At 41.7% G+C, this 57,671-nt stretch carries 42 protein-coding genes (1 of these 42 running past the window's edge); 20 read left to right on the top strand and 22 right to left on the bottom strand.

Features of this window, described 5'->3' with window-relative positions; translation table 11 throughout:
* Nucleotides 1-1,116, bottom strand: the 5' portion of a protein-coding gene (locus ACFO6W_RS13975) for a catalase (protein WP_379997455.1). 390 nt of this gene lie to the left of the window's left edge; the window shows 1,116 of its 1,506 coding nt (coding positions 1-1,116); the start codon lies at nt 1,114-1,116; the stop codon falls past the left edge of the window.
* Nucleotides 1,117-1,322: 206 nt separating this feature from the next.
* Between ACFO6W_RS13975 and ACFO6W_RS13970 the strand changes: the two genes are divergently transcribed.
* A complete protein-coding gene (locus ACFO6W_RS13970) occupies nt 1,323-1,619 on the top strand; it encodes a putative signal transducing protein (protein ID WP_379997453.1) in 297 nt (98 codons plus the stop codon).
* Nucleotides 1,620-1,659: 40 nt separating this feature from the next.
* Here ACFO6W_RS13970 and ACFO6W_RS13965 read toward each other — a convergent pair whose 3' ends face one another.
* The 4 genes from ACFO6W_RS13965 to ACFO6W_RS13950 all read right to left on the bottom strand — a co-directional run bounded on the left by ACFO6W_RS13965 (nt 1,660) and on the right by ACFO6W_RS13950 (nt 6,668).
* Nucleotides 1,660-2,856: an ABC transporter permease gene (locus ACFO6W_RS13965; protein ID WP_379997451.1), complete on the bottom strand. Its 1,197-nt coding sequence runs from the start codon at nt 2,854-2,856 to the stop codon at nt 1,660-1,662.
* A gap of 12 nt (nt 2,857-2,868) precedes the next feature.
* Nucleotides 2,869-4,038: an ABC transporter permease gene (locus ACFO6W_RS13960; protein WP_379997449.1), complete on the bottom strand. Its 1,170-nt coding sequence runs from the start codon at nt 4,036-4,038 to the stop codon at nt 2,869-2,871.
* A 122-nt stretch (nt 4,039-4,160) separates the two neighbouring features.
* Complete coding sequence (locus tag ACFO6W_RS13955) at nt 4,161-5,153, bottom strand: HlyD family secretion protein (RefSeq protein ID WP_379997447.1); 993 nt, start codon at nt 5,151-5,153, stop codon at nt 4,161-4,163.
* 123 nt (nt 5,154-5,276) lie between these two features.
* Nucleotides 5,277-6,668: a TolC family protein gene (locus ACFO6W_RS13950; RefSeq protein ID WP_379997445.1), complete on the bottom strand. Its 1,392-nt coding sequence runs from the start codon at nt 6,666-6,668 to the stop codon at nt 5,277-5,279.
* 498 nt (nt 6,669-7,166) lie between these two features.
* Between ACFO6W_RS13950 and ACFO6W_RS13945 the strand changes: the two genes are divergently transcribed.
* Nucleotides 7,167-7,979, top strand: coding sequence for a hypothetical protein (locus tag ACFO6W_RS13945; protein ID WP_379997443.1), 813 nt, complete (start codon nt 7,167-7,169; stop codon nt 7,977-7,979).
* Nucleotides 7,980-8,107: 128 nt separating this feature from the next.
* Nucleotides 8,108-8,785 carry a hypothetical protein gene (locus ACFO6W_RS13940; protein ID WP_379997441.1) on the top strand — a complete coding sequence of 226 codons (678 nt, stop codon included), beginning with the start codon at nt 8,108-8,110 and terminating at the stop codon, nt 8,783-8,785.
* A 7-nt stretch (nt 8,786-8,792) separates the two neighbouring features.
* Here the strand turns inward: ACFO6W_RS13940 and ACFO6W_RS13935 are convergent, their stop codons facing one another.
* Complete coding sequence (locus ACFO6W_RS13935; RefSeq protein WP_379997439.1) at nt 8,793-11,618, bottom strand: FAD-binding and (Fe-S)-binding domain-containing protein; 2,826 nt, start codon at nt 11,616-11,618, stop codon at nt 8,793-8,795.
* Nucleotides 11,619-11,949: 331 nt separating this feature from the next.
* On the opposite strand from ACFO6W_RS13935, the gene eno reads away from it, so the two are divergent.
* The 3 genes from eno (at nt 11,950) to pepE (ending at nt 15,954) form a co-directional block, all read left to right on the top strand.
* Nucleotides 11,950-13,245: a phosphopyruvate hydratase gene (gene eno / locus ACFO6W_RS13930; protein ID WP_006800140.1), complete on the top strand. Its 1,296-nt coding sequence runs from the start codon at nt 11,950-11,952 to the stop codon at nt 13,243-13,245.
* A gap of 224 nt (nt 13,246-13,469) precedes the next feature.
* On the top strand, nt 13,470-14,501 hold the full coding sequence (locus ACFO6W_RS13925) for an N-acetylmuramoyl-L-alanine amidase family protein (RefSeq protein ID WP_379997437.1): 1,032 nt from the start codon (nt 13,470-13,472) through the stop codon (nt 14,499-14,501).
* A 745-nt stretch (nt 14,502-15,246) separates the two neighbouring features.
* Nucleotides 15,247-15,954 (top strand): dipeptidase PepE, encoded by a 708-nt coding sequence (gene pepE, locus ACFO6W_RS13920; protein ID WP_379997435.1) that lies wholly within the window; start codon nt 15,247-15,249, stop codon nt 15,952-15,954.
* A gap of 19 nt (nt 15,955-15,973) precedes the next feature.
* Here the strand turns inward: pepE and ACFO6W_RS13915 are convergent, their stop codons facing one another.
* The 6 genes from ACFO6W_RS13915 to ACFO6W_RS13890 all read right to left on the bottom strand — a co-directional run bounded on the left by ACFO6W_RS13915 (nt 15,974) and on the right by ACFO6W_RS13890 (nt 24,372).
* Nucleotides 15,974-16,600 (bottom strand): 4'-phosphopantetheinyl transferase family protein, encoded by a 627-nt coding sequence (locus ACFO6W_RS13915; protein ID WP_379997433.1) that lies wholly within the window; start codon nt 16,598-16,600, stop codon nt 15,974-15,976.
* Nucleotides 16,600-17,394, bottom strand: a complete 795-nt coding sequence (locus tag ACFO6W_RS13910) for a DUF5040 domain-containing protein (RefSeq protein WP_379997431.1) — start codon at nt 17,392-17,394, stop codon at nt 16,600-16,602. Before ACFO6W_RS13910 ends, ACFO6W_RS13915 begins: the two co-directional genes overlap by 1 nt.
* 89 nt (nt 17,395-17,483) lie before the next feature.
* Entirely contained in the window at nt 17,484-19,265 is a 1,782-nt protein-coding gene (locus tag ACFO6W_RS13905) for a biotin/lipoyl-containing protein (RefSeq protein WP_379997429.1), read from the bottom strand.
* Between the two features lie 833 nt (nt 19,266-20,098).
* Nucleotides 20,099-21,571 (bottom strand): NADPH-dependent glutamate synthase, encoded by a 1,473-nt coding sequence (gene gltA, locus ACFO6W_RS13900; protein WP_379997427.1) that lies wholly within the window; start codon nt 21,569-21,571, stop codon nt 20,099-20,101.
* Between the two features lie 98 nt (nt 21,572-21,669).
* Nucleotides 21,670-22,452 carry a sulfide/dihydroorotate dehydrogenase-like FAD/NAD-binding protein gene (locus tag ACFO6W_RS13895; RefSeq protein WP_379997425.1) on the bottom strand — a complete coding sequence of 261 codons (783 nt, stop codon included), beginning with the start codon at nt 22,450-22,452 and terminating at the stop codon, nt 21,670-21,672.
* A gap of 261 nt (nt 22,453-22,713) precedes the next feature.
* Nucleotides 22,714-24,372, bottom strand: coding sequence for a tetratricopeptide repeat protein (locus ACFO6W_RS13890; protein WP_379997423.1), 1,659 nt, complete (start codon nt 24,370-24,372; stop codon nt 22,714-22,716).
* Between the two features lie 272 nt (nt 24,373-24,644).
* Here ACFO6W_RS13890 and ACFO6W_RS13885 point away from each other — a divergent pair, with 272 nt between their 5' ends.
* On the top strand, nt 24,645-25,088 hold the full coding sequence (locus ACFO6W_RS13885) for a hypothetical protein (protein ID WP_379997421.1): 444 nt from the start codon (nt 24,645-24,647) through the stop codon (nt 25,086-25,088).
* A gap of 140 nt (nt 25,089-25,228) precedes the next feature.
* Here ACFO6W_RS13885 and ACFO6W_RS13880 read toward each other — a convergent pair whose 3' ends face one another.
* The 3 genes from ACFO6W_RS13880 to ACFO6W_RS13870 all read right to left on the bottom strand — a co-directional run bounded on the left by ACFO6W_RS13880 (nt 25,229) and on the right by ACFO6W_RS13870 (nt 29,252).
* Entirely contained in the window at nt 25,229-26,152 is a 924-nt protein-coding gene (locus ACFO6W_RS13880; RefSeq protein ID WP_379997419.1) for a YeiH family protein, read from the bottom strand.
* A gap of 4 nt (nt 26,153-26,156) precedes the next feature.
* Nucleotides 26,157-26,576, bottom strand: coding sequence for an rRNA maturation RNase YbeY (ybeY, locus tag ACFO6W_RS13875; protein ID WP_379997417.1), 420 nt, complete (start codon nt 26,574-26,576; stop codon nt 26,157-26,159).
* Between the two features lie 174 nt (nt 26,577-26,750).
* Nucleotides 26,751-29,252, bottom strand: a complete 2,502-nt coding sequence (locus tag ACFO6W_RS13870; RefSeq protein ID WP_379997415.1) for an FtsK/SpoIIIE family DNA translocase — start codon at nt 29,250-29,252, stop codon at nt 26,751-26,753.
* Nucleotides 29,253-29,499: 247 nt separating this feature from the next.
* Here ACFO6W_RS13870 and ACFO6W_RS13865 point away from each other — a divergent pair, with 247 nt between their 5' ends.
* Together ACFO6W_RS13865 and ACFO6W_RS13860 are read left to right on the top strand one after the other, a co-directional pair.
* Nucleotides 29,500-32,316 (top strand): TonB-dependent receptor, encoded by a 2,817-nt coding sequence (locus ACFO6W_RS13865; RefSeq protein ID WP_379997413.1) that lies wholly within the window; start codon nt 29,500-29,502, stop codon nt 32,314-32,316.
* Nucleotides 32,317-32,921: 605 nt separating this feature from the next.
* On the top strand, nt 32,922-35,306 hold the full coding sequence (locus tag ACFO6W_RS13860) for a TonB-dependent receptor (protein ID WP_379997411.1): 2,385 nt from the start codon (nt 32,922-32,924) through the stop codon (nt 35,304-35,306).
* A 189-nt stretch (nt 35,307-35,495) separates the two neighbouring features.
* On the opposite strand, the gene ACFO6W_RS13855 is transcribed toward ACFO6W_RS13860, so the two are convergent.
* Nucleotides 35,496-35,939 (bottom strand): hypothetical protein, encoded by a 444-nt coding sequence (locus ACFO6W_RS13855; RefSeq protein WP_379997409.1) that lies wholly within the window; start codon nt 35,937-35,939, stop codon nt 35,496-35,498.
* Between the two features lie 354 nt (nt 35,940-36,293).
* Between ACFO6W_RS13855 and ACFO6W_RS13850 the strand changes: the two genes are divergently transcribed.
* From ACFO6W_RS13850 to ACFO6W_RS13820, 7 genes are read left to right on the top strand one after another with little or no spacing between them, the layout of a single operon-like run.
* A complete protein-coding gene (locus tag ACFO6W_RS13850) occupies nt 36,294-37,715 on the top strand; it encodes a S8 family peptidase (protein ID WP_379997407.1) in 1,422 nt (473 codons plus the stop codon).
* Nucleotides 37,712-39,079, top strand: a complete 1,368-nt coding sequence (gene xseA, locus ACFO6W_RS13845) for an exodeoxyribonuclease VII large subunit (protein ID WP_379997405.1) — start codon at nt 37,712-37,714, stop codon at nt 39,077-39,079. The genes ACFO6W_RS13850 and xseA overlap by 4 nt, the downstream gene beginning before the upstream one ends.
* A 25-nt stretch (nt 39,080-39,104) precedes the next feature.
* A complete protein-coding gene (locus ACFO6W_RS13840; protein WP_379997403.1) occupies nt 39,105-40,157 on the top strand; it encodes a WG repeat-containing protein in 1,053 nt (350 codons plus the stop codon).
* A 19-nt stretch (nt 40,158-40,176) separates the two neighbouring features.
* A complete protein-coding gene (xseB, locus tag ACFO6W_RS13835) occupies nt 40,177-40,374 on the top strand; it encodes an exodeoxyribonuclease VII small subunit (RefSeq protein WP_194224434.1) in 198 nt (65 codons plus the stop codon).
* Nucleotides 40,371-41,042 (top strand): 2-C-methyl-D-erythritol 4-phosphate cytidylyltransferase, encoded by a 672-nt coding sequence (locus ACFO6W_RS13830; RefSeq protein ID WP_379997401.1) that lies wholly within the window; start codon nt 40,371-40,373, stop codon nt 41,040-41,042. Before xseB ends, ACFO6W_RS13830 begins: the two co-directional genes overlap by 4 nt.
* A gap of 29 nt (nt 41,043-41,071) precedes the next feature.
* Nucleotides 41,072-41,629: a hypothetical protein gene (locus ACFO6W_RS13825; RefSeq protein WP_379997399.1), complete on the top strand. Its 558-nt coding sequence runs from the start codon at nt 41,072-41,074 to the stop codon at nt 41,627-41,629.
* 25 nt (nt 41,630-41,654) lie between these two features.
* Nucleotides 41,655-42,722 carry a M20 family metallo-hydrolase gene (locus ACFO6W_RS13820; RefSeq protein ID WP_379997397.1) on the top strand — a complete coding sequence of 356 codons (1,068 nt, stop codon included), beginning with the start codon at nt 41,655-41,657 and terminating at the stop codon, nt 42,720-42,722.
* Here the strand turns inward: ACFO6W_RS13820 and ACFO6W_RS13815 are convergent.
* The 3 genes from ACFO6W_RS13815 to ACFO6W_RS13805 all read right to left on the bottom strand — a co-directional run bounded on the left by ACFO6W_RS13815 (nt 42,711) and on the right by ACFO6W_RS13805 (nt 48,496).
* Complete coding sequence (locus tag ACFO6W_RS13815) at nt 42,711-44,687, bottom strand: KUP/HAK/KT family potassium transporter (protein WP_379997395.1); 1,977 nt, start codon at nt 44,685-44,687, stop codon at nt 42,711-42,713. The two genes, ACFO6W_RS13820 and ACFO6W_RS13815, sit on opposite strands and share 12 nt — an antisense overlap.
* A 308-nt stretch (nt 44,688-44,995) precedes the next feature.
* Nucleotides 44,996-46,768 (bottom strand): ABC transporter ATP-binding protein, encoded by a 1,773-nt coding sequence (locus tag ACFO6W_RS13810; RefSeq protein WP_379997393.1) that lies wholly within the window; start codon nt 46,766-46,768, stop codon nt 44,996-44,998.
* A gap of 3 nt (nt 46,769-46,771) precedes the next feature.
* Nucleotides 46,772-48,496 (bottom strand): ABC transporter ATP-binding protein, encoded by a 1,725-nt coding sequence (locus ACFO6W_RS13805; RefSeq protein ID WP_379997391.1) that lies wholly within the window; start codon nt 48,494-48,496, stop codon nt 46,772-46,774.
* A 302-nt stretch (nt 48,497-48,798) separates the two neighbouring features.
* Between ACFO6W_RS13805 and ACFO6W_RS13800 the strand changes: the two genes are divergently transcribed.
* From ACFO6W_RS13800 to ACFO6W_RS13785, 4 genes are all read left to right on the top strand, one after another.
* A complete protein-coding gene (locus tag ACFO6W_RS13800; RefSeq protein WP_006800194.1) occupies nt 48,799-49,287 on the top strand; it encodes a ferritin in 489 nt (162 codons plus the stop codon).
* A gap of 89 nt (nt 49,288-49,376) precedes the next feature.
* Nucleotides 49,377-50,069: an ABC transporter ATP-binding protein gene (locus ACFO6W_RS13795; protein ID WP_379997389.1), complete on the top strand. Its 693-nt coding sequence runs from the start codon at nt 49,377-49,379 to the stop codon at nt 50,067-50,069.
* Nucleotides 50,053-51,168: a 4-phosphoerythronate dehydrogenase PdxB gene (gene pdxB, locus ACFO6W_RS13790; protein WP_379997387.1), complete on the top strand. Its 1,116-nt coding sequence runs from the start codon at nt 50,053-50,055 to the stop codon at nt 51,166-51,168. Before ACFO6W_RS13795 ends, pdxB begins: the two co-directional genes overlap by 17 nt.
* Nucleotides 51,161-51,694: a GNAT family N-acetyltransferase gene (locus ACFO6W_RS13785; RefSeq protein WP_379997384.1), complete on the top strand. Its 534-nt coding sequence runs from the start codon at nt 51,161-51,163 to the stop codon at nt 51,692-51,694. Before pdxB ends, ACFO6W_RS13785 begins: the two co-directional genes overlap by 8 nt.
* 204 nt (nt 51,695-51,898) lie before the next feature.
* Here the strand turns inward: ACFO6W_RS13785 and ACFO6W_RS13780 are convergent, their stop codons facing one another.
* The 3 genes from ACFO6W_RS13780 to ACFO6W_RS13770 are packed head-to-tail and all read right to left on the bottom strand — an operon-like array spanning nt 51,899 to nt 57,161.
* Nucleotides 51,899-52,408 carry a lipid-binding protein gene (locus ACFO6W_RS13780; RefSeq protein WP_379997382.1) on the bottom strand — a complete coding sequence of 170 codons (510 nt, stop codon included), beginning with the start codon at nt 52,406-52,408 and terminating at the stop codon, nt 51,899-51,901.
* A 50-nt stretch (nt 52,409-52,458) separates the two neighbouring features.
* A complete protein-coding gene (locus ACFO6W_RS13775; RefSeq protein WP_379997380.1) occupies nt 52,459-54,024 on the bottom strand; it encodes a SusD/RagB family nutrient-binding outer membrane lipoprotein in 1,566 nt (521 codons plus the stop codon).
* Between the two features lie 11 nt (nt 54,025-54,035).
* On the bottom strand, nt 54,036-57,161 hold the full coding sequence (locus ACFO6W_RS13770) for a SusC/RagA family TonB-linked outer membrane protein (protein WP_379997378.1): 3,126 nt from the start codon (nt 57,159-57,161) through the stop codon (nt 54,036-54,038).
* Nucleotides 57,162-57,671: the final 510 nt, after the last annotated feature.

The following is a 57,671-nucleotide window of genomic DNA, read 5'->3' as shown; positions in this document are numbered from 1 at the left end:
CATCTGTCCGTCACGTTGATAATTGTGTATAGGGCATTTAGGCGCGTTTACAGGAAGCTGGTCGAAGTTCGTACCCAGCCGGTGTCTCTGTGTGTCAGGATAGCTGAAAAGCCGGACCTGAAGCATCTTGTCGGGAGAAGACGCTATCCCCGGCACGAAATTACCCGGAGAGAAAGCGGCTTGTTCTATCTCGTTGAAGTAATTTTGCGGATTTCTGTTCAATACGAATTTACCTACAGGGATAAGGGGGTAGTCACTGTGGAACCATACCTTGGTGATATCGAAAGGATCGAATTTATAGTTATCGGCTTCTTCCGGCTTCATGATCTGCACATAGGCAGTCCAGGAAGGAAAATCACCTTTTTCGATACTGTTGAACAGATCGCGTGTAGCATAATCAGGGTCGGTACCGGCCAACTCAGTAGCTTGCTGGTCTGTCAGGTTCTTTATCCCCTGATCTGTCTTGAAATGCCATTTTACCCAAACATGCTCTCCTTTCTCATTGTACCACATATATGTGTGGCTCGAAAAACCATGCATATGACGATAACCGTCAGGTGTCCCTCTGTCGGAAAAGAGAATTGTAACCTGGTGGATGCTCTCCGGAGTGAGTGACAAAAAGTCCCAGAATGCGTCCGCATCTTTCAGGTTGGACAGCGGATTTCTTTTTTGTGTATGGATAAAGTCGGGAAACTTTATGCCGTCCCTGATAAAGAATGTGGGGGTGTTATTACCTACCATGTCATAATTCCCCTGATCGGTATAGAACTTCAAAGCGAAACCGCGGGGGTCACGGGCAGTGTCGGCAGAGCCTTTTTCACCACCCACAGTGGAAAAGCGGGCGAGCATCTCGGTTCGTTTACCTACCTGTGAGAGAAAACCGGCACAGGTGTACTTTGCCACATCGTGTGTTACTTCAAAATAGCCGAATGCACCGGAACCTTTGGCATGGACAACTCTTTCGGGAATACGTTCCCTATCGAAATGAGCCAGTTTTTCTACGGTATGTACATCAGACAGCAAAGTCATCGTGTGTTTTTGGGTAGTGATGGAGGCCTGGTCATTGTCTACGGGATTTCCCTGATTTGTAGTTAGAATCTTTTTGTTCTCTTCCATAATGCAGTGTGTTTAAAGTGGTATATAAGTTAAAATTGCAGTTTGAGTCAGATATGTATAGATAGTCTTAATCATTAAAACAATCAGGTCGGTGTTTTGTTTTAATAATGCAGTAATATTTTCAGATCATAGTTTAATAAAGGCGGATGATGACTTGGATAAATTACAGGTTATATGTATCTTTAAACGACTAATTGTATGATGCCATGAGTGAAATGATAACAGTAAAGACTTCAAATATTCCGGGGGAACTGGCTGTCGCAAAATCATATTTAGAGGATAATGATATCTATTGTTTCCTGAAGGATGAGTTGATAAATCAGGTTCATCCCTATGCCGTAGGCGGAATAAAACTACAGGTAAGGGAAGAGGATGCGGAACAAGCGATCAACCTTTTACTCGAAGGCGGCTTTGCCAGGAAAGAAGACTATGAAATACCCGGATCTACCTTGTTTTTAGTGAAATGGTATGAGAAAATAACTTCATGGTTTGGACGAAAATGAAAAGAAGTTTTACCCGTGGTAAAGGATAACGGACAAAATTTTAATTTCTTACCATTCCCTTGTATTCAGGATCGTAATTCTGAATCCACCATTTATACATGAACACCGCGGTAATGCAATATATTCCGGCCTGTATCCATAATGCGATATATTCGAACCAGACATCGGTTAGTGTCGCCCCCATTGTATTTATCTTTATAAAACCGTGAATACCCGGTGTAGATGGAGCTATATAGGCAATTGCCTTTATAGGTGCGGGGATAGCTGTCCAGGGCCATGATATGCCCGAAATGAATATGAAAAGTACGCTGGTGAAAACAAACAGCATCATACCGAACTCCCGCTGTGAACAAAAGTATGACAATGTCATTGCAAAGAATGTAGCAGCCAGTAAGAATGGCATCAGAAAAGCTGCAATGGTAAGGGGATCACCTATCTGGGGGAATTTGAAAATGTAAGGGATGACTCTCAGTACCCATACAGATATAAGCATATAAAGTGATGCATAGCAGAAAGCTTTCCCTATGGTAAGTTTTACGGGATGAACGCTTTTGCCTTGCGCTGTATGAGAGGCAATAGTGAAACGCTTCCTGTCGTTGTGTGTACCAACTATTGTAGCTATGCCTAATATAAGTGTCTGTTGTATGATCAGTATTAGAATCGCCGGAACAAGGAAACTGGCAAAGCCGTTTTGCGGATTATACATCGTTACCCACTGGTTTTCTACCGTCTGACGTGTTGCGGCATCTTCTTCCTGGCTGCCTCCGCCTGTTTCTGCAACCCGGATGTCGGCTCCCATATCGAGGGATACCTCTGTTGCACTTAAAAGCATCGCTTTATAAAACAACAAACTGCTCATATCGGAGAATACACTGATCTGTGTTTGTTGCTGCGTGTTTATATTTTTGCTGAAATCTCTCGGGATATACATGATGCCGTATGCCTCTTTCCTTCTCATGGCTTCCCGGGCTTCTTCCATATCGGTTGCATATCCGATAATCTTCACATCGGCCGTAGCATCTACTTTTCGTTTGAATTCGCGGGATAGGGCCGAGTTGGAATCGTCCACGACTACAACTTTGACTTCATGTACAGTCTCGTTGTTATATATAAAACTATATAAAACAGGGTAGGCGAGAGGCACAATGAAGAACAGGAGTATGACGGCTCCGTCTCTGAAGACAACCTTTAGTTCATTGATCCAAACATAATATATATCGAGCAGTAACTTTTTCATGCTGTTTCTGATTTATTCTTCATAAATATTATCCGTCAGCATTTTTCTGATCACACCGAAGAAAAAGGCTGCAAGCAGTACAAATGCGAGTAAGGCTGCATACTGATACATAGAATATCCTACAGGGATACCATTGAGCGCCTGGTCTACATATATGAGGAAGAAATGACGCAAAGGGAAAAAGTTACTTAACGCACTTAAACTACCATCCATCGCCAACGTGGAGAATGAAAATCCGGTAATTGAGAACGATACCATTCCTATAAGGCTTGCAATACTTAAAGACAAGCGATAGTTGCGGAATATTCCCAGCAGGATAACGCCCATTCCCTGTGCTGCCAGAATAAGGCAGAGATAATTCAGGAACATTGGCCAGAATCCGCTGTGCAATGGGAACTTATTGATGTAATAAAATATTGATATGAAAAAGAAGGCAATACCCGTATAGATAATGGTATATGGCAATAATTTTCCAATGATTACCTTTAATATCGAATTGTCTCCCATTGCCATCAGATAAGATCCCCTACCGGCTTTTATTTCCGAACCGAAACAGGATACTGTAAACATAAGTATAATAAGTTGCAGTATTCCGGGCATCAGTATATTATTCAGATATACTGAATAATTGAGCCATGGGTTACCTAAGGGATGTGCATCTATTGTTATCGGTTGTAGTATAGGCATTATCTGGTTTTCCGTAAAGCCCTTTGCTTCGGCTGTTTGCAGCCCTACGGCTGCTGAGGCCAGTGTGGATATCGTCTTTAAGTCCTGAAACAGGAGAGAGCCGGATATGAGGAATGCATTATTGGTATAATAAACGAGCTTAGGGCGGTTACCCGATATGGCGTCTTCTGTGAAATCTTTCGGGATGGTTAATATCGCATATATTTCCATTCGCTCCATTTGCTGTCTGGCCTCCCTGAAAGAAAGGCTTTTGTACTTGATATCTGTTTTCTCGAAAGCGTCGAGCTGTCGGATGAGTGTACGTGTGGTGGTTGTATTGTCAAGGTCTACAACCGCAATAGGAATGCGTGACGGCAGTCCGCTGCTCATCATCCACAACAGTATAATCATGGATAGTAAGGGTGCGACAAATATCCCCCAGATACATATCTTGGAAGAAGAAATGCGCAACCATTCCCTTTTGAATATCGCGAATATGCCGGTTTCTTTGGTCATTTTATTCTTTTGATAGTTACGAGTTTGCCTCGCCTTCGCTTCGGCGAATGTTATTTCTACGCCCTGTGGGCAGTTACGAGTTACAAGTAAACAAGATACTAGTTGTTAACTGTTGACTGCTATTACTCTTTTATGATCAGGGACATTCCCGGAAGCACATCTATCGATTTATCATTGAACCGGGCTTTCACTTCAAACGTTTTACGGTCGTATTGCCCCGTAGTTTTTGTCGCTTTCCATGCGGCATACGAGCCAAGGTCTTTCACATAGTAGACAGTCATCTCTACATCCCGGTCCAGTGCAGGTACATAAGCCTTGAATGTCTTACCCAGATCTTTATAATCTTTGAGGCGGTCTTCGCGGATATTGAACGAACCCCATTTGTCATCCAGTTTAGCTACATTCATTATTGGTGCTCCTGTACCTACAAGTTCGCCTTCGTTCGGAAATTTTTCGGTTACTTTACCATCAGTCGGTGAAATCAGGTAGCTTTCCGATATGTATGAAGCCACTTCTGCAACCGCGCCTTTTGCCCTCTCCAATAAAGCGAGGGCAGCTTCCTTGTCCTCTCTTTCAGCTCCGTTCACAGCCATGTCATACTGTGATTTCGCAGCTTTTTCCGTAGCGATGGCAGCATTTAGCTGAGCTTCTACTTCGTCGCGTTTCTGAGCTGTTACCACGCCTTTATCATACAGATTTTGTACACGGGTAAATGATTTCCGGGCTATATCCACACCCACTTTAGCTTTTTGCCACATTTCGAAAGCACCTTGTATTTGCTCTACACGCGCTCCTTTTATGGCCTTCTGGTTCTGTGCCGCAGCTCCCTGTTCGGCAGCGCTGGCCTGAGCCAGTTTGGCATCTATATCCGGGATGCTGAGAATAGCCAAAGTATCTCCCTTTTTTACAAAACTGCCTTCGTCGACCAGATATCTGGATATACGCCCCGGAACTTTGCTGGATATGCGGACCTCTGTTACATCGGCTTCTCCTTGTATGATATTATCTTCCTGATTCAGGAAAAAGAAGCCATAAAGGCCCACTACAATGATTATTGTTGCGAAAACCAGTATAGGTATAAGTTTCGACCCTGATTTTTTATTTTCTGTATCCATATTTTAATTAGTTACGAGTTACAAGTAAACAAGTTACGAGTTGCTTGCGCCATTTTTAATTTTTATCTTGCCATTTCTCTTTTATGCTCTCCTTGTAGCCTCCCCTTGGGGAGGTTGGTGGGACTATAATTTTCGCCCTAACGCTTTATTCAGATATATTTTGCAGAGGATTATATCTATTTGTGCATCTATCTTATCGGAATGCGCGGCGAGCCATGCTGTATGTGCGGCCATTACATCCGACGCAGCTATAACTCCTTCCTCAAAGCCTGCATTAGCATATCGCAGGTTTTCATCGGCTTTTTCAGTATTCTTTTGTGTAGATGCCAGTTTTTTGTTTGCCTCGTTCAGTTTATATACCGACTGGTTTATCTGTAAAGTGATTTTCTCTTTAGCTTCAGCCAGTTCAAATCGTTTAATACGTGTTTCAGCTTTTGCTGCATTTAATTTTGCTGAACTGGAAACGAAATTTAGAGGCACTTTTAGCACCACTCCGACATTCCACATTCCACCGAATTTTTTCTCAAAACCATCAAATAAATTCGGATTTGTCCAGAGGTAATTGGCTGTAAAAGCCAGATTAGGCATAAAGTCGGCCTGTGCTATCTTCTCCTGTTTGCCATATATTTTTGTGGCCAGTTCCAAGCTTCTTATTTCAGTCCTGTTGGTTAATGCTTCATCTATATTAGGCATCGTCTCATTTTCTCCATTGATAATCAGATTGTCGAGATTTTCATCTTGCAGCGTGATTTCATCGCTGATTTCCAATCCGCATATTTGAGTCAACAGCATCTTGGCAAGGCTAAGTCCGTTTTCCGCTTTAGTAAGCGTCATTTCCGCCTCGTTCAGTTTTACATTCACGGATAAGCGGTCGGCCTTGGTAACAACACCCTCCTGCTCCATAGCTGAAATATCAGAGTCCATTTTTTTCATCAGCTCTACATAGGCCCCGGCTAATTTTCTTTTATTTGCAACCGATACTACCTGCCAGTATGCATTATCCACCTCTACGATAACATCTGTCATCTGGGTTTCTTTCATTGTTTTAGCTAGTTCTTCGGCGTAAGAGCGCAGGTCGTTATAAGCGATTATTTTTCCACCCATAAATATAGGCTGGGTAAGGTTGAAACCGCCTGCCCAAATGTTTTTTATGTCTACTTCGCCCATTTTCCAGATGCCGTCTCTTATATTATCAGGAATGGGTATGGAAGATACTTCTCCAATAGGTACGGGTAAGGGGATTGCACTGGGTATAGCGGATGATGAGATAAGATGCAGGTTTTTCTGGTTATGCATGTAACCTCCCAGAAATTGTATTTCAGGAAAGAATTTGGTTAATGCGTCTTTCTTATTGTAATATGCAATCTTTTCCTGCTCCGATGCTATTTTCAGAGCCTTATTGTTTTCTATAGCCAACTGCCGGCATTGCTCCAGGCTAAGGAGTTGCTGTGCGGCACTGTTTATATTGAAAACGGATATTAAAAGGAGAATTATTCCACAACTTTTTTTAATCATACTGGAGTTAATCTAATAAACCTGCAATTGATTGTTTATGCAACTATACGCAAAAGTATATACATTTTCTAAAATACGATAGCGACAATTAGTTTTTTACTAATAATTTAACATTTAGTAAAAAAAAAGGTTCATGTCAGGATGCTTTAATATTTATTCTTTTTTCGCTTCGTGATAAAAAATAAGTACGTTTTTTATACGTTCTAATTTTCATATCTTTTTGAGCGAGCATCGCATCAGATATTTTCATAGTCAAACGGGCGTTTGCCGTCAAAGTTGCGACTGCTCACACTCGCGTAAGCTCAATTTCATTAAGTAAAGAAAGAAACTATCTGTATCCGTATTTTGTCATTGACTCCGCTACGCTTTGCTGAATGGCACGTATGGTGGTTTGAGAGGTCGAAACGGGAATTAATACCGTTTCTTCTACCCAATTGTTAATTTAAATTGGTTTATATTTTGTATATTTGGGTAACTTAAATTAAATCTAATTATTCTATGGATAAAACGGAAAAGGAGAAAGGGCAAAAAGGTGGAGATAAAAACGAGAAACAGACACAGATAGAAAAATATACTATACGCCGTTATGTTGCTTTTTTTGATATTCTGGGCTTCAAAAATATGCTTCAAAAAGGAACACGTCATGCTGTTGAACAATTGGAAACTTTAGTAAATTATTTAGACGGAGATAAAAACAGCCCATTTGTAGAAGATGAGAATGTTAAAGATATAGTTCAGTTTAGGATATTTTCAGATAGTATATTTATGTACACTAAAGATGAAAGTTTAACATCGTGGAGATTATTTACTTATGCTGTTTCTTGTTTTTTTCATCACGCATTGATACGCAGAATACCTATAAAAGGAGGAGTTGCACATGGATATGCTTTTATAGGGCAACCAAATAGTAAATTGAAAAATGTGATGTGTGGAGAAGCTATTACAAACGCCTATTTAATCCAAGAGGAATTGCAATACATTGGGATTGTTGTACATCATACATTTGAGCATTATTTAGAAAAAACAATAAAACTATCGAAGGGTAATCCTGATATTGAAGATGAATATCTTAAGGATTCAGGGAACTTTGAAAAGGTTTTATTGCTATATAAAGAAATAAAGACCCCTTTAAAAAATGGGATATATGAGTGTTTGAATATGAATTTATTTAGGTTCTCTGCAAAATGGGCTGAAATTTTTTGTAATGATAGTTCTGATATTTTAATAGATTTTAAATTAAATAGTCCAAGTCATAGTAGAAAATATATTGATAACACAAAAAAAGCTTGGGATGAATTGAAGAAACAATAAACCTCTCACATTATTAAATCCGAATTCATTTATCTATACTAAAAATAGTACATGAAGGGCAGTTGATGAAGAACAATTACTTCCTGTCGATACACCTTCATAATTTATAACTCTTAAATATTTAAGGTATGGCAAAGTATAGCGAAGAATTAGTGGAAAAGGTAGTCTTTCTTCTCGAAGAAGAGTTTTATACAACTACCCAGATATGTAAGGCTCTGGGATTTAGCAGACAGGCTTTTTATAGCTGGATGGATAGCAAACCTGAGTTCAGGAAGGAAATAGAGGATGCCACTCATAGGCGCGATGAAGCATTGATGACGATGGTGCATGTTTCGTTGAAGAAAAAACTGGAAGGTTATATGACTGTTGAAGAAAAAGATGTATATGTACCGGATGTGAATAATCCCGGAGAATTGGTGTTTAAATCGAAAGTAATTACAAAAAAAGAGTGTGCCCCCGACCTGCGTACAATAAAGATGCTGCTGGAACGTAACGATAAGAAAAGCCTCTCCAGACTTCCCGTGAAGAAGGAAGTGGAGCATGTTTCTGAAGACAGCCGTGTCGTTTTAGAGGAAGTGATTGGAGATGGAGTGAATGCGGAGATGCCACGACCGCACACCGATAGAATCGAGGCCTCGAAAATAGACGTAATTTTAAGTGACGGTCTGATATGCAGCAAAAGAAAATCGGCCGGGGATATCACGGCATCCTTGGTGTCGAAACTCGCGAAAGAAAGAAGATGCACGAAATCTAAAAGGATGGCAACCCGAAATATTAAAAAACATGTCAGATTTGTCAAGTTTTAATAAAATTTCACCTTGTCACTTCGTCTATCAGATAAAAAATAGATTTAAAATTGATGTCGCTGTATTCACTCATTCCTATTTCGCAGGTGCGGCTGGTAGAATACCCGTCTTTGCAGACGGCAGGAACCTGTTCGGATAGATGCCTTAACCCGTGCTTGTTCAGTTCGGGATAAGTAAAGCCTCTGTCTCCGGCAAATCCGCAGCAGTTACTTTCTACAAAGGCGACCTCTTTCGAGCACATTTTAGCAAGTTGCTGCAACTTTTGTTCCATGCCGATTTTCTTAACAGAGCAGACCGGAAATACAGTTACTGCTTCCCGTGGGTTATTAACTTGTAGCTTAGGCATTACAAAGTCGATCATAAACTCTATAGGATCATATATCTTCAGATCTTTATTCGTATAGGCTTCATGGAAAGTATAGAAACACGGGCTCATATCGAACAGCACCGGATATTTACCTCCTTCGGATGCTTTATATAATGCGTCTTCGAGTTCCTTCGATTTACGTGAGCCTTCCTCTTTCAGTCCTTTACTGCTGAAAGCCATGCCGCAGCACAGATGGTTGATGCCTTCGGGATAGATGATGGTAAAGCCTGCTCGCTGGAGTAACTCTTTGGTCTTTTGAGTAAGTTCCACATCCCCTTTCTCATAGCCGTTCGATTTACCCATCGATCGATTGATACAGGATGGAAAATAAACGACTTTATCGGCTTGTCCCTCGTTGACTACAGAGTCTTTTATCTTGTGCGCGCCCCTTGGCATATCCTTGTTCCATTTGGGAATGGTCTTGAAGGATGCGGTTCTCATTGCTGATGCGATGCCTCCCATCAGCGTATCTCCCAATATAGTATGGAAAGCATGTACGAAATTGAGTCCGCCCCGCATCAGAGAGGTGGTTCCTGCCATACGATTACCTATATATGAAGCGATACTTTTGGCTGTGCCTGATGCCTCATTATGTCGCAGGTCTTTTATGAACTTACCCGTATCTATCTTTACAGGGCATACCAGCCCGCAAAGGCCATCGGTTGCACAGGTTTCGTCCGAATAATATTTTGCGTCGTGCAACATCTGCTTCAGCCGTGCCGGATTTTCTCCCTGTATTTTCAGCCTTGAAATCTCCCTGGCGATGACAATGCGCTGACGGGGCGACAGGGTCAGGCCTTCGGCGACACAGTTAGGTTCGCAGAAGCCGCATTCCATACACTTGTCTACAATTTCGTTTACGGCAGGCAAAGGTTTCAGGTTCTCGAGATGTATCTTCGGATTCTCATTGATCACCACACCCGGGTTGATGAGGTGGTAAGGGTCGAATATTTTCTTTATGCGGAGCATTATCTTGTAGGCGGCTTCGCCCCATTCTTTTTCCACAAAAGGGGCCATATTACGGCCTGTTCCATGCTCGGCTTTGAGTGAGCCGTCAAACTTGTTGACAACAATATCGGCCAGTTCGTCCATCATATCGGCATAGCGTTGCACTTCGCTCGGCGTACTGAAATCCTGTGAGAAATTCAGGTGCAGATTGCCTTCCAGCGCATGTCCGAAAAGGACCGCGTCATGGTATTCATATTTTTTGAACAGGGCTTTCAGGGCAATACATGCTTCCGCGAGACGGGGTACAGGAAAAGCGACGTCCTCTATGATGCAGGTTGTCCCTGTTTTGCGCAGGCCGCCGACAGAAGACAGCAGGCCTTTACGGGCTTTCCAGTTGAAATTATATTCTTTCGGGTCGGAAGTAAATCTGTATGGTTGTATCGTAGGGATCGTTTCCACAGCTTTGCGTACAGCGGTTTCTCTGGCATCCATATCTGCTTTTTCGTTCGCCTGTATTTCTACCAGCAGCACGCAAGCGGTTTCGGGCATTGTACGGAAATAATCCGGAGCATCGGGATCGTCTTCTACCGAGCGGATAGAATCCCTATCCAGTAATTCAACTGCTGAAACAGGGCTTTCACGCAAAAGCGGAACAGCTTCACACGCCAGTTCGATGGTTTCGAATATCATCAGGGCACAAGCCTTGTACTTCTCGTCGGTAACGGTATGATAGGTAATATCGGATATAAAAGCGAGTGTCCCTTCCGAGCCTATCATCAGGTGTTTGATGATATCGAAAGGGTCTTGATAGTCTACCAGAGCATTGATGCTGTAACCGGTTGTATTTTTAATCTTGAATTTACGCCTGATACGTTCGTCCAAAACAGTATCGGATTTAATATCGTCTCTTAACTGTTCTATTTCCTTTATTATGCCGGGGTGCTTTGCTTTGAATGCCTTTTTGCTCTCCTCGTCGGATGTATCGAGAATGGTGCCATCGTAGAGTACAATACGGATGTCGGCAATTGTTTTATATGAGTTCTGGGCCGTGCCGCAACACATCCCGCTGGCGTTGTTGGCGGCTATTCCCCCAATCATCGCTGCATTTATCGACGCGGGGTCGGGGCCGATCTTTCGACCGAACGGTTGCAGGTATATATTTGCCCTTGCCCCTGTGATTCCGGGTTGCAGCCTGATCTTCATGCCGTCATCGTCCAGGATGGTATATTTGCGCCATTCGTGAGTCGCTACCATAAGTACGGAATCGGAAATTGCCTGTCCGGAAAGGCTTGTGCCTGCTGCCCGGTATGTTACGGGAAGATTCAGACGTCCGGTTTGGCGGATTACCTCCACAGCTTCCTCTTCGGTATGTACTTGTACTACTATTTTCGGAATCAGACGGTAAAAGCTCGCATCTGTTCCGTAAGCTAATAATTGCAACGGATTTGTGATAATGCGTTTGACAGGGAGTGTTTTCGATAATTCGTCTTTTAGTTGCTGATAATTAGCAGGTAGCATAGTAATAGTGTTTTAGTTGGTTAAAAATAAACAGCATGAAATAAAATAAATGCAAGTTATAAAACATATTTGATAAATCAGTGCTAATAGCGGATGGATAATAAGGTCTCTGGCAAAAATCATTTAAAAAGAAGATACCGGCATTATGAAGCGTCTATTTTATCGGTATAGTTAATGAATGATGGTGTTTAAAAAAACACAAAACCTATAAATTCCATCTTATTAGTTCTTTAAATACAAGAAAAAAGACTAATTTTGTGGGTCAAATTTAAACAGACTCTAACAAACGAAAAAACGAAATACATTATTCATTTTTAAACAAATAAAAACAATGAGAATCGAGAAAATTTTCGCACGTGAAATCTTGGATTCAAGAGGAAATCCTACAATTGAAGTTGATGTAACCCTTGAATGCGGTATCCTTGGCCGCGCTGCTGTACCATCAGGTGCTTCAACGGGAGAAAATGAAGCTTTGGAACTTCGCGATGGTGATAAAAAACGTTATGGAGGTAAAGGGGTAACTAAAGCTGTAGATAATGTAAACAAAATAATAGCTCCTGCCTTACTGGGCGAATCTTCTCTTGACCAAAGGGGAATCGACAGCAAAATGCTTAAGCTGGACGGAACTAAAACCAAATCTAAACTTGGCGCTAACGCTATTCTTGGTGTTTCTCTTGCTGTAGCCAAAGCTGCGGCTAACTATCTTGAACTTCCTTTGTATCGCTATATCGGTGGTACCAACACTTATACACTGCCTGTACCGATGATGAACATCATCAATGGAGGTTCTCACTCTGATGCTCCTATCGCATTTCAGGAATTTATGATCCGCCCTGTAGGTGCAAAATCATTCAAAGAAGGTTTGAGAATGGGTGCTGAAGTTTTCCACTCACTGAAAAAAGTGCTTCACGACCGTGGCCTTAGCACAGCAGTGGGTGATGAAGGTGGTTTCGCTCCTGCTCTTAACGGAACAGAAGACGCGCTGGATTCTATCCTTAAAGCCATTAAGGATGCAGGTTATAAAGCAGGAAAAGACATCACTATCGCTCTTGACTGTGCTGCTTCTGAATTCTTCAACAGAGAAACTAAGGTGTATGACTATAGCAAATTTGAAGGAAAAGGCGGGGCAAAACGCAAAATTGCCGACCAGGTTAAATTCCTGAAAGAACTGACTGAAAAATACCCTATCGACTCTATCGAAGACGGTATGGACGAAAGCGACTGGGACGGCTGGAAAAAGCTTACAGATGCTATCGGCGACAAAGTTCAGCTTGTAGGTGACGACTTGTTCGTAACTAATGTTGACTTCCTTCAAAAAGGTATCGAAAGCGGATGTGCTAACTCTATCCTTATCAAAGTAAACCAAATCGGTACACTTTCCGAAACATTGGATGCTATCGAAATGGCTCACCGTGCAGGATATACAAGCGTAACTTCTCACCGTTCGGGTGAAACTGAAGATGCTACTATCGCAGACATCGCCGTTGCTACTAACTCAGGACAGATCAAAACCGGTTCTCTTAGCCGCACAGACCGTATGGCTAAATACAACCAGCTTCTTCGTATCGAAGAAGAACTTGGCGACAAGGCTGTTTATGGTTGGAAACGCGTTCAACGCAAAAAATAAGAAGTCAATTCTTAATATTATAGAAAACCGGTATCCGAAAGGGTACCGGTTTTTGATTTTTATATGAATCTGCATATATTTGCGGAAGCCTTGGTGAAGGGGCTATTATTACTTTACACGGCAGCTTAAGATCGCAGACCTATTTATTGATTCTCTAAGTATAGCAGCAATAAACTGTGGCTGTTTTAGAATACATCATTAAATGTTTTTATGAATTAGAGCCTATGAATCGGATTTTCATTATACTACTTTTCCTGTTTTCAATTTCAGGCATTAGCGTTTCTGCTCAGAGTGATAAAGATACACCGCGCAACGGAGAAGGTATCCATTTATTCCTCAAGCGGAATAAACGTACGGGCAGTGGGCAATACGAGCAGTTTCTGGAGCTGAATAAAGGTAAATTCGGACGGAACAACTCTCTTTTATTGGGCGTCGCATATACGCTCCCTCCATTATCCGGCAAGCGGAATACGGAAGCCCAGGATAAGCCTGCCGCAGATAAACAAGACAGCAAGACAAAGATAAATAAGTTATTCGGGAACAAGTATCAGGAATATACAATCAAATCGAATAAACTGAAAGGTACCTGCTTCTATCTTTCGAGCGGACATGGCGGTCCTGATCCCGGAGCTATCGGCAAGGTGGATGGTTATGAGCTTCACGAAGATGAATATGCCTACGATATAACCCTGCGGCTTGCCCGCACCCTGCTCGAAGAGGGAGCGACGGTGCATATGATCATACAGGATGCGCTGGATGGCATCCGGGACGACAGATATCTTTCGAACAGTGACCGCGAAACCTGTATGGGTGAAGTAATCCCTCTCAATCAGGTGAAAAGATTACAGCAACGGAGTGATAAGATAAACAGTCTGGCGAAAAGGACGAAAGAGAAATATAAAAGGGCTGTTTTTATCCATGTAGACAGCCGTAGCCAGAAGGAGCAACTGGATGTCTTTTTTTACTGGGCACCCAAAAGCAGCGGCGGTAAAAAACTGGCGAATACAATGAGAACCACCTTCGAAAGCCATTACGATAAGCATCAGCCAAGCCGGGGCTTTACAGGGACGGTTGGTGAGCGCAGTCTCTTTGTGTTGGATAAGACGACACCTGTGGGCATTTACGCCGAACTGGGCAATATTCAAAACAGTTTCGACCAGCGGAGATTTTTAGACCCGAATAACCGTCAGGCTTTGGCAAACTGGATGTGCCGCGGGTTTATTACGGATTATGAAAACTGGAAGAAGGGGAAATGATATTTTTTCTACTCTATTGATTGTTATCTCTTTCTATATCAATTTCCATTTACTTTATCTATATAATTAGAGCTAATAGCCTTTGGCTGTTAGCTTATAGTTCTTTGAAGTGCTGATTAAAGTAGTTACGAGTTACTTCGCCCTGCGGGCAGTTACGAGTTACAAGTTGGCAGGCGTTTTGTTTTGTTTCACGCAAAGACGCAAAGGCACAAAGTTTTACATCTTACGAGTTATTGACTGATGACTGTTAACTGATATTTCTGTTACCTTTGTTACTTTTTATATAGTGTTCTTTGTGTAAATCTTTATGCTCCTTGTGGTAAAGAGTTTTCAACCACTAAGTACACGAAGGAAATCACAAAGGGCACAAAGGCTGAAAAGACTGTTACTTTTGTTGCCTTTTAACAGTTACGAGTTTGCCTCGCCTTCGCTTCGGCGAATGTTATTTCTTCGCCTTGCGGGCAGTTACGAGTTATAAATTAGTTGACTGTTTACTGCTTACTGACATATCTGTTACCTTTTTGGAGAAAGATACGAGAGACAGGTTGTTAACTACTCTCTGACGGGATGCTTCGTTTCTCTCAGCATGACAAACCACGATACTGCTTACTGTTTACTGAAATATATGTCAACTTTGTCAACTTTTTATTAACTCCAACTTCTTAGATGGCCGGGGATTCGAAAAACGGCTGATGCCTTCTGTAAGTTTAAATAGTTTCGTATATTTGTGGAAAACGTTATTATTATGAGATTACTATTAATCAGCAATTCGACCAATCCCGGAGAAGCTTATCTGGATTATCCGAAGTACAATATCAAAGAATTTTTGGGTGAGAAACCGGTAAAGGCATTGTTTATTCCCTATGCGGCAGTGACTTTTTCGTATAATGAATACGAAGAAAAAGTGAATGACCGCTTCAAGGAAATAGGACACAGTGTGGTTGGTATCCATCATTTCGATGATCCGAAGAAAGCTGTGGAAGAAGCTGAAGCTATTATAGTTGGCGGAGGGAACACATGGAAGCTCGTTCGTATGATGCGTGATAACGGATTGATTGACCTCATCCATAAAAAGGTAAAGGGTGGAACTCCGTATATCGGGTGGAGCGCAGGTTCGAATGTAGCTTGTCCTACATTGCGCACGACGAATGATATGCCTATTATCGACCCTAAAGGTTTTGATGTAGCTAATTTAGTACCCTTCCAGATCAACCCTCACTATCTGGACGATCACCCATCCAATCACGGTGGAGAGACCCGGGAGGTGCGTATTAATGAGTTTATTACCGAAAATCAGGATGTATATGTCGTAGGCTTACGTGAGGGTACAATGCTTAACCTTGAAGGGGATGTATTGAAACTGATAGGAAAAAGGTCGGCCCGTATATTCAGATATGGTCAGGAACCGGAGGAATTAACCGGGAAGGATGATTTCAACTTCCTGCTAAAATAAGGAAATATAGTCTGGGGGATCAGTTCTGTTCCTCCAGGCAAACCATAACAAAGTCCGGTTCTACTTTATAATAGGCTTTGAACTGATGCCCTGAACCTGTACGGTATTCCGATGCTTCGAATATGCCTTTCTGTACGGGGATAAAATTTCCGACAAAGAGATGCTCCCTGAAGTCAATACTGTCCGCGTCCAGAAATTTGAACATAGCTTCTTTGGCTGACCAGTGCAGGAGGAGATGTACCAGTTCGTTATTCTTATCTATATATTCACCTTTGCCTATGACGCGGCTCTGTACCCGCCTTATCTTATCGGATATCTGTTCTATATCGAGTCCTATCGGCTTTTCCTTATTGATGGCGACGGCAACGAATTTTCTGGTATGGGATACGCTTATATGGAATGACTTGTCTGTCAGGTAAGGTTTTCCTGACGGGTTATAATATACCTGTTTCTCTTCACCTGCCAGTTCTTTGATCAGTAGCCGGGCAGATAGTATTTCCAATACGCGGGATTCGGATTTGATGGATTGTATGTTGTCAATCCAGTTGTGATGAGACAAAGCCGATAGGAGTTCCTCCCTCGTCTCTTCTATTTTCCATACACCTATCAGTGAGGCTGCGGTTATATATTCCTTATAGTAAAGCATTATGGCTTCAAAGGTAAAACTTTTTCCATCAACTCGGTAAAAATGGCCGCCATACGTTGCTGGATATATTCATCTTGCCCTTCGTAGGGATGCCAGCCAAATTCTTCACCTTTGACCACCTCATTGTTATGGGCGTACAATATACTGTATTGCTTCCCGGTAACAGGATGCAGATGATTTCCGGAAAAGCCGATGTATTTGTCGAATTCTACAATAGGAAAGCCCCATCTTTCTCCCAGTTTCCGGATAGCCGGATTGAATATGGTGCGGGCATCGTGCCAATGGGTGCACATGACGATCACAGCAGGCTTACCGCTCTTTGAGCCGTAGTATTTGGAACTCTTATCGAATTTCAGATTATAGCATTCTGTAATATACCGTTTTATCACATAATCGTATGCTGCCGCGTAGTTTGAGCGGTCGAACGGAACGGGATAATCTTCGTAATTTTGTTTGAGTCCGGCGGTATCGGCTACATTTTCGTCGTGAACATGCATGATTACAAATGCGTCTATGTCCTCAAGTTCTTCTTTGGTATATAATGTCCCGTTTACCATCCGGTTTGCGGCATCGGCTATTGCTGTTCCTCCTATAGCAGTATTGATCGGTTTTGCATTCAGCTGTTTGCAAGCCAGTTCGAACCAACCGTTGTTAGATGAGGCAAAAGAGGCTCCGGTCAGTAAAATGGTATATTTGTTGTCAGATTTGCCATTTAAAGAATCCTCTTTGTTTTGGCATTGTATGTTTGATAATGCCAAAACAAAGAATGACAGACAAAGTAATACTTTCTTCATCGCTGTTTGATTTAATTAAATATGTGATATAAATGCGGAAAAGGAGCTCTATTGTTATAAAACTCCTTTTTCGATATAGTTAGGAAATATTAGTCAATGTATGCTAATACCTGATTCTTTTGAACCTTTGCACCTTGTTTGGTTTCTATCTGGAGAATCTTACCGGAAGAGAGAGCCTTCACTTCTTCTATACCATAGTAAGTCTGAACGAAACAAACAACATCACCTTCTTTTACTTCTGTACCGATAACAGGAGCAGTGGATACATCGTCTACATCCACCTGCCAGATTACCTGGCCGCTTACAGTAGATTGGATTGGTTTTGCATCAGGATATTTCGCCTGGATAGCTTCCGCGTCGAATGCAGGCACTTCAATCACCTGGCGTGTAACGATAATAGGGGCACCGGCTTTCTCCTTTTGTTTTTCCAGGTCCTCATTGAAACGTTCTTTAGCCAGACCGGATTTGTAGTCACGGTATTGGCGGTCGTGCATCGCAAGCTCGAATAACTCTTCATCATCCTGACCGTAGTCCCATCCGTTATCGTCCATTTCTTTGCGGTATGTATCCAGTGCATCAGGGTATTCGTCCTGAGGATTACCGGTATAGAATTCAAGATTTTTGGCTTTGGCAAGAGCTATGATTTCATCATCCAGTTTGCCCGGAAGTGTACCGGTTTTACCAAGTATCATGTTCCAGCTGTCTTTGTCAATATTAGAGAAACGAGGTTGTCCCTGAGCCATCGCGAAGATATTCATCAGCGCGATATTCTTCACGTATTGGCTGAATGGAGTTACTAATGGAGGATAACCAAGTTTAGGCCAGATATATTCTACTTCCTCGAATAGCTGAACGACTAGGTCGTTGAGTGTTACTTCTGCCTTGCCATTGTTGCGGAGCGCCATGTTGATAGCTGAATGCATGCCGCGAAGGTCAGCCATCATGGAACCCATCATACCACCCGGAAGTCCACAGCCTACAAGCAGAGAATTCAGGAACTTGTTTGAAGGGTCGATCCAGTATCCTAAGAAGTCGTCGATGAAAGACTGGGTCAAAGCACGGGCCTCCATATACGCGTTCATATTGATATCAGGAACAGAGAAGCCAGCGTCTTTCAGCATAGCCTGTATTGTAATAACGTCAGGATGCACCATTCCCCATGCTAAGGGTTCGATAGCAGTATCCAGATAATCAGCTCCCGCTCTTGCAACTTCGAGCATAGAAGCTACGGAAAATCCGGGTCCTGTATGTCCGTGGTATTCGATAGGGGTATTCGGGTGTCTGTCCTTTAAAGCTTTTACAAGTTTGCCGAGAAAAGCAGGGCGTCCTACTCCGGCCATATCTTTGAGGCAAATTTCGTCAGCACCGAAATCTATCAGTTTATCGGCGAAATTTACATAGTAGTCAACAGTGTGAATCGGGGAATGTGTGATACAAAGCGCCGTCTGGGAGATCATCCCTGCTTCTTTTGCATATTTTACCGACAATTCCAGATTGCGGGGATCATTTAGCCCGTCAAAAGAGCGGGAAATGTTTGTGCCCTGAGCGTGTTTTACCTTAAACATCAGGCTACGTACGTCTTTCGGGACAGGATACATGCGTAGGGCATTCAGTCCGCGCTCGAGCATGTGAGTCTGTATTCCCACTTTGTTGAATGGTGCAGTCCATTCGCGAACCGCTCTGTTCGGATTTTCGCCGTAAAGCAGGTTCACTTGTTCGAAAGCTCCTCCGTTTGTTTCAACACGGGCGAAACAGCCCATATCAATAATTACAGGTGCAATTTGTGTTAACTGGTCAACACGCGGCTGGTATTTCCCGGACGACTGCCACATGTCACGATAAACTAGGCTAAATTTAATTTCTTTTCCCATATCTGTTTTTAGAGTTATATTGAAAAAGAGTAGCATAGAACGGCTTGTGCATACTCTAAAATCTGTTAATTCATCAACTGTATATCAATCTTTTGATTGCCTTACAAATTTAAGTTTTTATATCTGAATAAAAGAATAAAACAATTATTAAAATTATCAATTTGTCATAAAAAAAGCGTAATCTTTCCGTTTTTTGTCTGCTATCTATGTAGGTTGCACAAAGAAGGTAAAAGTGAGCAGTCTTTTTGCTTGATAAATCTTATTTTTTGATCTGTAGGGGGCTGTAGTGAATAGAGAGGATAATTGCTATCTGTTTTTATTTCAGCTTACAGTATACCTGTAGTTTGAAAAAGTAACAAAGGTAACAGAAACTAATTAAGAATTAAGAATGAAAAATTAATAATTAGCTTGTCATGCTGAGCAGAGCAAAGCATCTCGCCAGTTAACAGTGAATAATCATCAGTCATCACTCGTATCTTGTCTACTCGTATCTCAAAAAAAGTAACAAAAGTAACAGTTTTTTCAGTGAACAGTTAACAGTCATCAGTTAACAACTGGTATCTCGTATCTTATCTACTTGTAACTATTCCCAAAAAGGTTACAGCTTTTACGCATTTTAATTATTGAATCCTTAAACATCAAATTTTTAAATCCTAAATCCAACACTTCAAAGAGCTATAAGCTAACAGCTAAAGGCTAATGCTTACTATATAGATAAACTTTTTCAAAAAAAACATTTTCATGCGGTTGCCCTAATAAAGAATGTAGTATACAAATAAAAAAGAGATTATAAATTTCTTTATAACCTCTTTTATTTTGATTTTCTATTTTGCTTAATTTCTTAACGCTTTGTCCATTGCTGCCGCAGCTTTACGCCCGTCGCCCATGGCAAGGATCACAGTGGCGCCTCCACGTACAATATCTCCCCCTGCATATACTTCCGGCAGGGCGGATTGCATGGTTTCCTGATTTACAACGATTGTACCCCATTTGGTAACCTCAAGACCTTTGAATGTAGATGGAATTAACGGATTAGGAGAAACGCCCACGCTGACGATTACCTGATCTACATCGAACCATTCGGTTGCGCCTTCAATTGCGACCGGTTTACGGCGTCCGGACGCATCAGGCTCACCCAGCTCCATTTTTTGAAGCAGCATGCGTTGTACCCGTCCGTTTTCGTCCCCTTCGTATCTGAGCGGATTGTGTAAAGTATGGAATATTATTCCTTCTTCCTTGGCATGTTTCACTTCTTCGATACGTGCAGGCATCTCTTCTTCCGAACGACGATATACAATATATGCCTTTTCGGCGCCTAAGCGTTTCGCTGTACGTACGGCGTCCATTGCTGTGTTCCCGGCTCCTATGACAGCAACTTTCTTGCCCATTTGCACAGGAGTGTCACTTTCCGGATTTGAGGCATCCATAAGGTTTACACGGGTAAGGAACTCGTTGCATGACATCACGCCGATAAGGTTCTCTCCCGGAATATTCATAAAGTTAGGCAGCCCTGCGCCACTGGCAGCGAATATACCTTTGAATCCGTCATTTAAAAGGTCTTCGCGGGAAATGGTTTTACCCACGATACAATTATTGACGAATTTTACACCCATTTTGCGAAGGACGTTTATTTCTACATCTACTATCTCATTAGGTAAACGGAATTCAGGAATACCATATTTCAAAACGCCTCCAATCTCGTGCAGCGCTTCAAATACAGTGACATCGTATCCCAGTTTTGCCATATCTCCGGCAAAAGCCAACCCTGCCGGCCCTGATCCTACTGCTGCAATCTTGATGCCGTTAGCAGGAGCCAGTTCAGGTAGCGACATTTGTCCGCTTTCGCGCTCGTAATCTGCTGCAAACCGCTCTAAATAACCGATAGCCACAGGTTCCTTTTTCATCTTCTGTATATAGATGCATTTTGCTTCACATTGTTTTTCCTGAGGACATACACGTCCGCAAACGGCAGGAAGTGCACTTGTCTCTTTCAGCACCTTGGCGGCCTCAAGGAACTCGCCACACTCTATATTTTTGACAAATGAAGGTATCTGGATATTAACCGGGCAACCTTCCATACATGTAGGGTTGGCGCAATCTAGGCAGCGGGCGGCTTCAAACATTGCCTGTTCCTTTGTTAATCCCAGATTAACTTCTTCTTTCAATGAATGGCTTCTGTATTCGGCGTCCAGTTCGGGCATGTGCACACGCGGCCTTTCACCACGCTCTTTGGCCTTCATCCCTCTGCGTAGTTCGTCTCTCCAGGGTTCGCTACGTCTTGCCTGTATATTTTCTTGTTCTGTCATTTTTTTAGTTATAAGTTTTTAAGTAATGTGTAGTAAGTAACGGAGTTGAAATGAAAGAAGTCAGTCCTTCTTAGCCCTTTCCACTTTTTACTTAATACTTAATTGTATGCTTTCAGCCTCATTAACATTTCGTCGAAATCAACTTCGTGAGCATTGAATTCAGGGCCATCGACACATACAAACTTGGTCTTACCTCCTACTGTTACACGGCATGCTCCGCACATCCCCGTTCCGTCTACCATAATAGTGTTCAGGGAGGCCATTGTAGGTATATTATATTTTTGAGTGAGAAGTGATACGAATTTCATCATGATAGCTGGTCCGATGGTAACACAGAGGTCTACTTTTTCCCGATTGACTACCATCTCAATGCCATTTGTAATTAATCCCTTGTATCCGTACGATCCATCGTCTGTCATAACAATTACTTCATCAGAATACTCGGCAACCTGTTTTTCAAGAATTACCAGGTCTTTTGTCCGTGCGGCTAAAACTGAAATGACTTTATTACCGGCCTTTTTCATTGCTTCTATGATAGGTAACATAGGAGCAATACCAACGCCACCGCCGGCGCATATCACTGTGCCGTAGTTTTCAATATGGGTAGCCTGCCCCAGGGGACCCACAACGTCTGTGATATAATCACCAATGTTGAGGTCGCAAATCTTTTTGGATGATGCCCCTACGGCCTGTATCACGATTGTTATTGTACCCTTGGCCACATCGGAGGCGGCAATTGTGAGAGGAATACGCTCTCCTTTTTCGCCTACCCGCACAATTACAAAGTGTCCGGCTTTACGACTTCGTGCTATCAGAGGTGCTTCCACCTCAAATTTTACTACATTTTCAGAGAAATACTCTTTGTCTACAATTTTATTCATTCAGAATATTAGTTTAAGAGACTTATTTAGATTTTATGATTAGTTTTTTTAGATGTATAAACAATTTATCTTTTTACGTGTTATATTAAAAGTATATGGGGTAGGTTATTAAAATATCAAAATGCAGCCTTTTCATCGATAAAATATGTGATTAGGGTTTAAAACAATCCTTTTGTCAAGATATTTTGAAACCTGACACGCAAAGTTACGACAAAGTTTATTTACTGAGTCATTATCTGCTATAAAATATCATATAATTTGTTAGTTTAAGTTTTTGTGGAAAAATTCGACGATATTTCCATAGCCTTCTATTTCCAGTTTTTTACGGATAACAGACTTTTTCATCTGGATGGTATTGACGCTGAATTCTAATATGATAGCGATTTCATTATTACTGAGTCCGGCATATTCAAGGCAGCATATCCGGGTTTCAATTTCATCGAGTTGAGGGTATTTCTTGCGTATTGTGTTCGGGACACCTTTATATAACTGGTTCATTATATCAAATAACCGGCTCCAATCCAGGCCTTCCTGATTGTAAACTATTTCGTTTACTTTCTTCAATAATTTCTGGCCATGTTTCTTTTCCTCTCCTTTTAATTCAACTTTAAGCAGGGCTACCTTCTTGAAGATATCGAAATGCTGAAATAGAACTTTTCTGAATGAGCTTTCTTTCTCATCAATGTTGTCGGCCATTTCCTGCATCTGGAGTATCCTTTCCTGTGCAACTGCCAGTGCAGCTTTGTCCTTAGCTCTCTTCCGGTAAAAGATCAAACTCATTGCCAGAATAATGATAAATAACAGTAATATAACGAGGAAAGCTGTTTGCCGTTGGATCAGAAGCCTGTTGTTTTCGTTCTGCAACAACTCAAAGTCATACTTTTTCTGGACATCCAGAATGATACGGTTATTCGTATTTTTAAGCATTTTCTTCAATAGCCCTGCGTATTCTTTATAATTGGTTAAGGCTTGTTGATAGTTATTTTCTTTTTCTTCTGTTTTAGCTAATAATTGGTAGATGATTAACTTTAGGGAATAATTGTCCCGGCCTTCTAATAGTTTAAGCGATTTGTTGATATAAAACAGGGTTGAGTCTTTATTTTGCTCGTCATCGAACGAATATGCCATGTTAAGATAATTCTTTGCTATCTCTTCATTATTATTTAAATAAGGTATAGAGTGCCTGAAGTATGTTCTGGCCTGATTTTGTTCACCAATGCTGCCGAGTGCAAAACCCATATTGCGTATGATAAAAGCCTGTTCTATGGAATCGCTATGTATTTTGGCCAGGGACAAGCCTTTGTTATAATAGTGGAAACTGCTGTCTATTTCACCTTTCATGAGTAAATTGGAGCCTATTTTATCATACGCTATAATTTCATTCTTATATTTTCCCGCTTTATTGAAATGCGAGATAGCCTGCCTGTATCTGAAGATAGCCTCATCGTTCAGAAGTTGTTCCCAGTAAAGATCTCCGATGTAAAATTCTATCAACCCTTTGAGGGCACTGTTGTTGCCTTCTTTGGCATGCACTTCTGCGTTTAAGTAAGTAGTCATGGCCTTTTGCATATCTCCTCGTGCGGCTGAAACATATCCGCTGTACAGGGAAGCCATTGCTATATTTTCCTCATCGCCCTTTTCTTCGTAATACTTCTTTGTCGCAAAAATTAACGTATCGTTGGTTATATCTTCGAATGCCTTGTCTTTAGCCTGTATATGCAGCAGGATATATTTATTGTAAGCATCTTTATCCAGTTTTTTGACATCTATCTCATTGTTTAGTATTTGTAGCGCCTCACCCGGATTCTGCTCTATAAGAATTTCCACACGGCTTAGTATTTCATCTGTTTTATGTTCGTTCAGATTACAGGATGAAAACATAATGCATGATGCCAGAATGAGCCCAATATTTTTATACATAATTTGAATCATTAGGGGGATATTTTCTGAAATTGACTTCATAGTTAATGAAAAAATGGTAACTAAGCAAGTATTTAGATATAATTTTTCTAAGAAAAAATCTATATAAATTTATATATTTAATAATGTAATCTACATATTTATAATTATATACATAAAACAGGACTTGTAAAAATCTATATAGTTTGAAAAAACATTGCATTTGTTTATTTCATCCATTAGTTTTGTATCAGACAACAGAGATAAGCAACCTTCAGAAATTCCTTACAGCGATGAAAAAAATCTATTTGTTTTTTTGGGTATTGGTTGTTTCATTTATTATAAACACATATATGTATTCGTTCAATAGTAAGAATCGTTATTACATTCTAAGTGTGAATGATGATGATGTTGACTGGGAAATTGCAGTGAAGATTCTCACGGGATCAAATAGGCCAAGAGTGGCGGATGCCGGCAAGTCTGTGTCTCTGTTTAAACCTGTACAGATTTATCAGAGTAATTTTGGCTTAAAGGTTAATCTGTTCGTTTACGGAAAGCTGAATATCAAGATTGTTGATAATGCAGGAATGCCGGTTTATTTACGTCAGTTTACACCGGATAGTGACAATACTAAAGTGAAAATAAATACCTCCGGATGGAATAGCGGTAGATATACCATTACTTTATCAGATGCAGCTGGAATAAATATTGCTATCGGAGAATTCGATATACGTTAGGTTTATTAGGCAAAGATACTTTTCCCGCAAGACTTAGCTTACTTACAATTACAATTTATTATTGGGGAAGTCTTTTGCAACAGCTACTTGCAAATAGCTATGGAAAGGGTGAATCTGGACAGATTTGCCCTTTTGCATTTTTAGAAGACGAAGCGAATCCAGCAATAAGAAAGAACGGCTATTATAATCCATAGGATAATACCCAGCAAAAATGTGTTCACACCGGTTTCCTTTACCTCTTTCATGTTTATGGACGTTCCTATGAAAAACAGGGAAACCATCATTCCCTTCTTGCCAAGCCAGCTCAGATGTCCGTTTGTCTCAGCCATTCCCGGAATGTAATTACCTATAATGATAGCTATTACAAATAAAAAAATGAACCAGGGTATATTAATTTTAGATGCTTTGTTCTTGTTGAAGAATGCTATGCACAATGCCAAAGGAATAATCCACAGAGTACGGGTAAGTTTCACCGTAGTCCCTACCTGAAGGGCTTGCTCTCCGTACGCGGAGCAGGCTCCGACTACCGAACTGGTATCGTGGATAGCTATGGCTGCCCAATAACCGAAATGGGTCTGGTCCATCTGCAATAAATGTCCGATCACTGGGAAAATGAATAGTCCGACTGCATTCAATACGAATATAACAGCCAGGGAGAAACTTATTTCATTGTTTTTTGCACCTAATACGGGAGCTATCGCTGCTATGGCACTTCCTCCGCAGATAGCGGTCCCTCCCGAAATGAGCATGGATGTATTTTTCTGTACCTGGAAAAATTTCCCCAAAGCGATACCGCAAACCATTGTCACTGCGACGGAGACAACTGTAATCATAAATCCTGTTTTTCCTGTTTGCACGACATCGTGTACCGACATAGAAAAACCCATGCATACGATTGAAGCCTGTAGCAGGTATTTTGTTAATTTCCCGGTTTTCACAACTTCTTTCCCTTTATAGAAGATGGCAAGCAGGATTCCGGTAAACAAGGCCAGGGGGGCTGAAAAGAATGGAAACAGGCAACAGATGGGAACGATGTAGTATAGTTTACTGAGATATTTTTGCATGACTTTATTTCTCCAGCATTTTAAGCGCTATATTTTCACATCCGGTCATAAATTCACGTTCTCCCGGACCTTTGTCGTTGATTCCGCACAGATGTAAGATGCCGTGGATTATAATCCGGTGAATCTCTTCGTTGTAATTTGTCCCGAATTGTTCGGCATTACTCTTTACTGTATCCAGGCTTATGAATATATCGCCGGAAATAGTTCCGCCTTCGCTATAGTCGAATGTAATTATGTCAGTATAATAATCATGTTGCAGATACTGGTTGTTTATTTCCAGGATTTTCTCGTCGGAACAAAAAATAAAAGAAATGTCTCCCACCGCTTTCCCGTAGGAAGCGGCCACCGATTTTATCCAGTTGGTAGTCTCCCGCTTTTTTATCGAAGGTAGTTTTACCTCTTCCGCCTGATATAGTATAGCCATAGCTGATCTTGATTAGAGAAATGATTCTACAAAGGTAAATTATATTGGGTAATGGAAAAAATATTGCATCATTTCTTTTATTACGGGCGAATGTTTATTGGCTCCACCGATTTTCAATTGGCCCTTACTTGTGGCCGGGAAAAACATTGCGGTAATTTTTATTGGTATAATTATCTAATTAAATGCGTTCAATTTCTGTTCCAGGCTGTATTCATCGGCGATCAGTACATCACGGGCCTTACTTCCTTGCGTTGGACCGACGATACCTGCTGCTTCAAGCTGGTCCATGAGGCGTCCGGCACGGTTGTATCCGATAGAGAATTTACGTTGAATAAGTGAGGTTGAACCCTGCTGGTGTACAACTATCAGGCGCGCGGCCTCGTCGAACAACGGGTCGCGGTCGTTAAGATCGATATTGCCGATCTTATCTTCTCCGCCTTCACCCACATATTCAGGCAGCTCGAACGCATGCGAATATCCCTGCTGGTTCCCGATATACTGGGCTATTCCCTCTACCTCCGGGGTGTCTACAAAGGCGCATTGGATACGGACCAGATCACTACCCTGTGAGAAGAGTAAGTCTCCCCGTCCTATCAGCTGGTTTGCGCCGGACATATCCAGAATCGTACGTGAGTCTATCTGCGATGTTACACGGAATGCCATACGGGCAGGGAAGTTTGCCTTTATCGTACCTGTGATGATGTTTGTAGTCGGGCGTTGTGTGGCAATGACCATATGCATACCTACTGCACGTGCTTTCTGTGCTATACGGGCGATAGGCATTTCTATTTCTTTTCCGGCGGTCATAATCAGGTCGCCAAACTCGTCTATGATGATGACGAGATACGGCAGGAAGCGATGCCCTTTCAACGGGTTCAGACGGCGCTTACGGAATTTTTCGTTATACTCTTTTATGTTACGCACTCCGGCATTCATCAGCAATTCGTAACGGTCGTCCATCTCCTTTGTAAGAGAATTGAGTGTCTGGGTTACTTTGCTTACATCCGTGATGATCGCCTTTTCTGCATCCGGCAGTTTTGCCAGATAATGCTTTTCTATTGTTGAATAGATATTGAATTCCACCATCTTAGGGTCTACCAGCACCATTTTCATTTCGGCCGGATGTTTCTTGTAAAGCAATGATGTGATGATGGCATTCAGTCCTACCGATTTTCCTTGTCCTGTAGCTCCTGCAACCAGTAAGTGCGGCATTTTGCAAAGGTCGAACATGAATATTTCGTTTGTGATCGTCTTGCCCAAAGCAACAGGCAGGTCGTAAGCGCATTCCTGAAATCTGCGCGAGGCTATCACCGATTGCATGGATACGATTTGCGGATCTTTGTTCGGTACTTCTATTCCGATTGTCCCCTTGCCCGGCATAGGAGCTATGATGCGAATACCCAGGGCTGATAGGCTCAGTGCGATATCGTCTTCCAGATTACGGATTTTGGAAATCCGCACTCCTGCTTTCGGTACTATCTCATATAATGTGATTGTAGGTCCTACGGTTGCTTTGATAGAAGTAATTTCTATGCCGTAATTTTGCAGGGTAGTTATAATCTTGCTCTTATTGGCATTCTGTTCTTCCATATCCACACCTTTGCCTGTGGTGTCATATACTTTCAGCAGTTCGGTAGATGGAAAGTGGAAGCTGGACAGGTCTTTGGTAGGATCGTAATCTTCCATCTCCTCACCTTCCGGCAGTATGTCCGTTTCTCCGTCAGGAACGGGTGAAACCGGTACGGTCTGTTTCGGCGGCGCATCTGTATTTCTTACGGGTTGGATAAATTCTTCATCTTTCGGCACAACAATTTCGAAATCCTGATCCACTTTTAATGTCGTCGGAGTTTTTCTTGTCTTTGTATTTCCTGCCGGAGATATTCCCATATCCTCTTCAGGAGTATCTTTATTGTCCTCTTCTTCGATATCTTTGTCCGCCTTCTTCCGTTTAAAGAAGCTGAACCAGCTTTTCTTTTCTTTCGCAGGTACTTCTTCCTCTATTTCTTCTTCATAGAAATTTTCAAGCTCGGGATCTGTGTCCTGAGCCGAATTGTTTTTTAATGGGTTTCTAAACAATCCTCGGAAGAACTCCATGGACGCTTTTTTTGTGATAATAAGAAATATGATCAGGAGCAAGACGATAATCATCAGCACTCCGGGTATTCCCAGCGCGGCCTCTAAAGTTTGTTCTATATACTGTCCATGAGCGCCTCCCCATATAATATGGCTGTCGGCAAAGATACGGGACAAGGTAAAGGCACTTGTTATAGAGCCCCAGATCATAGCGAAGGCCAGGAGCAGGAATGTGCGGATCGCAGATATGTTTATTACCCGCATCATTTTTAGTCCCATCAGTATAAAGTAGACCGGGATAAGCAATGAAAATATGCCAAACCACTGGTTTATGAATTTCTCGGCGATAAAAGCCCCGGCGACGCCTGTCCAGTTGGCTATCTGCTGCTTATGGGATATAAGATCGATGAAGTACCTGTTTACTACTTTGCTTTGGTCGGCTGCTCCGGTGATGAAAAACGATATCTGACCGAGTATTATATACGCTCCGATAAATGCCAGGCATACACCTAGCAGGAATCTGGTACGTTCTTTTTTTATAAACTCTAAAAATTGAGCACCTTTACCGGAGTTTTTCTTTTTTTGGACTGTTTTTTTAGCCATATGGTGAAGTGAGTCGAGAACTCTTTATCTCTTTAATTTTTTGTAATAATATAAAACACAAATATAACGCTTTTTTAGAAAGGAATGGTGCAGGCTTTTTTTATCTTTTGTAAAAGAATTTAAAAGGAATAATACAAAAAATATAATATTCCCCGTTTTTTTATTAAAAAAGCAAATTGAAATTAAACCTTTTCTAATTAATCAAGTCTGACATGTCAGGTAAATAAAAATTAGACTTAAGGAAACAATGAAAAGGAATATTCCCCTGCTTCTCTTTTTGTGCATATTTTTTCAATTGAGTGCGCAATCCCAGACAGTAAATATAACAGGAACCGTATTTGACGACGGTACGAAAGAAGAAATTGAATTGGCGAGTATCCGCGTGCTGAACGCAAAGGACAGTGCTTATGTGACAGGTGCCGCTACAAATGCAAAAGGTAAATTCAGTGTAGCCGTAAAACCGGGAAACTATCTGGTACATGTTTCGTTCTTAGGGTATCTTGAGCAATATTTCCCGGTGAATACAAGGACAAAAACTGCAATAGGTAATGTATATCTGAAAGAGGACGGCATTTTGCTGAGTGAAGCCACAGTAGAAGCCAAAGCACCTGAAATAATTATAAAAGGGGATACGACAGAATATAATGCAGCGGCTTATAAAGTACAGGAAAGCGCGGTGTTGGGAGACCTGATAAAGAAGATACCCGGAGCGGAGATAGACTCGGAAGGTAAAATAACCGTGAACGGAAAAGATATATCTAAAATTCTTGTAGATGGAAAAGAGTTTTTCAGTGAAGACCCTAAGACCGCATCCGAGAATTTACCGGCTAAGATGGTAGAGAAGTTGCAGGTACTGGACCAAAAATCGGATATGGCTCAGATTACAGGTTTTGATGACGGAGAAGAACAAACTGTGATAAATCTGGTAGTAAAACAAGGGATGAAAGAAGGAATCATGGGTACTGTATCGGGAGGATACGGGAACAAAGACCGCTACGAAGCAAACGGATTTGTCAATATAGCCAGGGGGGACAACCGTCTTTCGGCATTGGGCAATTTCAATAATAATAACAATGCCGGCGGTGGCGGCGGCGGACGTGGCTGGGGAAACAACAGAGGACTCACTGAGACTACAATGGGTGGGGTGAATGTTGCTATGGAGCCTTCCAAAAAATTTAAGTATGACGGGGATGTTCAGTACCGGGGGACAGATAATACTGTGGAAACAACCAGTAATACATCGTATAAGCGCAGTGATGTGCTTGAAGACAAGACCTCGGCACAGAACAGTATAAATAAAAATATGAACGGACGATTCAAGTTTGAATGGACACCCGACAGTCTTACTAATATTATATTCCGTCCCAATATTTCTTATTCCAAATCAAATCAGTTTTCGATGGGTTATTCGGAGCGTACGAGCGTTTCCAGACCCAATGATAACTTTTTGACCGATTCCGAATCTTCTTCGGATGGACATACGCTCCGGCTGGATGGGAATCTGTTAATAAACCGGAAGCTGAATAGCAAGGGGCGTTCTGTTACCGTAGAACTATCCGGTGGATTATCGGATGGAGATACCGATGGTATAACATATTCGAAAACCAATTACTTCAATAGAGATTCGACAAGTATTCAGGATCAGGTCTATAATCAGAAAAATAATAATTATAACTGGCGTGCCCGTCTTTCTTATCTGGAGCCAATAGGCCGGAATAATTTCCTTGAACTGGCTTATGACATAAGGAATACCCATTCCGAAACGGACAAGAAGACATACGAAAAGGATGCTTCCGGGAAATATACAGTTATTGCGGAAGATTATACACGTAATACAAAAAATGACTTCCTGAATCAGAATATATCATTAAATTTTCAGGCCCGCAGGCAAAAGTATAATTATACTGTAGGTATGGAATTGAATCCATCCCGTTCCCAGACTTCGGTCGTAGAGCCCGGAGAGAAGGAAAATAAAGACAGAGCCCGGAATTTTGTGAATTTTGCTCCAAGACTGGAATTTAATTACCTGTGGGATAAGCGCCATAATTTGCGAATTCGATATAGCGGTCAAACAAATCAGGCCTCTACCGACCAATTGTTCGATGGGGTTCTTTCCCAGAGTGCAACCGATACTACACGGGGTAATCCGAATTTGAAACCGAGCTTTGAACACAGGCTGAATATACGTTATCAGAAATATATACAGGAAAAGACATCTACCATAATGGGTTTTGCCGACGTGAGATACACAACAAATGCTATTGCGAGTATTTCCCGTTTCGGAGAAGGGAATAGCCGGAACACTACCTATGAGAATATCGATGGGAATATGACCGGACGGCTCATGTTTATGTATAACACTCCGTTGAGAAACAAACGCTTCTCAATCAATTCCCGTACATCCGGAAATTATAACCGCGATAATACATTTATTTCCGCACATGACGGCAGCGACCCACAAAAGAACACAGCTAATACCTATAATATAGGTGAAAATCTCGGATTGAAATTTAATTCCGATAAGTTCCAGTTCAATATACGTGGGAATATATCTTACGAGAAGACCCTGAACTCGTTGTCTTCTTCCGGTCAGGACGAGTCCCTTAAAAATACGGAAATTTATAATTATGGCGGAGGGGGTGACTTTTCGTGGTATCTGCCCTACAATTTTGTCCTCGAAAGTGATCTGACCTATTTTTCTAATTCGGGGTATGCCGGCGGTTATCAGGAAAATTCCTGGTTGTGGAACGCTTCGCTGGCTAAAGAATTTAATATAAAGATAAAGAGAGAGTCCGGAGCTATCAATCTCCCTGCGACCCTGCGATTCAAGATATATGATATATTGCAAGACCAGAGTAATATATCACGCAATGATAATTCCAATACTTTAACTTATAGCACATATAATACCATCAGCAGTTATTTCATGGTGGGTCTTACTATTCGCTTCCAGTCATTCAAGGGCGGAGCGAAGAGTAGTGATATGGACGGGTCCGATAGCGGACGCAGGCGTTACGGCCCTCCGGGTGGTGGAGGCAGAGGTCCGGGCGGCCCGATGTTTTAAAGGTATAGTTGAATCCGTAACAAATGTTGCGGATTTTTTAGTTATAATGTTTTTCTATCTCGTATATATAATACCTATATCTAGGTATTGATGCTTTTTTATATACCTAGTAATAGTGATTGCCGGAGAAATGCGATTTTTTTAGCTTTGCACTTCAACTAAAAAGCTATTTATCATTACACCGCAATTTAATGCGTAACAGTTATTCGCTAACAATCAGTAAGTTTTGCCTCCTGATTGTGACGGTCTTATATCTGGGATCTATAAACTTCTTTTATCACATTCATAAGATTGATGATATTATGATCCTCCATTCACATCCCTATAAAAAAGGATGTGATGGAAAACCCGCGCATACTCATATAAAAACAGAATTACAATTAATACAGCACTTATCTGCTTTTGAGGTAATAGATCTGTCTGTAGCTGTTATTGACCTGACTATTCCGTCAGTCAATACTGTTGTTCTTCTGACAAGTTCAAATGCTGTATTGCATTTTCAGTATCAAAGAGGCAGTTTTCTGCTGCGTCCTCCTCCTTTTTTCTAACCTGATATCCGGAACCGGACTTTACTTTTACAGATACTGATTAACTAAAAACAGAAGATGAAAAAATATATAGTAGTATTATTGATACTTATGCTGCCTGCAGGAGTGATGCAGGCTAATCTGGTGCGTACCGACGCCAATATTTTCGGACATGTGATTGAAAGTAAGACAGGCAAACATGTCTCGTATATTAATATTGTCCTTAAAAATACGACAATAGGTGTAGCTACGGATGCCAGCGGACATTATGCGCTTAAGAACCTGCCCGAAGGAAAGTTTACTGTTGTAGCCGAAGGTATAGGATTCAAACCTCAGGAAAAAGAAGTGGAACTGATGCGTGGAAAGTCGTTAGAGGTGAACTTCGAAATAGAAGAGGATGCACTCAATCTTAACGAAGTGGTTGTAACAGCGGGACGTACTTCACAAAAGCGAGCAGAAGCTCCCGTGATAGTAAATACGATCAGTACCAAGATGCTGGAAACGACCCAGTCGGTTGTGTTAGGTGAGGGTTTGAATTACTGTACCGGCTTACGTTATGAGAATGACTGCCAGAATTGTGGTTTTTCCCAAATCCGTATGAATGGGATGGAGGGTCCGTATTCGCAGATACTGATAAACAGCCGCCCTATGTTCAGTGGCCTTGCAGGTGTTTACGGATTGGAATTAATTCCCGCAAATATGCTGGAACGGATAGAAGTTGTTCGTGGCGGTGGTTCTGTGCTTTATGGATCGAATGCTATTGCCGGAACAATTAACCTGATACTGAAAGATCCGAAAACGAATTCATTCGAAGCCGGATTTAATACTTCATTGATAGGGACGGGACTAAGCGGTTCTAATGGGCCAGCGGCCGATTATAATGCCACAATGAATGCAACACTCGTTACAGAAGATCATAAAACCGGTATTTCTGTATTCGGTAATATGCGTGACCGCAAGATGTTCGATGCCAATGGTGATAGCTTTTCCGAAATAGCGCCAATGAAGAATACCGTTATCGGCACCCGTATATTTCACCGTCCTGCGTACAGAAGTAAGATAAGCCTCGATTTTTTCAATATTCGCGAACAGCGTAAAGGCGGTAATAAACAGGATTATCCTGATCATGAACGGGATATCTCGGAATCAGTAAAACATGATATGGTGACAGGGGCATTGACCTATGAACAATATCTGCGGGAGAGCGACCTGCTTACCGTATTTGCTTCGGGACAATATCTTGACCGTGATTCATACTACGGAGCCAGGCAATCGTTAAGCGATTACGGAAACACAAAGGATAAAACGTTTAATATCGGTACTCAGTATAAGGCCTCGGTAAATGATGTTTCAACTCTTATAGGAGGTGTGGAATATACCGGGTCACATCTGACAGATAAGAAGTTAGGGTATCCTGAATACAAGGTCAATGATGATGGGGAAATAGAAACAACGCATGTCCCTAACCGTATCGTATCCGACCAGTCGCTTTCTACTACCGGTGCTTTTGCCCAATATGAGATTAAAGTAGGCAAAGCCAGGTTTCTTGCCGGCGCACGTATAGAGCATTATTCTATCAACGATAAACAGACAGATAGCGACAAATCGGGAACTGTGCTTGTACCCCGCGCAAGTATAATGTATGATCTTACGGAGTATCTGCAAACACGTCTTGGTTTTTCGAGAGGTTACCGTGCTCCGCAAATATTTGATGAGGATCTTCATATCGAAACATCGGGTTCGCGCCAGGTGGTAAATAAAAATGACCCTGGTCTTAAGCAGGAGAACAGTTCAAGTTTTACCCTGTCATTCGATTTCAACAAAAAACTTGGAGGTATCAACACGAATATACTTGTAGAAGGTTTTCTCAACAAACTGCATAATCCCTTCCGGAATGAAATCGGTGCGCCGGATGAGAATGGAACAGTGATTTATACCCGTATCAATTCTAAGGACGGAGCATCTGTTCAGGGTTTGAATTTGGAACTGAAACTGATGCCATCAGATAAGTTGAGCGCGAGCGCAGGATTTACTATTCAGTCTAGTAAATATAAAACGGCTGAAGAAACCTTCGGGGAAAAGAACTTTTTCAGAACGCCTGATACCTATGGCTTTTTTACCGTGGACTGGGAGTTTGCCCGTAATTTCGGCCTGTCTGCAACAGGTAATTACACCGGCCGGATGTTAGTTCCGTATTTTGGAGTTGATTTATCTGAGGGCGAGGTTCGGGATGCCGGAGAATTGCGCAGATCAAAAACATTTTTTGATGCGGGCTTGAAGTTTCATTATGATATGAGGATAACGGGAGGTGTCACTGTTGAGTGGTTTGCCGGTATGAAAAATATATTCAATTCTTATCAGAAAGATTTTGATAAGGGTATCGACCGTGACCCTTCATATATTTACGGACCGAGTTTGCCTCGTACTGTATTTCTCGGATTTAAGATCGGCAATTTGCTATAATCAATTATTTAACTCTTCTAAAAAGACTAAGGTTGCTCAACAGGCAACCTTAGTCTTTTTAGAAGAACATATTTTTGGGTAAGGGGATTTGTTTTTGATTTTTGTTATTCGAAGTTAATACTGCGTAATTATATTATATATAGGTTGTTATCCCTCTCTTATCGATATTCAATATATTCTGCTTAGTATTTATTTCTGAGAAACTAAGTCGAAGGCGGCTTTGTTTTCTACCTGAACTCTTTTCGTCGTCAGAAATTCGTCTTTATCATTATATATATGCACAGTAACGTCTGATTTTTCGGACCATCTGGCATTATCTTTATCCCATCTTGTACATGTTATATAAGTCACTTTGTTTGCATCTCCGTATTGATAAGTGTATGTCACTAAATTCTCCCATCCTTTTTCATCATTCCATATACTTACTGTCTTTTCCACGATATTGCCCTTCCTGTCATAGTGGTAATATCCTTTGCTTTCGGGTTTGGATGTTTCTTTATTAATGGAAACATATTCTTTCTTTACTCCAAACTCACCGCTTTCTACATTGCTGTATGTGATAATATTTCTGGCGCCAAGGTTCATTGTTGAAACCAATACTGCGAATACTGAAGTTAGGATTGCTGTTTTCATAATTGTATGTTTTTAGTTATTCGTTTATTATTTTATTAGTGTATTAGAAAACTAGTACACTGTAAATCTAGGCGGTATTTTTTAACTGACAAAATTTTTCACCAACTTTTTTTGAAAAAAATGAAGCGTATTTAATAAATGTATGATTATTAGTTTCTTAACTTGTGATTTTTATATTTGATGTGCCATGTGCCGGTTCAGGAAGAGATGTGGAAAATAGGAAGGAGATAAGGAATACAGTCTGGACATATTGATGAACGATCAAATTGACATTGGCCGTAAACCTTAATTATTATTACAAAAATAAGTGACTAACGACTATTATCTTTACTTTTGTATAAAACAAATAACAACATGAAAAAGGTAACATTACTTTGCGCCCTGCTCATATCGGTTTCGGCTCTGTTTGCGCAGGATTACAACTACAAATTCCGGCTGACACTCAAAGATAAAGGACAGACACCCTATACAATAGATAAGCCTGAAGAATTCCTTTCTCCCAAAGCGATCGAACGTCGTCATAGACAAGGGTTTGCGATAGACACTTCCGATCTTCCAATTTCATCGGAATATCTCAAAGCCATAGAAAATGTGGGAGGAGTTATCGTAGCCAAAAGTAAGTGGATGGGAACAGTAGCCGTCCATTGTAATGACAGTACACTGGTAGAAAAATATAAAGAACTCCCTTTCGTATCCGATGCTCTCTTTGTATGGAAAGGAAAGCCAAAAGGTGAAGTGAAAACAGATAGTATCATAAATTATGCGGCAAAAGAAACAGTCGCATTTGGCAATTATTATTCAAAATCGGGTACAAATATAGAGATGAACAACGGGCAGGCTCTGCATAATGCCGGATATAAAGGTAAAGGTATGACCATAGCCGTTATAGATGCCGGGTTTAATCATTTGCCACAGATAGAGATGCTTGATAATCTGGATATAAAAGGTTACAAGGGATTTGTATACGAAAACGAAGACTTGTTTAGCAATGCCAATCAGCACGGATTGAACGTATTGTCATGTATAGGGACAAACAAACCGATGCAGTTTGTAGGTACCGCGCCCGAGGCCAGCTTTTGGCTTCTGGGTTCGGAAGACCCCCGTAGTGAATTCCCTATCGAGGAAGATTATTGGGCTACAGCTATAGAATATGCCGATAGCGTGGGAGTAGATGTAGTAAATACATCGTTAGGATATAACAACTATGATAAGCCTGCAAAAAGCTATACACATAAAGACCTCGATGGCAAAACGGCTCTTATTTCACGGGCGGCAGATAAGGCCTCTCAGAAAGGGATGCTGGTGGTAATCAGTGCAGGTAACTCCGGCGATTCGGAATGGAGAAAGATAACCCCACCCTCTGATGCGGTGAATGTGCTCACTGTGGGCGCTATACAACAGGATTCAAGCATTGTCGGTTTCAGTTCGCGTGGTCTGACCGCCGACCTCCGGATAAAGCCTGATGTGATGGCATTAGGGCTAGGGGCGGCAACTATTGATGATAATGGACGTGTAAGCTTCAAGGCAGGCACCTCATTTTCATCTCCTATCATGTGCGGGATGGTTACTTGTCTGTGGCAGGCATTTCCGACATTGACTAACCGCGAAATAGTAAGTATTGTACGCGAATCGTCCGACAATTTCGAAACTCCCGATCAGGATTACGGATACGGCTTGCCCGACATGAACAAGGCAATGTCCCTGGCCCAATCTTTAGTGGAAAAGAAAGAAAAAGCAGCAAGTCAGGTTAAAGAAGCTTCAAAGAAAAAGAAATGAACAATCAGGCTATCTCGCTATATGAACTGAACAACCTTATAAAAGGAGTACTTAACGACACTCTCCCCGAAATGGTTTGGATCAGGGCGGAGATGAGCGACGTACGGGTTAATCAGAACGGCCATTGCTATCTGGAATTTATAGAAAAAGACCGTATCGGCAAAACGCTTGTGGCCAAAGCCCGGGGCATGATATGGGCGAATACCTTCCATCTGTTAAGGGCTTATTTCGAAAATTCTACTAAACAGACTTTTTCTTCGGGCCTCAAAGTACTGGTACAGGTGAGTATCGAGTTTCATGAATTATATGGGTTCAGCCTTACGGTTCACGATATCGACCCCAGCTATACCTTAGGCGATCAGGCCCTGAACCGTGCTGCCATTCTCAAGCAACTAGAGGAAGACGGAGTCCTTTATCTTAACAAGGAACTGGAATTGCCTCTTCCGATGAATCGCATCGCCATTATTTCTTCTCCTACGGCAGCGGGTTATGAGGACTTTCTCGATCAGCTGCATAAGAATGCTTTTGGATTTGTATTCTATACAAAACTTTTTCCGGCCATCATGCAGGGTGACAGGTCTGAGGATTCTATTATTTCAGCACTGGAGCGTATATACGAATATCAGGATTGCTTCGATGCTGTCGTTATTATAAGGGGAGGGGGAGCTACATCCGATCTTAGCAGTTTCGATTCTTATCTCTTAGCTGCCAGTTGCGCCCAATTTCCACTGCCTGTTATCACGGGGATAGGACACGAACGGGACGAAACCGTTCTGGATGTTGTAGCACATACCCGGGCAAAAACACCGACGGCAGTAGCTGAATTCCTGATCGGCAACCTGACAGAAACAGCAATGGAGTTGACAGAAATATCTCAGGATATAGTATCTTTGGTTTCGCAACGGCTACAGGATGAAACTGTGCGCCTGAGTGTATTCGAAACTAAAAACTCATTTATCCTGAAGGGCTGGTATAGAGAACAGGAAACTGTACTTTCTTCTGCCAGAAATGTATTGGCAAAAGGTATGGTGCGGATACAACGCGAAAATCAGAACAAGTTCGCATTCCTGGAAGATAATTTGAAGAGGAAGTCCTTACAATTATTGAAAGATAACCAAAGCAAATTTTCCATGCTGGAGGATAGCTTGAAAAGAAGTATACAACAGCAATATAAGGAAGAATTGAATAAGTTGGAAACGTTGGATAAACAGTTACATTTATCCTCACCCGAAAATATATTAAAAAAGGGCTATACCCTGACAATGAAAGACGGGAAGATTGTAAAACAAAGCGGGATACTAAGAAAGGGTGATGAGATTACAACTTTTTTCCCGGATGGAGAAATAGAATCTATTGTAAAATGAAGTCATATACTCTTAAAAAAATACTATGAACACAGATAAAAAACCGATTTCTTATTCTTATGCTTTCAGCTTTATGGACGGAATGGCACATATAATACGCAAGTCGGGTACAGGATTTATAAACAAATACGGAGAACTGGCGGTCCCCTGCATTTATGAAATGGCGTATAGTTACTTTGATGGCTTGGCAATGGTACAGAAAGACAAAAAAAACGGTTTTATAGATAAGGCAGGAAATGTAGCTATTCCTATCGAATATGAAAATGCCGATGCCTTTGCCGACGGTCTGGCAGGAGTGTCTGAAGATGGTAAATGGGGCTTTATAGATAAGCAGGGAAAGCAGGTTATCCCATATGTGTATGACGGCGTAAACTGGTTTTCGGAAGGCCTTTGCGGTGTGTTTAAGGATGGTAAAGCCGGAGTTATAGACAAGCAGGGTAATGAAGTCATAGCTTTTGGCATCTATGAAGAAGTGATGGATTTCAACAATGGCCTTGCTTATGCCTGTAAAGACGGACATGGCGGATATATCGACCGATCAGGCAATGAGGTTATTCCTTTTGTATATGATTGTAAAGGCAGCGGCCTGTTTAAAGAAGGCCTTATCTGCATTTCGAAGGAGAATAAATGGGGAGTATTGGGCAAAGATGGTCGCGAAGTTATCCCTTTCATCTACGACGATATGGCTGTCGAATTTTCCGAAGAACTCCTTGCGGTAGGAAAAGACGGTAAGTATGGATGCATCGACAAGCAGGGCAATACCGTTATCCCTTTTATATATGACGACCTGCGTAATTTTTCGGAAGGGCGCGCGGCTGCACGTATGGGAAATGTCTGGGGATTTATAAACAACGAGAATAAAGCGGTTGTACCTTTTGCATTCGAAACGGTTTACAGCTATTCCGAAGGGCTGGCATTGGTTATGCAAAAAGGGCGTAATGCCTATTTTATTGATAAAAACGGTGAGGTAAATATTGCGTTGAAGAGAAGTTACAATATTCTCGATTATGTAAAGTTAGGGTTTCTAGGGCTTGCTGCGGCAGCATTGATATTTATGCTGATCAGAGCATTGGTATAGAATAAAATAATTAAAGGATATGGCAAAGAAAGAACAAACATACGGAGAAGCGATGCAGGAGCTACAAGACATTATGTATCGTATCGAAAATGAAGAACTCGATGTGGATGTGCTTCTTGAGGAAGTAAAGAAGGCAGCTACACTTATCAAGTTTTGTAAAGACAAATTACAGAAGACCAACATTGAAATACAAAAAATACTCGATAAGATAGAATGAACAGTAGAAGTGTCATTATCGTTGCGGGCGGCAAAGGGTTGCGCATGGGAAGCGATCTGCCCAAACAATTTATCCCGATTGCGGGTAAACCTGTTTTGATGCGTACTATCGAGGCTTTTCACTCTTACGATAACAGTGTGAATATTGTTCTGGTACTTCCCTATTCTCATCATGTGTACTGGAAGGAGTTATGCGCCAATTACCACTTCGGAATACCGCATACAATTGCTATGGGAGGTGAGACCCGCTTTCATTCGGTGAAAAACGGATTAGGATTGATAAATGGAGGAATAGTGGCTATACAGGACGGGGTGAGGCCGTTTGCTTCTAAAGAAATGATTGCGAGGTGTTTCGATGCAGCTAAAAGATATCATGCTGTTATCCCGGTGATAGATTCTACAGACAGCCTTCGGGAGATGATTGGCGGTACGAAGAGCAGGATAATAGACCGTTCCGGAATCAGGCTGGTACAGACCCCGCAGGTTTTTCATACGGATATATTGAAAAAGGCATATGAAACGGAATTCAAAGATACATTTACCGATGATGCGTCGGTAGTAGAGGCTATGGGGGTAGATGTGCATCTGGTGAAAGGAGAAGTGACGAATATAAAGATAACAACTCCGCTGGATTTGAAAATAGGGGAGTTGATAGTGAAAGGTGAATAGTTTTGTTTTTTAATTTAAATAAATAGGCTGTGAATTTAGACAAAATAGCAGAAGACCGTATTTTTCAGAACAATACACGTGAAGAAATCAAGCGTTGGGGTAACCGGCTGCAATACTTCCATTACATGCGTTCGAGAGGAGGGCATAATTGCGAAGGTGACTCTTTTTGCGCCTATTTCAGATATGCGGATAGAAAAGACCTTGGGGAAAAGCTTTTACAATTGGGTGTAATGCTTAATAAACTTGAAGAAGGATGTATCCCATTCGATCCTACAGTCTCCTACTCTTTCGACGATCTGGATAAACTGAGAATTACTATCAACCAATATCCCGATCTGGAACAGCCTCAACATATCATCATTTCCGGCTACAAAGTACATATATGGGTCTTACCCAACAGTTTCGAACTATCTGTATCGGGAGCGAAAGCGGGGTTGGCATACAAAGTGTCGGAAGATGATTTTCAGGTTTGTATGGCGTTGGAAAAGATTTTTGAGTCACTTGATTGGAATACGATTGTGGATGATGATATCAAGTATCAGGTGCATTGTATATCTAAGGAATTATATCCTGAACTATTCGAATAATAAAAATTAAGAAATAAAGACCATTATGGAACACGATATCGACGCGCTATACTACAATGCAGTAGACCTACTGAAAGAAATGATTAAAACACCCTCTTTCAGCAGGGAGGAGCATAATGTGGCGGAAGTCATAGCCACTTGTATGCGTAAGGCGGGTTATGAACCACAGCGGAAAGGCAACAATCTTTGGATACAGTCGAAAGACTTTGATGAGGCCAAGCCGACTATCCTGCTCAATTCGCATATGGATACCGTGCGCCCTGTATCGGGATGGACTAAAGACCCTTTTGCTCCCGAGGTAGAGGATGATAAGTTGTTTGGGTTAGGAAGTAATGATGCCGGAGCAAGTTTTGTTTCCCTGTTGCATACATTCTTTATTTTGACAGCTAAGAAACAGGATTATAACCTTATATTCCTGGCCTCATGTGAAGAAGAGGTCTCTGGAAAAGATGGAGCCGAAGCTGTAGTTCCCCTCCTTCCCAAAATAGAATTCGGCATTGTGGGAGAGCCTACACAGATGAATCCTGCTATTGCCGAAAAAGGACTTCTGGTACTTGATTGCACTGCATATGGAAAGGCGGGTCATGCTGCCCGCAACGAAGGAGAGAATGCCATCTACAAGGCGTTGAAAGATATAGAGTGGTTCAGGACATATCAATTTCCCGAGGTCAGCGATCTGCTGGGCCCTGTAAAAATGACCGTGTCGATGATTAATGCAGGAACTCAACACAACGTAGTTCCCGATAAATGTGACTTTGTTGTGGATGTCCGTAGCAACGAGTTATATAGTAACGAAGAACTGTTCAAACTGATAGACAGGCAGACCGGATGCGAAGTGAAGCCGCGTTCGTATCGTCTTAATTCGTCCCGTATCGCATTGGAAAATCCGTTTGTCCAACGTGCGATAATGATAGGAAAAGAACCGTATGGCTCGCCTACCTTATCGGACCAGACATTTATGCCGTTCCCTACTCTGAAGATGGGGCCGGGAGATTCGGCACGTTCGCATACTGCAAACGAGTATATCCTGCTCAGTGAGATACGGGAAGGTATGGAGTTGTATGTGAAACTGCTCGACGGTCTACGACTCTGATTCTTCCGCCGATTGCTTCAGTAATTCTTTCAGCTGCTCCTCGGTATGATCGACCTGCCTTAGCGGTACTGTTTCGACAACGGCCAGTGATGGGTCTATATCATACATCTGGGTGTCGGAAGTAGTAAGCTTCTTGACCAGATTATAGCAGGCGAGTACGATCTGACGCGACGGATTCATATGCACATTGCGAAATATACGGTCTACTACCATATATTTGAAATCGCCTCTCTTATCTATTCCTTCCTGCATAGACGGGTAGCGGGTAGTAAGGTCGACAAGCCCGTGGCGCTCCAGCTCATTAGCTATCAGTGTCACATACTTATCGGTGTGGATACCCAACTTAAATCCGGCTCTGATATTGATACGGAATACTTTCTTCGGGACATACACCGTTGTTTCATAGCTGAATTCGTAAGGCTCATCCGTTCTCTTGATACGGACAAACCAGTAAGTGTCGGCGCGCTTAGGGGTTCCTTTAAATAGAGAGTATGCTATTTTGCTCTCAAGGAAGTTCTTGTTATTGGCTTTTACTATATATACCAGATGTGTTGCCGCTTTGGGTACGGTTTCATCCTTACTGATACGGATAATCTGGTTGATATATTGCTCGTCCACCTGATCGTAGACTGTATAGTGGCGTTTTATCCTGCGTCCGTTGTACCATGAGTACATGAACAGTAGTAATATACTTGCTATAACAATAGGCACAAAACCACCGTGGGCAAACTTCTGCATATTGGCAAGGAAGAAGCTGAACTCAATAACGACGAAGAATAAAGTCAATGGAATACTGAACCACAAAGGCCTGTTATTCTTCATAAAGTAAAGGAATAGCAGCACACTTGTCATCAGCATGCTCAGGGTAATAGCAAGCCCGTAAGCCGCTTCCAGTTTCATAGAGGACTGCATGGTAAGAATGATAATGATACACAGCACCATCATCATATGATTGATGGAAGGGATATAGAGTTGTCCTTTTATATTAGTCGGATATTGAATTTTTACATTTGGCCAGATGTTAAGGGAGATAGCCTCACTGATAACGGTGAACGAACCGCTGATAAGTGCCTGGCTGGCAATAATGGCGGCGATTGTAGCCATCATCACTCCGATGAGACCAAACCATTCGGGCATCATGGCGAAGAACGGGTTGATGTCGTGGGTTACCTTACCGTGGCTGTTGATAATCCATGCTGCCTGTCCCAGATAGTTGAGTATAAGCGCTATCTTCACATATATCCACGATACGCGGATATTCTTCAGACCGCAATGCCCCAGGTCGGAATAGAGAGCTTCTGCACCTGTGGTACAAAGGAATACCGCACCCAGTATAATCATTGTTTGCGGAACGGCAATAAGGAAATTAATCGCATACATCGGGTTGAATGCTCTCAATACAGTGACATCGGTGACAAGCTGGCTCATTCCCATAACTGCCATCATGGTAAACCATGTTATCATCAGCGGACCGAAGTATTTACCCAGGGAACCTGTACCAAAGGGCTGGACAAGGAACAGTATGAGGACTATGGCTATAGTGACAGGTATAACAGGAATATGCGGGGCAATTGTATTCAACCCTTCCACGGCCGACATAACGGTCATCGCCGGAGTAATAATTCCATCGGCAAGTAGTGTCGCCGCTCCTAATCCGGCTAGGACATACGCCCAACGGTATTTCTGACGTACGAGTGCATATAGAGAAAGTATTCCACCTTCACCTTTATTATCGGCACGCAGGGTGATGATGACATATTTAAGAGTGGTCTGGATAGTCAGCGTCCAGATAACACAGGACACAGCTCCCAGAATATAGTCGGGACGTGTAAGTTGTCCGGCAGGCAGGGCATTCAGTATAGCCCTCATTACATACAAGGGAGATGTACCTATATCGCCAAATACGATACCGATGGCAAGTACGACACCCAAGGCACTAAACGGGACTTTATGATTTTCTTTCATGCATTCTCATATTGAAAATTGCCCCAAAAGTACAAGATAATTCTGTATAAAAGTATTATATACGGTTAATTTTTCTTACGGATCATAGATTGCCTATTTATCTCTATTCAACTGATTTAAGAACTTTGTACTGTTTTGTGGGCAGGTAAACCACAGAGTTATTAACAGTTTTGAAGCCCGAAAGTTTTGGCTTGAGCACAGGCGCTTCAGAGTTGAATAGAAGATTCGTTTAGTATGTAAACGGATTACGGTTATTAGTTCCTGTTTAATAGCCTTGTATTAGCAGAACAAAATGAATAATAGAGAAATTAAAATTCTTCGAATTGTTCCTGATATAAAGAATAATATTTTCCTTTCATGTCCAGTAATTCTTTATGGCTGCCCTGCTCTATGATTTGTCCATGATCCATTACAAGAATCTTATCCGCATTCATGACTGTAGACAGGCGGTGGGCTATAATCAGGCTGGTACGTCCTTCCATCAGTTGGTCTAGCCCTTTCTGTATAAGCAGTTCGCTGCGCGTATCAATATTACTTGTAGCTTCATCGAGCAATAGGATTGGAGGGTCGGCAACAGCCGCGCGTGCGATATTGAGCAATTGGCGTTGTCCCTGACTAAGGTTTGCCCCGTCATTTTCGAGCACTGTATCATAACCTTGCGGCAAACGTTTGATAAAAGAATGTGCGGCTGTCAGTTTCGCGGCCCGGACTACTTCTTCATCAGTTGCATCGAGTCGCCCGAAGCGGATATTCTCACGTACAGTCCCTGTGAATAAATGAGTATCCTGCAAGACAATGGCCATTGACCTGCGAAGGTCCTCACGCCTGATATTTCGGGTAGATATACCATCTATGGTTATTTCTCCCGATTTGATATCGAAGAAGCGGGGCAACATGTTGAGTATTGTAGTTTTGCCTGCTCCGGTTTCGCCTACCAATGCGATCTTAGTTCCCGGCGTAGCATGCAGGGATACTCTCTTCAGGATAAGTTTCTCAGGTTTGTAGCCGAAGCAGACGCCTTTCATTTCCAGATCGCCTTTTACATTACGGAGGCTAATGGCATCGGGTGTATCGGCTTGTTCAGGCTCTTCGTCTATTACCTGAAAGATACGTTCAGCCCCTGCTATCGCAGCCTGTATGCTGTTGTATAGACTCGCAAGTTCGTTTATCGGCCGCCCGAACTGGCGCGAGTATTGCAGGAATGCGGCAAGTCCCCCCACGTCGAAGCCTCTGAATATGGCAAGTAACGCGCCCACAATGGTAATAATGACATAGTTCAGTGTATTCAGGTTCTGCATTACGGGCATCATCATACCCGAATAGAACTGGGCTTTTTCGGATTTACCTCTCAGGCTCTGATTGATTACATCGAAGTCGGTTTCTACCTTTTTTTCGTGTCCGAATACTTTAATGACCTTTTGCCCGCTTATCATTTCTTCGATGTATCCGTTTACCTCACCCAGTGTCTCTTGTTGAGCCTTGAAGTACTTGCGGCTGCGTTTTACGATCAGTTTAGCACTGATAAACATAAGCGGAACGGTAATCAGGGTCACCAGCGTTAATATCGGGCTGATGTATATCATCAGGGCAAAAATCCCGATTAGCATCAGCGCGCTGGAAAGCATATCGGACAAGCTGTCGGTAAGCGCCGTGCTTATCTGGTCTATATCGTTCGTATAGCGGCTCATCAGGTCGCCATGCTGATGAGTGTCGAAATACTTGACAGGTAGCTGTTCCATCTTTTTGAACAAATCGGTACGCATGCGGGTCACTGTATTCTGCCCTATTTTATTCAGAAGAATGTATTGGACATAAGTAGCTACGACTCCGGCCAGATAAATGCCTGCCAATACGAGGAGTATTTTTACAAGACCGTTGAAATTACCAGGCAGAATATAGTCGTTAATAATGGGACGGAGCATATATGAACCCAGCAGGCTGGATACTATGCTGATAATAATAAGAAAGCCGATCACCGAGAGCAGTTTCTTATCGCAGGTAAGATATGACATTAGCCGCAGGAATGTTTTCCTTCCCTCGGTTGGCTTACCTGTATGCTTGTAGTGGTCTCCGTGTGCCATATCTCAGAATGCTATTTGCTGTGAATTATATATTTCCTTATATACCTTCGATCTCTCTATCAGTTCGGATGGTTTGCCGATGGCATCTATTTCCCCGTCTTCGAGTACGATAACCCTGTCGGCAGACTGCATCGTGTTTATACGTTGTGTGATGATAAACACAGTTGTGTCGTGGAGCAGGTTGTCAAGGTTGTGGCGGATCTTTTGCTCGGTCTCCGAGTCCACAGCACTGGTACTATCGTCGAGAATGAGAATCTTAGGTTTGCGCAACAGGGCGCGCGCTATACAAATCCGTTGTTTCTGCCCGCCCGACACATTTATGCCACCCCTCCCCAACAGTGTATTGTATCCGTCGGAGAAGGACATAATGAAGTCGTGGGCTTGTGCCGCTTTAGCTGCTTCCTCCACCTCTTCTGTTGTAGCGTCGGGTTTTCCCCAACGGAGATTATCTATAATAGTACCTGTAAACAATTCGTTCTTTTGCAATACCATACCTATCTCCGAGTGGAGTTCATCCAGACTATAATCTTTCACGTTTATCCCGTCTATCAAAACTTCGCCCCCTGTGGTGTCGTATAACCGGGGAATAAGCTGGAGCATTGAACTTTTTGCCGCACCTGTTGCTCCTACCACTGCTATGGTTTCTCCCTGGCGGGCATGGAAGCTGATGTCTTTAAGGACATCGTTCTCTCCTCCGCTATAACGGAAATAGACATTGCTGAATGTGATTTCTCCCTTGGTGACCTTGTGTTTATTGAGTAAGCCTGTTTCTGTATCGGATAGTGAAGGGTCGGTATTCAGCACCTCAAGTATGCGTTGAGATGAGGCTGATGCACGGGCGATACCCATTATTACCATCGAAAGCAGCATCAGAGCCATCAATATTTGCACCAGATAGTTCACGAATGAGATCAGTTCTCCCACTTTCAGTTCACCGGATATAACCTTTCCCCCTCCTGCCCAAAGGATGGCGATGGTAGATACGTTCATTATCAGTTGCATGACCGGGAACATCGTAACAACTATATTGGATGCCCTGACAACCATGTCGCGCAGGTCTTCACTGCTACGGGTGAACTTTTCACTCTCAAAATCTTCTCTGACAAAGGATTTTACCACACGGATATTAATCAGGTTTTCCCTTACTACGGCATTCAGGTTATCGACTTTTTGCTGTACCTTCATAAACAATGGAAAACCTTTACGGAGAATAAGAAATACGCTGATACCCAGAACAGGCACTGCTCCGATAAGTATCAGGGCTAAATCGGCATTGATCTTGATTACAAAGAATATAGCCATTACAAGCATCAGCGGAGAGCGCAGCATCAGCCGCATTCCCATCAGTATTACCTGCTGGATACGTGAAATATCGTTGGTAAGGCGGGTGATTAATGATGCCGAATTGAAACGGTCTATTTCGGTAAATGAAAGCTGCTGTATTTTGTTGAAAAGGCCCGACCTCAGGTCCGTACCAAATCCGATGGATGCGCGGGACGATACATATACGTTAATGATGCTGACTATCAATCCTACCAGAGATACTGCCACCATCTTGATGCCGACACCGGTTATCACCGATAAATCCTTTGGCATTACACCATTGTCGATTATCTCAGCCATATATAAAGGCTGTATGGTTTCGCTCATTACCGTTATCAGTACAAGAAAAGGGCTGATAACAAGGCTGAGCGAGTATTTCTTTAGTATTTGCCAGTATCTTTTCATTTCTATGCTGTTGGCTCAGTTCAGTTTTGTATAAATGCGAACAAAGATAAATGTATTTGCCGATAAGTTTTTAACTTTTGAAGCATACATTTAATTAAACGATAAATATTAGTGATTGTTTTTGATATTTTTCAGAAATATATTTATCTATATGTTATTGCGGTATCTGAGGTGGCTGACTTTATAGTTATTATCAATATCCTGTTAACAAATATCTATATTTTTTGATGGGTTAATATTATATTTGTAATATTGTATCTAAATTGTTCAGAACAATAACTATCATCAAAAATATCATTATTATGTTAAGTAAAAAATTAGAAGCCGCATTAAATGCGCAAATCAATGCAGAATTTTGGTCTGCATACCTTTACCTATCTATGTCTGCCCATTTTGCCGCAGATGGTAAGCCGGGTTTCGCTCATTGGTTCAAAAACCAGTTTGACGAAGAGCAGCAACATGCAATGAAACTTTTCAATTATGTGATTGAAAGAGGAGGTAAAGTGGATTTAAAACCAATAGCAAAAGTTGCTCAGTCATGGCAATCTCCGTTGGCAGCCTTTGAAGATACTCTGGTACATGAGCAAAAAGTAACCGCTATGATTAACAATCTGGTTACTATAGCCCGTGAAGAAAAGGACTATGCTACAGAAAGCATGTTGCAATGGTTTGTAAACGAGCAGGTAGAAGAAGAATCTACAGCACAGGGATATATCGATGCTCTGAAAATGATCAAGGATAACGGATTCGGTATCTATACTCTTGACAAGGAGCTGAAAGCAAGATCATAACGATTTTGAATACGAATAAGGCAAGTCTCCCTGATTAATGTCAGGGAGATTTGTTATTTTTATACCTTTAATTATTAAAAAAGAAGTATTTGATACAGATAGAACATATATCGAAGAGCTATGGCGATCAGATAGTATTATCAGATGTCAGTTTCTCTATGAATAAAGGGGAAATAATCGGGCTGCTGGGTGTTAACGGGGCAGGAAAGTCTACACTGATGAAAATTCTGTCCGGAATTATCCGGCCGGATAGCGGGCATATAAGTTTTTCCGGGAAAAACCTTTTTGAGAATTCTCTGGAAATAAAGCGGCAAACAGGCTATCTTTCCGAAGATAACCCTTTGTATGAAGATATGTATGTAAAGGAATACATCAGTTATGTGGCCGGAATATACGATGCAGATAAAGAGTGTATATCGGAAGTGATAGAACAAACAGGCCTGCAAAAGGAGTACAAGAAGAAAATAAAAGACTTGTCGAAAGGGAACAGGCAACGGGTGGGAATTGCGCAGGCTTTGGTTAACGACCCTTTATTCCTGATTCTGGACGAGGCAACCGGCGGACTGGACCCTAACCAACGCGAAAGTCTGAATAATCTGCTTATAGATTTATCTATAAATAAGGTGGTGCTGTTTTCGACACATATCCTGCATGAGGTAAAAGATATCTGTTCAAGATTTATCCTGTTGGATAAAGGTCAGCTTATCGCAGACCACGAAATCGGGGAAATAGACTCGATAGAAAATATGTTTCATAAATTGACAAATGAAAATAATAGCTGATAAAAATATACCGTATCTGAAAGGAATCGTTGAGCATTTTGGAGATGTAACTTATCTCGATGGCTCTGCCTTTACGCAGGATACGATAAAAGATGCGGACACATTGATTGTCCGTACAGTGACCCATTTTGGCGAAAGCATATTGAAGGAAAGTAATGTAAAGTTGATTTGCTCCGCTACTATCGGTTATGACCATATAGATACGGCGTATTGTGATGCGCATGGTATTATATGGAAAAATGCTCCGGGGTGTAATTCCGGTTCAGTGATGCAGTATGTGGTGTCTTCCCTTATTACGATTGCCCGGAAAAAAGGTTTTGACTTAAGAGATAAAACAATAGGCATTGTCGGGGTGGGTAATGTAGGGAAGAAGGTAGCAAAAGCCTGTGAAATATTAGGAATGAAAGTCCTGCTGAATGACCCTCCAAGACAGGATCAGGAAAAAAGCAGCGATTTTGCCAGCCTGCAAACGATAATGGATGAGGCGGATATAATTACATTCCATACTCCTCTGATAAAAGAAGGGCAATACAAAACATATCATCTGGCAGACAAAGAATTCTTCTCTTTACTGAAGAAAAAGCCTGTTATCATTAACTCTGCACGCGGAGGGATAATAGATACTGTAGCCATTAAAGACGCAATTAAGGAGAATAAGATATCGGGTGCCATTATAGACTGCTGGGAGAATGAACCCCGGATCGATTTGGAATATCTCGGCCTGGCAGATATAGCCACCTCTCATATCGCGGGTTATTCTGCCGATGGCAAAGCGAATGCGACACGTATGTCACTGGAGTCGATTGCCGATCTTTACGGATTGGATAAACAACCTGTTTCTTTGGTTAAAGAGCCTGCTCCTGCAAGTCCAGTAATAGATGTGAACCGATATGCAAAAAATGTGGATCGGATCTATGGGGCAATATTGGATACTTATAATCCATTAGATGATTTCGCTTTGCTAAAGGCTTCTCCCGATAATTTCAAAGGGTTGAGGAATGAATATCCGCTGCGACGCGAATACTTTGCCTATACGGTTATAAATGCATCGGAAGAAGAAAGAGATATCCTGAGAAATTTGGGATTTAACCATGAATGAAGAGATGCCAAACTTCATTCTTTCAGGCCGGGTCTTACTTAGACCTATAGCTGTAGCTGATGCAGATGCTGTTTTCTCTTATCGCTCACTCGCTGAAGTCGCCAGATATCAATATTGGGAACCATTCACAAAAGAACAGACACTGGACTTTGTAAATCAAAACGGCAATCCAGATTTTGGAAAAAGAGGAGAATGGATTGGGCTGGCTATTATCAGTAAGGATACTGAAAAACTTATAGGGGATTGTGCTCTAAAGATAGAAGGCGATAGAACTGAAATCGGATGTAACATTTCTCCCGAATATCAGAACCGTGGCTTTGCAAAAGAGACATTGGAACTGCTCATAGATTATTCTTTTAAGATAACCGGAGTAAATGAAGTTTATGGAATAACCGACTCGGAAAACACGGCTTCTGTCAGATTGATGGAATCAGTGGGAATGGTCAGGACACCTGCTTTCGAAGAGCGGATCATATATAAGGGCATTCTAAGCATAGAACATAAATACTCTATAAAAAGAAAATAAAAAGGGGTGAAAGAGACTGGCTTGAGGTAAGCTGTCAGTCCCTTCCAAAATTGATACATCTCTGCATTATAGTGTTTGTATGATGTCCGTTCTTTTGAAGTTGAGGGATAATACGGACATAATTCCCCCCTTTTAGTATAAAGCCCGGGGCAATAAGAACTCCGGGCTTCTTGATTTTACAATTTATTATTGATCGTGTACGTCTTAGTCTTCAGACCAACCAGTGAAGCGGTAACCTTCTGCTTTATAGGTCTTTCCCGGAAAACGGGAATTTGTGAAAGTGAAAGATATAGCATCTGCCACTGTACCTGACGGGGCAGTTGCACCTTTCAGGGTAATCTTTCCTCCGGTAAGGGTAAATGTATTGGTAGAGGAGGCCACATTCCCGGCCAGATTCTCTATGTTAGTTCCCGAAAAAGTAAGAGAGCTTAGATCACAATTGATTTTTCCATTGATTGAATAAGCGTTTGCTCCACTGAGGGAATAACTTCCTATCCGCAACCAGCACTGAGTGGTAGAACCATCTATTGTATTGGAAATTTCACAATAGTTTTTGTACACTTGTGCCCCCGCTTCATCTGTTACTATCACTCTGTATTTACCGCCTAAGGGGTGAATGGAAGAATATTCAATTTCATAATCTCCATATGTATCGCAGGAAACGAATCCCAGAAGCAATAAGAATAAGAATGGAATATATTTTATTTGTTTCATATTTTTTAAAATTAGGTACTGAATACTAAAATTGGAATTGATGTTTCATATTACTTGCCGTTAGCAACCTGCCACCATAGCGGTTCCTGTGTAGGTTTAGTCGCCGGAGCATTAGGGTTGTAAAGGGCAGAAACATTAGGTACGGGCAGACGACGGGGTATTTCTCTGCGCTGAAGTACGGTTGTTCCCGGACTCACCAAAGTACCTAACTCATATCCTTCAGCAAGTCCCGGAGTAGTATTGCTTTCACGAACCTTTTCCGCATCACTGATTGCCGGAATGCCTGTACGGTTACGATCCATCCAAGAATCCCATGAGTTGGCTTTTGCTCCGGCCACCCATTTCTGAGTAAGAATACTTTTCAACATGGCGTCCGGAGAAGAAGCATTGAATGCGTAGGGGCCTCCGGCTTTTATGAAATCGGTAGCGTCATACCCCCAGCGATTGAATGCACGGCGTACACCTTCTTCATAGGCAGCTTTAGCTTCATTAGTCTTACCTAATCTGGCCTGGGCTTCTGCGACCTGGAAGCTAACTTCCGCTGCATTCATCAGATAAACACTGTCGGCAAAGGTTTGTTTGTATCTTGATGAATTTACGAGAGGTACAGCATCGGCAGCTCCGGCAGTTGTAGAAGGTTTTGTTCCGCAAGGCAGACCTCCGTACATTTCCCTGTAAGTAAGCGTTTCGCCTTTAGCGATGGCATCTGCGGCTACGGCTGTTAATTCATAGATCTTCTCAATTCGCGGATCGTTCGCTGCTAATAGAAATTCTGTGAAAGTATGGCATGCCCTTATATTTTCTTTTGTATTTAATTGCCGAATGTTATACTCGTACAGAGGATTTCCTTTGTTAGTGGCATTTTCAAATACACTGAAAGCACAGTTCTTTGTCAATAGTCCGCCGGCACTGATAAGAGCTTCTATTTCTGTCTTGTTGGCTTCAAAATCACGCATGTATATTTTTAGTTTCAGGCTTTTGGCGAAAGCTACCCAATTATCGATATTCCCCCTAAAAAAGAAATCTTTTGTATCTATTATGGGATTACTGGCAACCTTCGCCTGAGGAGCTTTGGCGATAGCTTCATCTAATAGCGCAATGATAGCCGGATATACAACGGTTTTGCTGTCATCGTACTTTGGCGCCGGATATTTTTTTATGTCTAAAGCTTCCGTGAACGGTATATCACCATATAAATCGGTAAGTACATGGAAATTATATGCCGTGAGCACTTTACCTATCAACCAATAGTTCCATGCACCTTTTTCTTCGGCCAAAGGGATCATGATCTTCAGATCTTTAAGGGTATTAGCGTAAGCATTGGTCCAAAAAGCGTTATATGACTCCTGGCTCAAACTATAGGTTACAGTTGTATTGTACTGGTTCGTAGAGTTCCCCTGAGTAACGTACTGGCACCATAAGTCACCTATAAGTTGTCCGTTCAATCCTAATTGGGCAATTGTACTTGCTCCCGCAGCAGGCAGCAAGCTTTCGAGGTTAGCCTCTGCAGGATAATTTGAGTTCTCATTTACATCTAAATAACCGTCGCACGATGTAAATGATATGCTTGTCAGAAGCACTGACAGGGCTATGTATATTAAATTCTTCTTTTTCATCATTTTTCTATTTAAAATTCAACCTTAATGGCACCACCAAATGTACGGTACGAAGCCGCACTGGATATTTCACCGAATTCGGAATTCAGGTCATTACCCATATTTGCCACTTCCGGATCTACATAATTGTTTTTCTTAGGCGTAAACAAGAACAGGTTACGGCCGATGACACTTAATACCACTTTACTCAGAGGAGTAGAGCTTAAGAATTTCTTTGGCACATCGTAGGAAAGTGTTATTTCTCTGATCTTAAAGAAATCCTTAGGTATGATCATCTCGTCCCTTACTGTCGGAGTGTATGAGTAGTTGCCATAATAATTGAATTGGTTTGACATCAGCGGAATATTGTTTTCTACATATTTTCCGTCTACTATTTTCACCGAATTTGGATAAATGAAAGAATTACGTTCATTAAATACCGTTTGCGTCGAGTTACCATTGAAGTGAGTAATATAAGATGTATTAGATGCCATCCATCCACCCTTATGCCAGTCTCCTACTACAGTCAGCCTGAAATCTTTAAATTTAACGGAGGTATTCAATCCCAGGATAAAATCCGGCTGAGATGAACCAATAATCTTCTTATCGCTGGTCGACTGTGTCAGGAATCCGTTATTGTTAACTATTGCATATCCATTGTAAGGACTACTCGCATCTTTCACACGGTCAACGTCAGGTACCTGAAAGGTTCCGATTTCTTGTCCTAATCTCATCTTATATTCTATACCGCGCCATGAAACAATAGTATATTCTTGTAAACCATCCCAAAGCTCACGCACTTTACCCGTATTTTTAGTAAATGTGGTATTTACATCCCATTCCCAGTCTTTTGTGCGCACAGGTGTAAATCCGGCAGCTATTTCCACCCCTTTATTTTCCAGGAGTCCGACATTGCGTGTTTCGGATGTATATCCGGTCTCGGGAGCTAGTGTCGCTGAGATTATCTGGTTTTTACTTTGTTTATTATAATAAGCAAAATCTAAGCGGATACGGTTGTCGAAGAAACTACCTTGTAAGCCGAATTCATATTCAGTCGTAATTTCAGGTTTCAATGTCTGACTTGGAAGCCTGTTGTATTCGGTCAACCCCAGTACTCCATTGATAGGCAACCATGTGTAATAATATGTAGAGTTAGATCCGGCTACCGGTTCGAACCATGAAGAAGTCCTGTAAACCCCAGCGTCATTACCGGTTTGCCCTATAGCGGTACGTATCTTCAGAAAATCTACTTTGTAATTTTTCAGTGTCGGCAAAAGTTCGGTAAGGATAAGTGAAAGGTTGGCTCCTCCATAAAGATAGCTGTTTTCACCTTTAGGAAGTGTGGAAGAATAGTCCTTACGTCCCGACAGGTTAAGATATACAAAGTTTTTATAGCCAATTTCCGCCTGAGCGAATATACCTATCAGACGACGGTCTTCGTTATACTGATCGGCATATGCTGCCGAACCTGTATTCTGGAGATTGTACCAGTCGGGTACACCCAGGCCGTTTACATAACCTCCGGTATATTCGTATGTACGCTTATTCAGGTTCCATCCGGCAGTACCGCCTAAAGAGAAGTCGGATATTTTATAGTCGGCCGAAAGGAATGCTGTTGCATCCAACTGGTCTCTGTTGTACCTGTAGTTCGAATAATACCCGTTCTGTGCCGTAGCTCCACCTAAGTCGCTATAAGAACCCGGAGTGAAAGAGTTTTTCGCATTAATGTTTTCCCTGTCGTAATTCAGGAAGTCTCCACCAAGTCTTGCCGTCGCTTTTAGTCCGCTTAATAACTGATATGAAGCTTCGATCTTACCGTATGTGTGGTTATCCTGATACAGATAATAGTTGTTATCAATCATCCAGTAAGGGTTAGTAGCATAGTAAGTATAATAGTTGTCAAGATTGTAACGTTCATCATTATAATCTTTCATTTCCGAATAATTTACATCCACTGCGTGTTGCAGAAGTTCCATTTCCATTTCTTGCGTCCGGCGTATATCTTTACGTGCATAATTGATAGATACATCTACCGAGAATTTATCCCATTTTGCATTTCCGCGCAAAGAGATTGTATTACGTGAATATGTATCCCCGTTATTAGGCAGGGTACCATTGCTGGTCACATTTCCATATGAAGCGTAAAGCCCGAGTTTATCTGTTCCATAACGTACCGATAGAACATTATTCAATTCAGAACCGGTTTTGTAAAAGTTACGAATATTATCTTTCACATACGAAAAAGGCTTTGTCATTACCGGGTCCAATTCGTCTGATCCCCACTCGTGGATAGTTCCATCGAGACGAGGTCCCCAGGAACCATTCTCGGCCCTGTCCCAAGCACCCCAGCCTTGCCCATAAAGATCCTGGGTCTGCATCACGCGAAGGACGTTTGATGCTGTGAACGCACCGTCATAGGATATTGTGAGTTTTTCATTTTTTGCCCTTTTGGTTGTTATCATTATAACGCCGTTAGCAGCACGGGAACCATAAAGTGCGGTAGCAGACGCTCCTTTCAGTACCGTTACCGATTCCACGTCTTCGGAGTTTATGTCGTTGGCGCTATTACCAAAATCGACATAGTCAGTTCCTGAACGTTCATTAGTGATTGGCACACCATCAACAATATACAAAGGGTTATTACCGTTGAATGAAGATATACCGCGGATCAGTACCTTTTGTGAGGTTCCGGCAGGTCCTGCTGTGGAAATATTGACCCCGGCTACCTTACCGTTCAGTCCACTCATTACAGACCCGGATTTCGCTGCTGATATTTCATCCGATTTGATTTGAGTAGCAGCATATCCTAATATCTTCTGATCGCGTTGTATGCCCATTGCTGTGACTACAACTTCATTCATAACTTTGGCATCTTGTTCCAATACCACTCTCATTCCTGCTCTGGCAGTCTCTTCTTTTGATTTCATCCCTATCAGGGAAAATACTAATGCTGATTTTCCATCGGGAAGATTAATGGAAAACGTTCCGTCGACATCAGTCACGGTACCAATGGTAGTACCTTTTACTACCACAGATACGCCTATGGCGGGTTCTCCCAGATCATCAACAACAGTTCCCGTGATCTTTGTTGTTTGTGCCGCAATGTATCCTATACTTAGAAATAAGCAGGATAGAATCAATAACAACCTTTTTTTCATATACACACACTCTTTTTAGATTAGTACTACATATACGATTGTTTTAATATGATTTTATATTTGTCATAGTTCTATCATTATGAAATGATAGTAATCAGAAATAGCTCAAAAAGATTCTAAAAAGACAAATAATGTTTCATAGTGATAGATCGTATTTTTATAGTCGACAAATGTACAACAATTTTTCAATTATGTACAAAAATTTATAAAAAAGTGCAATATTTAACAATTATGACTGTTTTGTAGCCAAAAGGTGTCATTATTGTTTAATATAATGTTATTTTGAATCGTTTTGTTCTGCTTTTAGATTTTACTTGTGGTCGGTAATAAAAAAATAGGAGTAACTGCTATTAGATAGTTTTATACAAAAGTTGACAAAGTTGACACTTTTTACAGTAAACAGTTAGCAGTAAACAGTATTTCACGCAGAGACGCTAAGGCGCAAAAGGTAACAAAGGTAACAGATATATCAGTTAACAGTAAACAGTTATCAGTTAACAACCCGTATCT

The sequence above is a fragment of the Dysgonomonas termitidis genome (assembly GCF_042654545.1).
Taxonomy (GTDB): Bacteria; Bacteroidota; Bacteroidia; order Bacteroidales; family Dysgonomonadaceae; genus Dysgonomonas; species Dysgonomonas termitidis.
This window is presented reverse-complemented; position numbering and strand designations above follow the sequence as displayed.

Bases quoted from the DNA above. Each gene is read 5' to 3' on its own strand.
- ACFO6W_RS13880 (WP_379997419.1), bottom strand. From the start codon at position 26,152: ATGCAAAAATATCTCAGTAAACTATACTACATCGTTCCCATCTGTTGC.
- ACFO6W_RS13805 (WP_379997391.1), bottom strand. From the start codon at position 48,496: ATGAAAAGATACTGGCAAATACTAAAGAAATACTCGCTCAGCCTTGTT.
- ACFO6W_RS13935 (WP_379997439.1), bottom strand. From the start codon at position 11,618: ATGCTACCTGCTAATTATCAGCAACTAAAAGACGAATTATCGAAAACA.
- pdxB (WP_379997387.1), top strand. From the start codon at position 50,053: ATGAAAATAATAGCTGATAAAAATATACCGTATCTGAAAGGAATCGTT.
- ACFO6W_RS13890 (WP_379997423.1), bottom strand. From the start codon at position 24,372: ATGTATAAAAATATTGGGCTCATTCTGGCATCATGCATTATGTTTTCA.
- ACFO6W_RS13955 (WP_379997447.1), bottom strand. From the start codon at position 5,153: ATGGATACAGAAAATAAAAAATCAGGGTCGAAACTTATACCTATACTG.
- ACFO6W_RS13905 (WP_379997429.1), bottom strand. From the start codon at position 19,265: ATGGGAAAAGAAATTAAATTTAGCCTAGTTTATCGTGACATGTGGCAG.
- ACFO6W_RS13800 (WP_006800194.1), top strand. From the start codon at position 48,799: ATGTTAAGTAAAAAATTAGAAGCCGCATTAAATGCGCAAATCAATGCA.
- xseB (WP_194224434.1), top strand. From the start codon at position 40,177: ATGGCAAAGAAAGAACAAACATACGGAGAAGCGATGCAGGAGCTACAA.
- gltA (WP_379997427.1), bottom strand. From the start codon at position 21,571: ATGACAGAACAAGAAAATATACAGGCAAGACGTAGCGAACCCTGGAGA.
- ACFO6W_RS13910 (WP_379997431.1), bottom strand. From the start codon at position 17,394: ATGAAGAAAGTATTACTTTGTCTGTCATTCTTTGTTTTGGCATTATCA.
- ACFO6W_RS13870 (WP_379997415.1), bottom strand. From the start codon at position 29,252: ATGGCTAAAAAAACAGTCCAAAAAAAGAAAAACTCCGGTAAAGGTGCT.
- ybeY (WP_379997417.1), bottom strand. From the start codon at position 26,576: ATGGCTATACTATATCAGGCGGAAGAGGTAAAACTACCTTCGATAAAA.
- ACFO6W_RS13855 (WP_379997409.1), bottom strand. From the start codon at position 35,939: ATGAAAACAGCAATCCTAACTTCAGTATTCGCAGTATTGGTTTCAACA.
- ACFO6W_RS13775 (WP_379997380.1), bottom strand. From the start codon at position 54,024: ATGAAAAAGAAGAATTTAATATACATAGCCCTGTCAGTGCTTCTGACA.
- ACFO6W_RS13840 (WP_379997403.1), top strand. From the start codon at position 39,105: ATGAACACAGATAAAAAACCGATTTCTTATTCTTATGCTTTCAGCTTT.
- ACFO6W_RS13820 (WP_379997397.1), top strand. From the start codon at position 41,655: ATGGAACACGATATCGACGCGCTATACTACAATGCAGTAGACCTACTG.
- ACFO6W_RS13860 (WP_379997411.1), top strand. From the start codon at position 32,922: ATGAAAAAATATATAGTAGTATTATTGATACTTATGCTGCCTGCAGGA.
- ACFO6W_RS13915 (WP_379997433.1), bottom strand. From the start codon at position 16,600: ATGCTTTACTATAAGGAATATATAACCGCAGCCTCACTGATAGGTGTA.
- ACFO6W_RS13960 (WP_379997449.1), bottom strand. From the start codon at position 4,038: ATGACCAAAGAAACCGGCATATTCGCGATATTCAAAAGGGAATGGTTG.
- ACFO6W_RS13885 (WP_379997421.1), top strand. From the start codon at position 24,645: ATGAAAAAAATCTATTTGTTTTTTTGGGTATTGGTTGTTTCATTTATT.
- ACFO6W_RS13815 (WP_379997395.1), bottom strand. From the start codon at position 44,687: ATGAAAGAAAATCATAAAGTCCCGTTTAGTGCCTTGGGTGTCGTACTT.
- ACFO6W_RS13950 (WP_379997445.1), bottom strand. From the start codon at position 6,668: ATGATTAAAAAAAGTTGTGGAATAATTCTCCTTTTAATATCCGTTTTC.
- ACFO6W_RS13940 (WP_379997441.1), top strand. From the start codon at position 8,108: ATGGCAAAGTATAGCGAAGAATTAGTGGAAAAGGTAGTCTTTCTTCTC.
- ACFO6W_RS13850 (WP_379997407.1), top strand. From the start codon at position 36,294: ATGAAAAAGGTAACATTACTTTGCGCCCTGCTCATATCGGTTTCGGCT.
- ACFO6W_RS13895 (WP_379997425.1), bottom strand. From the start codon at position 22,452: ATGAATAAAATTGTAGACAAAGAGTATTTCTCTGAAAATGTAGTAAAA.
- xseA (WP_379997405.1), top strand. From the start codon at position 37,712: ATGAACAATCAGGCTATCTCGCTATATGAACTGAACAACCTTATAAAA.
- ACFO6W_RS13945 (WP_379997443.1), top strand. From the start codon at position 7,167: ATGGATAAAACGGAAAAGGAGAAAGGGCAAAAAGGTGGAGATAAAAAC.
- pepE (WP_379997435.1), top strand. From the start codon at position 15,247: ATGAGATTACTATTAATCAGCAATTCGACCAATCCCGGAGAAGCTTAT.
- ACFO6W_RS13830 (WP_379997401.1), top strand. From the start codon at position 40,371: ATGAACAGTAGAAGTGTCATTATCGTTGCGGGCGGCAAAGGGTTGCGC.
- ACFO6W_RS13970 (WP_379997453.1), top strand. From the start codon at position 1,323: ATGAGTGAAATGATAACAGTAAAGACTTCAAATATTCCGGGGGAACTG.
- ACFO6W_RS13865 (WP_379997413.1), top strand. From the start codon at position 29,500: ATGAAAAGGAATATTCCCCTGCTTCTCTTTTTGTGCATATTTTTTCAA.
- ACFO6W_RS13810 (WP_379997393.1), bottom strand. From the start codon at position 46,768: ATGGCACACGGAGACCACTACAAGCATACAGGTAAGCCAACCGAGGGA.
- eno (WP_006800140.1), top strand. From the start codon at position 11,950: ATGAGAATCGAGAAAATTTTCGCACGTGAAATCTTGGATTCAAGAGGA.
- ACFO6W_RS13925 (WP_379997437.1), top strand. From the start codon at position 13,470: ATGAATCGGATTTTCATTATACTACTTTTCCTGTTTTCAATTTCAGGC.
- ACFO6W_RS13965 (WP_379997451.1), bottom strand. From the start codon at position 2,856: ATGAAAAAGTTACTGCTCGATATATATTATGTTTGGATCAATGAACTA.
- ACFO6W_RS13770 (WP_379997378.1), bottom strand. From the start codon at position 57,161: ATGAAAAAAAGGTTGTTATTGATTCTATCCTGCTTATTTCTAAGTATA.
- ACFO6W_RS13785 (WP_379997384.1), top strand. From the start codon at position 51,161: ATGAATGAAGAGATGCCAAACTTCATTCTTTCAGGCCGGGTCTTACTT.
- ACFO6W_RS13780 (WP_379997382.1), bottom strand. From the start codon at position 52,408: ATGAAACAAATAAAATATATTCCATTCTTATTCTTATTGCTTCTGGGA.